Below are 57,671 nucleotides of genomic sequence, written 5' to 3'. Positions count from 1 at the left end.
GCAATTGGAACATCACATTACAGATAATCAATGCAAACACGCTTTAACAACAAACCAAGGAGTAAAAATAGCCGAGGATGAATTTTCTTTAAAGATGGGCTTAAGAGGCCCAACCTTAATGGAGGATTTCCACTTTCGCGAGAAAATGACCCACTTTGATCATGAACGAATTCCTGAAAGGATTGTTCATGCGCGCGGAGTTGGCGCACATGGTTATTTTCAGCTTTATGAATCTTTAGAGGCATATACAAAAGCAGATTTTCTTACTAACCCTTCAAAAAAAACACCTGTATTTGTACGGTTCTCGACCGTTCAAGGCTCTAAAGGATCCAATGACACAGTAAGAGATGTGCGCGGATTTGCCACAAAATTTTATACAGATGAAGGTAACTATGATTTAGTAGGTAATAATATGCCAGTATTCTTTATCCAAGATGCTATTAAATTTCCTGATTTTGTACATGCAGTTAAACCAGAGCCACATAATGATATTCCTCAGGGAGCTAGTGCTCATGATACATTTTGGGATTTTGTTGCGCATAATCCCGAGTCTACTCATATGGTTATGTGGCAGATGAGTGATCGCGCAATTCCGCGTAGTTTACGAATGATGGAAGGTTTTGGAGTTCATACATTTCGACTTATTAATAAAGAAGGAAAAGCCCACTTCGTAAAGTTTCACTGGAAACCTACCCTAGGAGTTCATTCATTAGTATGGGATGAGGCTCAAAGGATTGCTGGGAAAAATCCTGATTTCCATCGTCAAGATTTATACGAAGCAATTGAAAAAGGCGATTATCCGGAATGGGAGCTTGGATTACAGTTAATTCCGGAAGAAGATGAGCATGCATTTGATTTTGATATTTTAGATCCAACGAAACTATGGCCTGAAGAAGAAGTTCCTGTAAAACTAGTTGGTAAAATGACACTGAACAAAAATGTTGATAACTTCTTTGCCGAAACGGAACAGGTAGCTTTTCACCCTGGCCATGTCGTACCAGGTATTGATTTTTCAAATGATCCTCTTCTGCAAGGAAGATTGTTCTCCTATACAGATACACAATTATCTCGTTTAGGAGGTCCTAATTTCCACCAAATTCCTATTAACCAGCCTGTATGTCCTTTTCATAATAATCAACGTGATGGTATGCATCAAATGCAGATTCATCGCGGTCAAACAAGCTATCATCCTAATGGCTTAAATAACAATCAACCAGCAACCGTCCAAGCCGAACAGGGCGGATATGAACATTATCAAGAAAAGGTTGATGGACATAAAATTAGGGGGCGCAGTAAAAGCTTCCTTAACTTTTATTCTCAGGCTAAACTTTTCTACAATAGTATGAATGCTATTGAAAAGCAGCACATAAAAGACGCATTTTGCTTTGAAGTTGGGAAGTGCAAATCAGACATGGTGAAGGCCAATGTAATTGCTCTTTTAAACCACGTCGATCGTCAATTAGCAAAGGAAGTCGCTAACATGATTGGAGCTCCCTTGCCTAAGGAAAATCAAGAAATAAATTCGGATGCAAAATCACCTGCACTCAGCATGTCCAATACTATTTTTAAAGCTGATTCCAAAAATGTGGCAATTCTATTAAATGGCGATCCAAGCATTTCCCTTCTGTTCGAATGGATTCAAGCTTTTGCACAGCACCGAATTAACTATGGCATCATAGATAATAAAATTCATCATTTCAATGATTCTATTAAAGTAACGGATACTTATACAACAGCAGACTCCTCACTTTTTGATGCAGTCTTAGTGTTTAGTAGTGAATCTGTCATTAAACCCCCTGTTTTAGAATTTGCAGAAACTACTTTTAAACACTTTAAACCGATAGCCTATGTCCTTAGCGACCCTCATGCTTTAGACCATAGTAAGGTTAAACTGGATGAAGCAGGAGTTTACAACTTAACAGATACTTCAATTGAATCATTTATAGAAGGCATTGCCCAAGGACGATTCTGGAACCGATAATATAATGTAAGGAGCGGATTAGAATGAGTAAAAAAATTGCTACTTTAATAACAGATTATTTTGAGGACACAGAATACACAGAGCCAGCAGAAGCTTTTAAACAAAAGGGATATGAATTAACAACTATTGAAGCAGAAAAAGGTAAAACGGTACACGGTAAACAAGGAAAAAGTGAAGTTGTAATTGATAAAGGTATCGATGATGTTTCTCCAGAGAACTTTGATGCCCTCTTCATACCAGGCGGATTTTCCCCAGATATACTTCGTGCAGATGAACGTTTCGTTCGCTTTAGCAAAGCATTTATGGATGCGAAAAAACCTGTTTTTGCTATTTGTCACGGCCCCCAATTACTCATCACTGCCCAAACGCTTGAAGGACGTGATGTGACTGGATATAAATCCATTTCGGTCGATTTGAAAAATGCCGGCGGAAATTTTCATGACAAAGAGGTTGTCGTATGCCAAAATCAGCTAGTAACAAGTAGACAACCGGAGGATATCCCAGCGTTTATTGAAGAATCATTGCGTATATTAGGATAGTTATTAGAGGTTAACCAAAATAGCTGTTTAGCTACTTTGGTTAACCTTTTTATTTGTATGAAAATTAAAAAGGAATATCATTTTTAATGACCTGTGGATTCCTCCCTTCTTCGTCCCCAAATTTCTAATCACTTTTCATAGGCATTTCTCATATAGTGAAAATGACTATACGATTCCTATCCATAAGTTAAATAATAATTTTACACATATATAAATAAAAAAAGATGGGAGCCTAGCTATGAACAATAATCCACCTTCAACGCCCCCAAATCCAACGGAAACGAATAATAATGAAGTAAGCTTACAAACGTTACGCGTCATTGGGCTTATTGTACTGATTAGTGGCTACATATTAGTAGCTCTTTCTGAAGTAGGAACGTTAAAAAATCTTTTGCTACAGCCTAGTACTACTCCAAATTTAGCTGAAGTTGATCCGTTTTAAAAAGAAAAAACATACCCTTCTTCTTTAAAAAATGTAACAATTGATTCATTCGGCTGGGCAAATTTTGCGAAATTATGGATACAGCCATCCCCGCATTAAATATGGGGATGGCTGTAATTATTAAATGATTTCTTCTAAATGATTCTTCAAGTTCTCTAAATACTTATCAATTGTAGGATTCTTCACCACATCATAACAAGCAAAGCTCTTTAACGGACTCATGCCAAGAAACTTTTGCACGCGGTGTAAATGGCTAAGCGTTGACTCTAAACTTTCCCCTTCAAAGAACTTCGTCTTATCTCCAAATGCCTTTTCAGGTGCATTCCAAGTTGTAGAAAACATATACTGCTTCTCTTTTAATAAACCACCTGTTCCATATTCATCAGCACCTTTAAAGAACAAACCATATTCATATACTTCATCCATATACGTTTTAAATAAGCCCGGTACACTAAACCAGTAAATCGGTGTTTGATAAATCACAACATCCGCCCATAAAAACTTCTCTTGTTCTTCTTTAATACTATAGCCATCTTGAATCGTTGTTGTTTTCACATGATGCTTCTCACTTAATACCGTTACCATATAATCAACTAACGTTCTATTTAATCGTCCTTCTTTCGTACCGTATTTTTCATGTCCATTTATAATAAATATATTTTTCATCACTTTTCTCTCCCCTATTTTATTCCTCGGCTATTAACCCAAGTTGTTGTTTCAGCGTAAGATTATCTTCTAAATGCCAGTCTTCCGTTATCTTTCCGTCTTTCACATGTAAAATATCAATTGCAAAAAAATTGATTTTCTTATCCTTATGCGTTCCTGTAAAAGAAAGACGAGCTGTTACTTTATCACCGACGACTAATAAATCTTCAATCTCGCAATGTATATTAGGAACGACTTTACGAAAATTTTGTGCCGCAAACTTTAATCCTTCAGTGCCTTGTGGTCGCCCTTTCGGCAATGTATTATCGGAAAAATCTTCAGAAACAGTTTGCAGAATAAGTTCCTCCTTACCTGTATCCCAAAATGCATAAAAACGCTGCGCTGCATGAACCATTTCGGTCGCTTCCTTTTTACTTAGTGAGGGATCAATTGTCATCGCTTTTGGCTTTGGCATTTCTTTTAATAACTGGATTTCCGTTTTTTGTTCCCCGCTACATGTTACAAGTACAATACAAACAACAAACAAACTAAGGAATCCAAACAACTTTTTTATCCCCATGAAAATCACCTCCTCCTTCATATAAACCCTTTGTATTTCATATTGCTATTGTATATGCACTAACTTCCTTTATGGAAGTAGTGATATTTTTTTCATATAGTTACCAAAAGTATAGTTTTGTGATACTATAAAGCAAATTCATCCAAAAAAATTTTATGGAGGCTAGTTCCATGAACAATATAGATCCAGTTGAATTAACGAAAGGTTTACCTGGCATACCTTGTCCTATCGCTAAAACACTTGACGTAATTCGTACAAAATGGACGTTTTTAATCATTCGCGACCTTCTTATCGAAGGAACATTACGCTTTAGTGATTTACAAAAATCAATGAATGGGATTAGCCCGAAAACATTATCGCTTCGACTAAAAGAACTAGAATCTCAAGGCATTATAACGAGAAAAGTATATCCAGAAGTTCCGCCTCGTGTAGAGTACACATTAACGGATAAAGGAAAGCAATTAGAGGGGATTTTCATTGAATTAAAACGGTTTGGATTAAGCTTATAAAGTGAAACTTTTATGGGCAGTTGATCCCCCACCTAAATTCTTTGCTTTCAGTGAATTTTGAGGCGGGGGTCTTACTGCCCATTAAAGCGGGATAAAATAAAAACCCCTTACCGTCGTAAGGAGTTTTATTACTTCGCAAAACTTTCAGCTAGCTGTTTCTCTCTCCACATAAATGTAATGCCAAGACCAACTATTAAAACAACTCCTGAAAATGCATATGGATAATGAATATTCATATCAAATAATATTCCGCCCATCGCTGGTCCTGCAATATTTCCTAAACTCGTATAAGTCGAGTTCATACCAGCAACAAATCCTTGCTCTTTTCCAGCTGCTTTTGATAAAAATGTCGTTAAAGCTGGACGAAGCAAATCAAATGCAAGGAAAATAAAGCAAGTAACGAGAAGTACAATCCAATAATTAAAGACTACAGTTGAAACAAACGCTAATACTGCACCTACAATTAAACATATTTGAATCAACACTTTTTCACCGAACATATCAACCAATTTACCAAACATAAATACTTGCACAACTACCCCAAAGATGGAGCTAATCGTAATAATTGCCGCAATATCTTTCGGTGTGAATCCAAACTTATGATCAGAAAATAGACTAAACACAGTTTCATACGCTGATAATCCGAATGCGAGTACAAATACGATAATAAATGCAATTGCATACATTGGATGTAATGATTTCTTTAAATCACCAATAAAACTTGATTCTTTCGTGTTAGCAGAAATCTCTGCAAGTTCTTCTTTCGTTAACGGTTCTTTTAAAATAAAGATCGAAATTACACATGCTATAAAGGCAATTGCTGCTGCAACGAAAAACGGCACACGTATACCGTATTCTGCAATAAATCCGCCAATTCCAGGTCCTATAATAAAACCCGTACTAATCGCTGCTGATAAATACCCCATCGCTTTTGGACGTTCCTGCATAGATGTAATATCCGCAACATATGCCGTAACACCAGGCATAATAAACGCCGCACTAATTCCGCCTAACACCCGTGCTGCATAAAGCATCCAGACATCTTTTCCTAATCCAAAAAGAAGTTCTGAAACACCAAAAATAAATAATCCAATGATGATCATTTTCTTCCTACCGTAAAGATCGACCCACCGGCCTGTAATAGGTGACGTAATGAGCTGAGCCATTGCGAATACTGCAACGAGATATCCCATCGTCTTCCCTGTTAAACTCATGTCATTCATAAAGGACGGCATAACCGGAATGATTAATCCAATCCCTAAAAAAGCGATAAATATATTACTCAAAAGAATGACCAATACCATCTTTTGTTCTTTTATCGGTTTCTTCACTTTTTAACACCTCTTCCCGTAAGTTCCTCAAAAAAATAATGCCCAAGAAGTTTTTTCTTTATCCTGCTATTTGTGGGCTAGTCATGAGTAGAGATGCCCCCACTCATTAGAATTTCACTCTATCCTTCCACACATACATACGCATTAGGTGAATGACTATCATTCAGTTTTCCTCAAAAATGAACCTACCTTTTCAGACAGGTTCATCTTACTACTTCTTTATATGTAGTGCATGCGTTAAAAAATCTAGTACTTCTGCCTTTTGTAGCTCGACTTGCTCATCATCTTTATGGTCATATAAATAAACTTGTTCCGCTGCAGATTCAACAAGAGCGATAAATAACTTAGCCGTTCTTTCCGCGTGAACCGAATCACGAATTTCACCAGCTTCTTTCGCCGCACTTAAAAACTCGCTTAGCCACATATAAAGAGGCTCATACACAGCTTCCCATTCTTTTATATGCTCTGTAGATGCAAGACCCGCATACATTAAAGCTTGTATTTCACGATATTCCGCTATAAAGTGAAACACCGCATCTATTACTTGCGTCACTTTACTTGAGAAAGGCGCATCATTTTGCACTTTTTCTTTCACTGCAAGTATCATCTTTTCAACCATTACTTCTGCTATTGCAGGCATAACAGATAACTTAGAAGGAAAATATAAATAGAAAGTTCCTTGTGCAATGCCAGCCAATTTCACGATATCAGAAATCTTCGTTTTTTCAACGCCCTTTTCCTGAAACACTTCAATAGCTGCATAGACAATTTTTTCTTTTTTATTCATCATCTAAACCCTTTCACACACATATTGAATGACTGTCACTCATTTTATAAGATAATCGATTGTACTGTCAATGATAGTGAACTCTAAGAGGAAATCATTTTTTAATAATAAAAATCTCCTAATAAACCATTAGGAGATAAAATACAATATATCTTTAAGAAAGAGCCTTTAATCCTGTCACTCCGCATACAATAAGAGCCACACTAATGATACGTGCTTTACTTTTCGACTCACCAAACAGGAACATGTTTAATAAAACGGCACCTGCTGTTCCAATACCAATCCAAACCGCATAAGCGACACTTACTTGTAAAAATAAGAAAGATGTATACAAGAATGCGAAGGATGTAGCAAATCCACCTATATAAATTGCACCATTTGCTAACGTTTTATCTTTACTATACATTTTAAGACCAATCACACCGACTATTTCACTAATTGCAGCACAAAATACGAAAAACCAACCCATCTTTAAGCAGCTCCTTCCACAGTTTCTTCTTTATTATCAGCCAGCTTTAAACCGATAACACCGGCTACAACCATCATGATAAAGAATAGTTTCCCTACGCTAAAACTCCCGCCGAAAAGGAATACATCCATTAAGAAAGTACCTACCGTACCAGCTCCGGCAAAAATGGCATATACAGTCCCTGTCGCAAGATGTTCACACGCTTTAGAAAGGAAGTGAAAATCAACAGCGATAACTCCTAAAATAATAATCCAATGCCACCAAGTATCCGCGGTATTAAAACCAAACACCCAAAAAATTTCAAAGATACATGTTAATATGACATATAACCAAGCTCTATTTTTCATACCTCTCACCTCTTATGACTGACTATCAGTCATTTTTGTTTTAAAAAAATATACTCCTTCATCACTAATATATAAACAACTATCATCCTCATTTACCATTTATATTTGTTCCATTGCCAAACTAACTAAATCCTGCCATACGAAAATGACTGAATGTCATTCATATGTATTGTACATGAATATTTTAAAAACTGTCAATACCGAAAGATTATTTAAAATTTCTTTCATCCGATTTGTATATTTCCTAATAACCCGTCAATACTGCTAGTAACATAATATTTTCTCCACTCCCCCTTGGAGAGATCCCTTGAATAGAGCAGTTAGCTTTTGCTAGCTGCTCTTTTTTATTTGCCGGCACACTATGAGATCAAATCCATTTTTATCATAAATAATTAAGAGTCGGATTATGTTTTCTATTTACTTTCCAAAGAGGCCTTATATGCAATAATTTTATTCTCCAGCATCTTTTCTGTAATTACTAAGTTTTCTCTTTGAATCTGAATAGATTTCCTATGATCTTCTAGGAGCTGTAAACGAGCTTCGGTTGTATGCTCCCCTTCTAAATATAATCTAGCGTATTCTCTTATTTTCGCTATTGGCATTTGCGTTTGTTTTAATTTCATTACAAACTGCAACCACTTTATATGCGACTCTGCATACATTCGATTCCCATTTGTATCGCGATTTGCAATTAATATATTTTCCTTTTCATAATAACGTAGTGTATGTGTACTCACTCCTATTAATTTAGCCACCTCGCTAATTGTGTACATACTCTAACTCCCTCCACGTGCTTACCCTCATATATTTTATAGCCTTATCAAATTCATAAAAAACATTTGACTTAGAGTATACTCTAACAAATAAAATCTAACCATAATATATTTATTTGAACTTAGGGGGATTTTATATGAAATACACTGTTATTACTGGTGCAAGTTCTGGAATTGGCTATGAATCGGCTTTAGCCTTTGCAGCTCGCGGAAAGAACTTAATACTTGTAGCTCGAAGACAAGAAGAATTAGACGGATTAAAATTAAAAATTAACGAAATGAATCCAGAATTGGATGTTGTTATTCGAAGAACGGATTTATCTATCACGAAAAATGTTTATAAGCTGTATGAAAGCCTACAAGCCTTTCAAATTGAAACGTGGATTAACAACGCCGGTTTTGGTAATTTCGCCTCCATTGCTGAACAAAATTTAAATAAAATAGAAACGATGTTACATGTAAATATAGAAGCACTAACAATACTCTCCTCTCTTTTCGTTCGAGATTATTCAATGGTTGATGGCACACAACTTATTAACGTTTCATCAGGCGGTGGATACACAATCGTTGCTGATGCTGTTACGTATTGCGCTACGAAATTCTATGTAAGTGCATTTACAGAAGGTTTATCTCACGAATTGAAACAACAAGGTGCAAAACTGCAAGCAAAGGTTTTAGCACCTGGTGCAACTGAAACAGAATTTGCAAAACGTTCATTTGATATTGATGAATTCCAATACGATAATGTTGTACCGAAATTCCACACCGCAAAACAAATGGCACAATTTATGCTTGATCTTTACGAAAGCGATAAAGTTGTAGGGCTTGTCGATGGTTCTACTTATAACTATGAGCTTAAAAAGCCCATTTTTAATTTTGCGGTAAGAAAAACGAATTCAAGTTCTTAAATTCCCCTAAAATATAGATGCCCACTATTACGTACATAATAGTGGGCCTTTTTTCTCTGAAAATTTCACCCAACATATCGAATCATCGCCACCTCATCACAATAATCCACCTTTGGACAATGTCTACAATCGATCCATACTTTCTCTGGTAACGCATCTCTATTCACAAAATCAAACCCGCACTTTTGAAAAAATTCCGTTTCATATGTTAAAGAAATGACTCTATTCACTTTTATTTTCGCTGCCTCATTTATTACATGGTTCACTAACATACGCCCGATTCCTTTCCCTGCATATGTATGCGAGACGACTAACGACCGGACTTCTGCAAGGTCCTCCCCTAACACATGTAAACCAGCAACCCCAACAATCTCATCGCTTTCTTTCACAACATATAAACATTGTAAATATTGATAGAGAGATAAAAGAGAACGTGGTAAAACTACTCCTTCTTTTGCATAAGCTTCAATAAGACTATAAATTTCTTTCACATCACTCGTAACCGCATTAAAGATTTTCATATTATATCCCCTTGTCCCCGATATTAATATTTATAACCTAAATTGAATTTTAATACATAATTTTATATAATAATACATCTCTCTTTTCTCCCCGTCAATCACTTTATACAAACAAAAAACCAAGCAATCTAATCGATGCTCGGTTCCTCATTTCGGATCGGTAATACTGTCGAATATTTAATTTCACGAAGTGCTAAACTCGTCTGTATCCTTGTAATACCCAGCTTATTCAACTTTCTAATAAACTGCTCCAGCTCTTTACGATCACGATTTGCAACCTTTAATAAATAATCATATTCTCCTGTTAAACAGTGACATTCTAACACTTCAGGCATCGCTTCTAATTCTTTCTCCAACACCTCAAGTTTATCCGATTGATGAATATTCGTACTCATAAAAATGAAACATAACAAATCAAAACCAAGCTTTTCTTGATTTAAAATGGCTACTTGCTTATCAATGAACCCTTCTCCATCTAATCTTTTTATTCTCGCATGCATCGCAGCTGGTGATAAATTAACGCGTCGCGCAAGCTCAGCATTACTTACTTGAGACTCCTTCTGCAATATATCTAAAATTTGTACGTCCAAATCATCTAACACTTTAATAACAGACGACTCCATTACAATTCCCCCTTTTTCTTACCGATGATTATTCGAAAAAACACCTTACAACATATATAAAACTGAATATCATTCTACAAACACTATTTACAACAAAATATTTTATCGACTTTTAACCATTATACAAAAGAATATATTACACAACGAAGAAAAATGCTAAAATTATTTACAATTCACATTGATTATAACAAAGGGGATTTTAATATGCCTTATTTTTATGTCTTTTTACTATTACTAACGAGCTTATTATGGGGAGGAAATTTCGTCGTTGGAAAATCGCTCGTTGATCATGCATCACCGATGACACTAACAAGTTTAAGATGGATGATTGCGATCGTTTGTTTATTACCGATCGTATGGTTTAAAGAAAAGAAAATCATTCCACCTCGTGCCGCAATACTTCCGTTAATACTAATGGGAATCTCAGGGGTCGCTCTTTTTAACATCTTTCAATTTCTAGCACTAGAAAAAACATCCGCAACGAATGTAGGGCTTATTTCTACATTAAATGCGATTTCAATTGCACTATTTTCAGTATTATTTCTAAAAGAAAAAGTAAATACACTTCAAATTCTATCCATGATTCTTTCATTCTTTGGGGTTATTCTTGTCCTATTAAAAGGTAACTTTGCACTTTTATTTTCACTACATTTTAATAGCGGCGATTTATGGATGATTGCGGCTGTTTGTATTTGGGGAATCTATTCTGTTTGTAGTAAATGGGCAACAAAAACAACGACACCACTCATGGCAACATTATACTCTGGTATTTTCGGCGTTATTCTATTACTGCCATTTAACATAGGGAGCTTCACCGTTTCCAATATTAATACTTCTTTCATAACATCACTTTTATATACTGGGCTTATTTCCACAGTTCTTTGTATGGTGTTTTGGAATATTGGCGTGCAAAAATTAGGAGCGACTACATCCGGTATTTTTCTAAACTTCAATCCGATTTTCACAGCTATTTTAGCATTCCTTTTCCTCGGTGAAGATCTAACGTGGATACAAATTTTAGGGACAATGATCGTTGTGACAGGATGTTATTTATTTTCTCATTTCAAAACGGTTACTGTTCAACCAACTAGAGCTTTAATGCGAAAACATTCTTAATGAAAAAAACATCGTCATCCGGGTGGCGATGTTTTTATTTACTCTTCATTTCTTTTATATACCGCTTTTCCTCTTCTGGCGATAAACGTTCCGTCGCTTTGCCGGTATCTCCACCTTGAAGGCCCCATAAAAAGTTATGCTCCTCAACTGTTTGTGAAAAATCTCCTTTTTCCCATCTATTTATAATAGAAAGTAACCTCGTTTTATATTGAAAACCTATACTAGTTTCAATATCTTTCTTTACGCTATAAATTTCTTTTGTTGTCATTTCTACAAATCCCCATTTCTCAGAGGATTTTACCTTTTGGTGTACCATTTTGTGCATAGTAGAAATAATTTCACCTTCGCTAACTCGTGGGGCTTCTTCTGCAACTTTCTTCTCCTTTTCGTTTGCCACTCGCTCAATTTGAATATTTTTATTCTCTTTTTCCACATATGCAAGCAATTTCTTTCCGCCAACTATAGACGTGATAATTACTATAATTGTAATACATATGCCTACAATCCATTTAAAAAGCATTAGCTCTTCATCGCTTCCTTAACAATATGACTATCTACATACTGCTTAAACTTCACGATTTTTCCGTTCTCCAGTTGCCATACATGAACAAACTCTGCTTCAAATGATTTTCCCGTTTCTTTATAAACTCCTGAATAAACACCTTCAGCAATAATTACATCTTTTCCGTTTACTTCATGGTACATATTTACACTCGCCTTAAAATCATCCCATTCTGATCCTAATCGGCTAAATACATTTTCCATTATTGCTTCTACACCTATATAAGTTCCCCCGTATGGGAATCCTTCTGCCTCTGTCCATTCTACTTTTTCAGAGAGGGCTTCTGCTAAATGTTTTGCATTCGAAGAAGCTGATCCTTCATACGTGCTTCGAATAATTTCTAAATTTGATTTAGGCATGTTACTTCCTCCCGTTTTATTTATTTTTTACACAAGTCGTAACCACCTCAGTTACAACTTGTGTAAAAAAATATTTATATTGTTTTATTCTTAATCAACTAGTTGTAATCATTATAGTTACAATTATGATTCAAGTCAACAATTTATAAATAAGTTTACTTCGCTTTCATTACTTTCTCTTTTACGAAACGATCTACATATCCTTCTGCTTTTACAACGAATAAATACGCACCCATTGCTAATAATGCAAGATCTAATTCATACCCTGGATTCTTTCCATCTCCTAATAAACCTGCTGCTCCATTTACCTTTACGATAGCCCCAGCTAAAATAAGAGCGAATAATAGTCCTACATATCTTACGCCTAAACCGATAATTAATAATATACCACCAACTAATTCAACTGTTGCTACGCCGTATGCAAGACCACCTGGTAAGCCGATGCTTGTAAACCATCCTGCTACGTTATCGATACCTGATTGAAACTTCGCTAAACCGTGCGCAAAGAATGCCACTCCTAACACGATACGAATAATTAAATTCCCAATATATTGGTTCATTTTGAACTCTCCTTTTTGTTTTGTTATGGTGAACTTTTATTTACAAGTCAAAACAATACGGTATTTCATTTCATTCGTCAAATACTTTTTTTAAGAAAACAAAAAACATTATCCCTTTTACGGATAATGTTTTCCTACAAAATAGTGCTAATTCAAGCTTTTACTCTATTGCACAAAAAAGTTGAAACATTTTTCCAGCGCCAACATACGGCAATAAAGACAAGTCCTCTTCTACAACCATGCCAACAACATTCACTTTCTCATCTTTAGGCAAATCATGTGTGGCAACTTGCATCTCTCCTGCATATCTACCGTACAATTCATTATCAATTGTAATGCTGCCTTTCTTTCTTGCAATTGTATGCATCGGCTTTAAAATCACTTTATTTCCTTCTCTTGATTCAACTGAACGAATGACATCACGAGCTGGATCTAGTCTATTTGTATGCACTCGCTCCACCACTTTTAACACTTCACTTTTCTCTATCAATGGCTCGTATCGCAGCGGGATAATTCCTCTACTCGCACTCGCTATCTCTTGTACACTTTCTATACTTCCGCTTATATCCCCGATTAACACCTTATCGACACCACAATCTTGTACAAGTTCTAAGTACGCTTCAAGTGGGCGCATATTGCGGTGCTTTTCTAACGTTGGTAAACCTTCACATAGCGGACCACGTTTTTCACCATCTCCCGGAATAAATGCCATCGTTTTTATTCCGCACTCATGTAAGTATTCGTTTTGTTTTTGTAAAAAGGACTTTGCTAGTCCTGTTTCTGGACGCGGATAAAAATTATGCCAAGCTTCTACATTCTCTACTTTTATATTTTCTATGATTAACTCTTTCCAAAATGAATCTGTAATCGTACTCGCATTTAAAGCTACTTTCATTTTATGAGATACGCGTACGATTTCTTTCGGCGTGATGCCGTAGTCCATTCTTAAGCCTGTAATGCCCCAGTCTAATAGCTCCTCCACATTTTCATACGTCATCCCTAAATGATGTAACGATTTTGGAGAAACATCGACCATTAATTCCATTTCATATTTGAGCGCTTGTTTCCCAAGTATTTGAATTAGCTCTTTGTACGTACCAGGATCATCTTCAGGAATGTGAAGTGATGTAAAAATAGATGAAAACCCGTTTTCCTTCGCTACTTTTAGCCACTCTTCTTGCTTCTTTACTCGTTCTTTTGAAAGATAAATTGAAACTCCTATCATATGAATCTCCCTTTCTATGAATAGAAAAAGAGAAAGGAATCCCTTTCTCTATATGTTTTCTGCCATTTCTTCTTTAAAGCCAAAGAAGTACGTAAAAATGAATCCGAAAGTATATGCCACTACTAATCCAAGGAAATATAATAAATATTTATTATCAGCAATTAACGGAATTAATGATAACCCTGATACACCGATTCCAAGTGCGGCTGTTTTCATAACTGCTTGGAATGCACCGCCAACTGCTGCACCTAAACAAGCTGTAAGAAACGGTTTCCCAAGTGGTAATGTAACCCCGTATAATAACGGTTCGCCAATTCCTAAAAATCCAACTGGTAATGCACCTTTAATTACGTTACGAAGTCGTTTGTTTTTCGTTTTCACATAGATGGCAATCGCTGCTCCTACTTGCCCAGCTCCAGCCATCGCGAGTACTGGTAATAAAGGTGTTACGTGCGTTTGATTAATAAATTCCATATGAATTGGTGTTAAACCGTGATGCAATCCGACCATAACGAGAGGTAAAAATGTTCCAGCAAGTACTGCTCCCGCAAATGCGCCGCCAATACTTAAAATACCATTAATTCCGCTTGTAATTCCTTCAGATAAGAAACCTGCTACCGGCTGAATGGCTAACATCGTTACAATACTTACGACTAACACAGTAATGAGCGGTGTCACGATAATATCAACTGCATTTGGCACTGCTTTTCGAACTTGTCTTTCTACTACAACCATAAGCCATGCTGCAAAAATAACTGCAAACAATCCGCCCCGTCCGGGTACGAGCGCTTCACCAAATAATTTTACATTCGCCATCGCCGGGTTAAAAATTAAAATACCCGCAATCGCCCCAAGAACTGGTGTCCCGCCAAATTCTTTCGCTGTATTCCAGCCGACTAAAATTCCTAAGAATGTAAAGATACCGCCACCAATGAGTAGTAGCATTTGTAGCCACGTTGCATTCGGATCAGCACCTGCGTTTTTCGCAAAGTTAGCGACCCCGTTTATAATTCCTGAGGCAACAAGACCTGGAATTAACGGAATGAAAATACTTCCTATTTTTCTTAAAAAGTTTTTCACTGGTGTATTATTTTTCTTCTTAATCTCTGACTTCATTTCTTGCCCAAGGTCTTCAAGGTGATGATCTGCCACCTCACCGATTCGCAGTCCCGTTAAACCTTCCATTTCAGCTGCTACTTTATTTACTGTCCCTGGGCCAACAACAACTTGAAGCGTCTCATCTTCAATAACGCCCATAACCCCTTCAACCTTTTTCAAAAGGTCCATATTCACTTTACTTTCATCATGAAGCGTTAATCGTAGCCTCGTCATACAATGAGCAATGCCACGAATATTTTTTACTCCCCCAAGTTGCTCTGATATTTCTTTGGCCATTCTCTCTTCTTTCTTCATAATAGAATCCCCCTCCCTATTATTTTATAGTGCCTTCTTCACGAACCCTTTCGCTTCTTTTAATTTCTTCAGTGCTTCCCCATACTCACACTGTAGTAACACCATAACAATCGCAGCTTTCACATTACGTTCTGCTTTTTCATAACACTCTGCTGCTATTTCATAGCTCACACCTGTTGCTTCCACAATAATGCGTTTTGATCGTTCTACTAACTTTTCATTTGTAGATTGAACATCTACCATTAAGTTTTTATATACTTTCCCCACACCAATCATAGAAGCTGTTGAAATCATATTAAGTACTAATTTTTGCGCTGTACCAGCTTTCAAACGCGTTGAGCCTGTTAAAATTTCTGCGCCTGTTTCTACTTCCACATTTAGTTTTGCATATTTACTTATTTCAGCATTTTTATTACAAGAAATACTCGCCGTGCTCGCTCCCACGCTAGCCGCGTACTTCAAACCGCCAATTACATAAGGAGTTCGACCACTTGCCGCAATTCCAATCACTGTATCTTTCTCGTTTAATCCAATACTTTTTAAATCTTCTTCTGCTAACTCTTCGCGGTCTTCTGCACCTTCCACCGCCTTAGTAAACGCTTTCAATCCACCTGCCATAAATCCTTGTACCATTTTATTATCTGTGCCAAATGTCGGCGGACATTCCACCGCATCCAAAATACCTAAACGGCCACTCGTACCAGCCCCAATGTAAATTAATCGTCCCTCATCTTCAAAGGATTTAATGACAATCTGTACAACCTTTTCAATTTCTTCTATTTCATTTTCAACTGCTAACGCAACAGTTCGATCTTCTTCATTCATACTTTGTAACACTTCTTTTATACTCATCTCATCTAAATTCATCGTCTTCTCATTACGATGTTCTGTCGATAAATTTTCTAACATATTATCACCTGCTTTGAAATTTTATTTCATACTTTCATTATAACTTTAAGAAATTTAAAATCAATATCACTTTATTATTTTATGAAATTTTATTTCTTTTCATGACGAATTTATCCCACTTTAACTGGCAGTAAGACCCCCACCTCAAATTCAGCGAAAACAAAGAAGATAGGTGGGGGATCAACTGCCTGTAAAAGTCCGATTGGTTCAACTAATAATAAGTGGGGGATGCCCCCCACTTATTAAAGTTTCACTTTATGTCAGTACGCAAAAAAAAGATGGGTTTCCCCATCTTCTCATTTTAACTTCCGTAACCGTAGAGCTTCTTCCCTTGTCTCCATAAATTGATCCAGCACTTTATTACCAATACGATTAAAAGTAATCACATATAAAGCATCAATCATATTCAGCTGTGTCATTCTCGAAGCAATACTCGCAATACGATGATCTTGCTCTACATCTGGCATACAAAGACGAATATCCGCTTCTTTATATAAAGGTGATGATTGGTCAAGCTTTGTAATCGCAATAACTGTTGCACCTTGTCTCTTCGCATATTGCGCCATTTCAAGTACATCTTTCGTACGACCAGATGTTGAAATGGCAACAAATATATCGCCCTCTTTTAAATTCGTCACAAGCGGCAACATCATATGAAAATCTGATAGCATCATCGCTGTAAATCCGAGCCTTGTAAATTTATAAGCCCCGTCCATCGCAGGAGTAGCTGATCCGCCTACTCCATAAAATATAATTTTATCTGCATTTACAATACGATCTGCAGCTTTCTCAAGTTCCTTTTTATCTATCGCAGTAACGCTCGCCTCAATTGCAGCTTTATTCACATACGTAACTTTATTAAACAAATCATACGGTCCATCTTCCGTATTCATAACTGAAAAATCATTAATATTATAATCAGCAATCGTCAATTCACGAACGAGCGCGATTTTAAATGCTTTAAAGCTTCCGATTCCGATTGACTTACAAAAGCGAACAACACTTGCTTCACTCGCGCCTGCATTCGTTGACACTTCTTTCGTCGTTAAGTTCGGAACAATCTCTGCATTCTCCATTATGTACATGGCAACCTTCTTTTCAGCTGGTGAAAATTGATCCATATTACTTTCAATTTTAAATAGTAATGTTGAAGCTTTCACTATTTAACCTCCACTTCTTACGGTTGCGTTTATTCTCTAACATCATTTACATCGTATAGATAAAAACCATCATTACCAGGTGGATGGTGAACAATTACAGTTCGATCCCCTTTTTTATACGACGTTATTTCACCTTCAGATCGCTGTTTTTCCCATCCATGTATCCAAATTGCAAAGTCAGGTACAAAAGCAGTATAATTATAGTCTTTCGGGTTTTCGTCTTCTACATAGGAAGAAAAAATAGAAACCGGAAAGTCTTTCACTTTTGACTCTTTCCATGCAGTAAATGGTATACATAGCGCAATAAGTATGATTATACCGATAACCTTCCCCTTCGTAATCCTCACACATTTTCTCTCCTCGACTTATCATATACGTAGATTTTACCATAATTACAACCTATTCACGCTATATGACTATTGCTTTTTTCCAATAAAAAAGAGCTTACCTACATCAGATAAGCTCTTCCTCTCTATACAAAATACTTCTTCAAAAGCGGCGGCGTAATAATCGTCGTTAATATAACAACAATAACAATCGCTGTGAAATTTTCTTTCGCTAATAAATTCGCCGCAAGTCCATTCGCTGCGATGATAAGCGCCACTTCTCCGCGCGAAACCATCCCCGCACCAATACTAATAGAAGATTGAAGGTTGAACCCTGTCAGTCTTGCTCCTAAACCTGATCCGATTAACTTTGTAAAAATTGCAATAAGCGTCATGATGATAATGAACCAAAGCTGGCTTCCGATACCATGAAATGTAATTTCCATTCCAATACTTACGAAGAACACTGGTACAAATATCGCATAAGCAATCGGTTCAATTTTATGTTCTACTTCATGCTTATACTCTGTTTGCGAAATGGCAATTCCAGCTGCAAATGCCCCAATAATACCTGCGATCCCCATCATTTCACTGTAATACGAAAATGAGAAACAAATAATAAGAGCTGCACTAATTAACGCTTCTGTTACGCGAAGTGGTACGAGCATTTTCATAATCCATGGAACAACTTTCCAAGAGATGAAAACGATACTGACAAAAAAGATAATTTTCTTTGCAATGACAAGCGTTACATTTACATCTTGTGTACCTAAAAAACTCATCACAAATGCTAATAAAATAACAACAATTACATCATCAAATACAGCTGCCCCTAAAATCGTCGTACTTTCTCTCGTATTCATTTTCCCTAAATCTCTTAGTGTTTGAACAGAAATACTAACGGAAGTGGCACAAAGTAATAACCCTAAAAAGATCGCATGCGACTGTAACATTCCAAACGCAAGTCCCGCTAAATACCCACCAAGGAATGGGAAAATAATTCCTCCCATCGCTACTGCGAATGCAGATTTCAAATTTCGATTTAACTCTTCTAAATCTGTTTCAAGTCCTGCCATAAACATAAGTAGTAAAACACCAATTTCACTCAGTTCATCGATCAATTCAGAACTATTAATAATACCAAGCACAGCCGGACCGATAATAATACCAACGATTAATTTACCAAGTACAGAAGGCTGGCCAAGCCTAACGCTAATATCACCAGCTAATTTCGTACAAAGTAAAATGACGACAAGTTCAAAATAAAATAACATAACATCTTCTCCTACTTTAACTTTAATCAGTGGGTTTTCTCCATCCAAAGTAAATTTACAACCCTCGTCCATTCCTGCCAGTAGTTTCCCCTATTCATTCGCATTTTATTTGTCACATTTTTATTTGACAAAATATTCTGAATTATAATAAAATTAATCCAGCAATTTTAAAAAACAACCTACCATAACTGTACCTCCATTTACTTATATACTCTTTTCTAGTGGGCTCATACTATATTCGCAGTTATGAAAATGAAAAAACGGGGGGAGAGTCCAAAGTGAAGTCATTATTACGAAAAAAAACGCTTAGTACTGAATCACCACGGCAGTTAGATAGAACCTTAACTGCACTTGATTTAACATTTTTAGGAATTGGCGCCGTAATTGGGACAGGGATCTTTGTATTAACAGGTATTGTCGCAGCGAAACATTCTGGTCCTGGTATTATGTTATCATTCCTTATTGCTGCATTTACTTGTGCTTGTGTAGCCTTTTGTTATGCTGAATTTGCTTCTTCTATTCCTGTCTCAGGAAGTGTGTACACTTACGCATATATGACAGTCGGAGAAGTCGTCGCCTTCATCGTCGGCTGGTGTTTAATGCTCGAATATTTACTTGCAGTCGCGGCAGTAGCTGTCGGTTGGTCTGGTTATTTACAATCTTTACTACAAGGATTTAACATCCATCTGCCCACCATAATAGCCTCGGCCCCTGGCGTAGGAAAAGGCGGTATTATCGATTTACCGGCTGTTTGTATTTTACTACTCATTACGGGACTTTTAAGTTTCGGTATACGCGAAAGCGCACGCATTAATAATATTATGGTTCTTATCAAGTTAGCTGTTATTATCGCCTTTATCGTAGCAGGGGCAAAATATGTAAAACCTGAAAATTGGACTCCGTTCATTCCATTCGGATACGACGGTATCATTACTGGGGCTGCCACTGTATTCTTCGCCTTCTTAGGCTTTGATGCAATCGCAACCGCTGCAGAAGAAACGAAAAAACCACAGCGCGATTTACCAATTGGCATTATCGGTTCCCTTCTTATTTGTACTGTTTTATACATGATTGTATCTTTCGTTTTAACAGGTATGGTTCCGTATACACAATTAGATGTTTCTGATCCAGTTGCGTTTGCCTTACATTTCGTTGGCGAAGATACAATTGCAGGACTACTCGCTGTTGGGGCGATGACTGGAATGACAACCGTTCTCTTAGTCGTTATGTATGGACAAGTTCGCGTTTCGTATGCAATGAGCCGCGACGGTTTACTTCCAAAAGCGTTAGCACGTGTGAATAAAAGAGTAAAAATCCCTTTATTAAACACGTGGATGACTGGCGTTGTGTCAGCTTTATTAGCAGGACTTTTAGACTTACATTTACTAGCGAATTTAGTAAACATCGGTACGTTAACAGCATTCACATTCGTTTGCTGCGCTGTACTTATTTTACGAAAAACACATCCTGATTTAAAACGTGGATTCCGCGCACCTTTCGTACCTGTATTACCAGTTGTTGCAATTCTTTGCTGTTTATATTTAATGATCAATTTGTCTAAAACGACATGGATAAGCTTTGCAGTTTGGCTTCTAGTCGGCTTATGCTTCTATTTCTTCTACTCTAGAAAACATAGTCATTTAGCTACTGAAAAAACAAATGATGAAGAGAAAAAAGCATAACAAAATAGCTCGCCGATAAAACGGCGAGCTACCTTCATGTCTGATTATTTTTTTTCGTTAACGATTGTAAAATGAAAAATATGCCGATGCAAGCTGTAAACGATGCCCAATTTCCTATCGGTGTAGCGTATTTAAAAACGCCAATACCTACAAGCAATAGGAAAATAATCACCTGATATATAAGCTTCCACTTTTGCATATGTTCCCTCCTTTACTTCGTTCCCTTCTTTTTCTTCTTCCATGCATTTAAACTATCAAAGAAGAAGTTAATAAATAACGTGCCTAAACCCGCTAATAAAAACGTCATTAAAAATAGAACCCATATACTTTTCTCTTTTAAGAAATAATATCCTACAAGGAGCACAACCGCGATCCATACATATTCAAGAATTCTTTTTAGCTTTTTCTCTTCCAAATTATTCGCTCCCTCATTCTATGCTATTTTTAGTATAACAAAAAAGAAGCCTATCATGATAAGCTTCTTTTTCTTCTCTCTTATTTGCTTATGCCTTTTTCAACGAGTGAAATCGCATATTCTATCGTACGATTCATCGTTTCTACTTGTGCATCTTTTACTTTCGCATCTTTTAATACAGCTTCTGCCACTGTAATTTTTTGACTCAATGATTTCACTGAACCGTCCGTTACATTTGCAGCTTGTGCTTTTTTCACTACTGCTTTTGCAGATTCAATATTGATTTGTAATTTTTCTTTCAGTGTTTTCGGCTGTTCTTCTGCCACTTTTGATTGTACAAATGTTACATTAGCTGTTTTTAATTCGTTATACGTTTGGACGATTTGCTCTCCAGTACTTCCTACATTTTCAAATGCTTGCTTTGCAGTGTTATAGCTTTTCTCTAGTGCTTGAAATGCTTCCTTTGAATATTGACCTGGTTTGTCACCAAACTCATACGTACCAGCTAACACTTCTTTCACTTTCCCAAGCTCTTCATATAACGCGTTTACTTGCTCTAATTTTGTACGATTAGAAAACTCATTATACGCTGCTAATACTTCTGAAGAACTTAATGCTTTACTATATAATTTTGCAAGCGCAATTTGTCCATTTAGCGGTATACCACCATTCCCATTACTATCAGGGTCTGCCCCAAGCGCAAATGGTACGTTCGGGTGATATACTTTCCCTGTAGCTGGTTGGCTATTTACTTTTTTACCATCTACGTAAATTGCTACTTCACTTCCGTTATACGTTCCTATTAAATGGTACGTTTTATTAGCCTCTAATTGAACGCCAACACGTTTATAACTTCCACCAATATGAGCCCATAATTCTACATAACCACTTCCTGTAGATTCAAAACCAATTCCGCCGCTCTCTGTATTTTGTAAAATACCTTGTCCGCGAATTTCATTCATTGAAAACACAGTTTCTAATGTAAATGTATTTGCTACTTTCTCTTTTTGTGCTGCTGAAAATGGAAGGTATCCAAATGTATTTGCTTTTCCGTTTAGCTTCATAACATTCTTTTTCAACACTTTATCATATTCAATAGTCACATTACCCTTAACATCACCTTTTGTACCAAATGATGAATTGTCTTTAAATGTACCATCTGCAAAGTTTACATCAAAAACATCCGCCTTTGGTACTTTCACATTCGGGTCAATATTATCTTTTTTCGTAGTAATCTCTGCCGTTAATGGTTGTACACTTTCGTTGCCGAATGAATCAATCGCAACGACTTCCAGTGTATATGTTTTCCCGCCATCTAGTCCTGCAAGCGTAAATGTCAGTTCTTTCGGCACTGGATCACGATAAAACTCTGAGAATGCTAACAATTTATTCTTTATTTCTCCCGTTTGCTTATCTCTCGCTTGTACACGGTAAGAATGAACAAGAAGGTTGTCCAACGCTTGCTGGAATGTTACTGTTGCTGCATTTTCTGTTATATTTGATACCGACAACTTCGCATCTTTTGCAAAGTATGGCTTTTCTTTATCACGATCTTCTACATGTGTAAATGTGTCTTTCTTTGATGGTAATTTAATTTTCCAAGGCTCGCCTGTCCAAGAATTTGTATGGAAATCACGGCGATTAATCGTTACTTCTTTATCATCTACTTCTACTAATAAACCTTGGCTTAATGTACTAGCTCCTGACGGGATATTTCCTTGTACTTTACCACCTTCAACCTCCATATAACTTACTGAAGATGTGCCAACTGATGTAAAGTCTTTTTGATGAATCGATCTTGGATCATCTAACGGATAATGTGAATGACCTGAAAACGTAATAACTTGTGGGTATTGTTTTAATACCTCATTAATTTTCGCACTATCTTTTGTTCCCCATTCTTGGCTACCGTATACTGTATCTTTAATATGTTGGTGTAAAAATACGAAAATTGGTTTTTCTGGATCATCTTTTTGAGCTTTTGCCATCTCTTCTTTTAACCAATTAATTTGTTTATCTGAATAATATCCATGAGTTGTCCCGTCCTCTGGAGACATAACAAGGAAGTGATAACCCTTTACCACGTTATGATAATAAATTGATTTCATACCTGTTTTTTCTAAGAAACGCTTCTGCGCTCCTTCTACAGATAAACCGTTCCAATAATCATGATTGCCTAGAGAATTCATTCGTACCGCATCTTTATTTGCATTTTCATTATATACTTGCATGAAACGATCATATTGTTGTACCGATCCTGAATCAGTAAAGTCTCCCACAATTACGAACGCATCTTGTTTAGGTGCAAGTGTATTAAGTTGCTCGATTGCTCGTTTCCAGCGAAACGTATCATCCGTTCCACTATTTTTAATATGTACATCACTTACGACTGGAAAAACGATCTTCTTCTCACTTGGTGCCTTTTCTTGCTTCTTCTCTTCCGCTTTAACTGATGTACTCCACGGAAATGATACGAACGCTAATACAAAAACCATTAATAATCCAATAAGGCCTTTTACTTTTCGTAAAATAGTTCTTTCCACGTGAATCCTCCTCATAATAATTGATTCATTACAAGGGCTATTTTATCTAAAACATATTAATGCCGTTTAAATAACAAATTAATTTTATTAGATTTTTGTAAATATACAGTTAATTAGAAGTTAAGTCCAACATTCCTCGTACATTCCTCGTACTATTGTATACAACCACCTTTTGTCTAAAAGAGTCTGATCATTCTTTTCCTATGACTATTCACATATAATCTTTTCTATAACACTAATGATAAATTAAAGTTTAAGCCTATTGGACAATCTTAATTTTTAACATTTCCTTCTTTTTTAACACATCGGCCATGCTTCTACATTTAATAGTAGTAAAAGACAACTTAAAAGGAGGGGTTATATTGAAGAATAAAAGAAATATTGGCTGTTTCGCTCCTTTATCTATTATTTGTCCAGACCCTTGTCCACCGCCCCCTCCTCCAAATCCAAGTTGTGAGCGAGTAACTAATGAATTTGCAGGGAATTTCCTTATAACGAATAACACCATCCCCTCTGTCAAAGATGCATCACAATCAATGATACTGTGGCAAAGTGATGAGATACTACTTATATCAGGTACTGTCTCGGTTTACAATAGTACTAGCAGCACAGAAGCAATTACAATTCAAATTGTTGGAGCAGTAACTAATGTTTTCACTGTGTTTCCTGGTAATACAATATCGTACACAGGAAAAGACTTAGAGTCAGTCAGGATTATCAATATACAAAGTAATCCTTCACTATATTTAGAAGGTAAGTACTGTTGCCAATTTACATGTTGCTTATAAAATACTAATTTCATTACTTCCTCAATAAAAAAAGCATACCATTTACGGTATGCTTTTTTATGAAATTGGATAACGTACAGTAATACAAAACTCTCCTTGATTAACAGTTGTTCCTGTCGTAGTAATTCGGACAGTCGTAAAATATCGTACAGTGAAAGTACCACTACTTTGTGGTTGTACAGTAATTGTATCAACTACTGTAGCACCTACTAAAAAATCAACTGTAATCGGAGCTGCCCCTACATCATATTTCACGTAACCTGAACCATATACTTCTTGTGTAATATTATTCGTATATACAATTTGAGTACCAGCACCTGTAATAGACCAGTCTGTACATACTTGATCTTGCACAAGTGTTTTATTAGAACAACAAGACAAACCGGAACTTCTCATTCCCATTTTGATCCTCTCCTATTCTGCTATGAAAGTGGATAACGTGTTGTAATACAAAATTCTCCCTGATACGTTCCAGCAGGTGTTGCAGGTAACACAACTTGTATACTATCAAAGCGACGATACGTGAAAGCAATACTCGTTCCTGGGTTTAATGTTTGTGTATCAATTGTAGCCCCAGCAGAATCAATCGCTTCTACAGTAATTGGACCTGGACCAACATCATATTTAACAAAACCAGTACCAACTACATTTTGGTTAATATTATTTGTATAAAGAACATTATCAATTGCTGTTGCAACTACAGTAGCAGACCATGGACTACACACTTTATCTTGCACATAATTTTTATCTGGACAACACGTTAATGCCGCCCCTGAGCATTCACAAGACATAGAAGTTTCCCCTCTCTCTTACTTATTCCTTATATGTGTATGTCCTTCAGAGTCTTTTGCCTGTACTATTCATCTATTTTCAAAAATAAGACAACTCCTGTACTAATGACTAGATAGATTCCGTTCTGTTTCTTTTTTTCATAAATTTATAGATTAAAATACCACCTACAACAATAACTACGACTAGTAATACCGGTAACATATATTGTCCAACAACATCCGCCGCTTTTTCCCAATGCGGACCTAATTTCATTCCAAAATAAATATACAAAGTCGTTAACGGAAACATTGCTACGAATGTATATATACTAAATTTCCATATGTTCATTTTCGCCATTCCACATGGAACAGAAATAAGCGTTCGAACCCCTGGCACAAAGCGTCCAACAAATGCTACAACTGGTCCATATTTCTCAAAGAAATCATCTGCTTTTTGAATTTGTTCTTCTTTAATAAAGAAGTATTTCCCGTACTTTATTAATAGAGGACGACCACCGTAATAACCGAGTGCGTATAACGTTAATGGTCCTGTCGTTCCCCCCAGTGTTCCAGCTAATACAGCTAGCCAAAAATTCATATCCCCCTCGTACACCCAATATCCAACCATGGGCAACACTACTTCTGCTGGAATAAATTCAAACGTTAATGCTAACACAACTCCAAAATAAGAAAACTGCTTTAAAAACTCAATTATATCTAAAATAATTTGCTCCATATTTTTAACTCCTATCCTACGTTTACGTTATGCTTTTCTTGTAATTGAACTGGCGCCATTTTTACAATTCGGTTCAAAATGAATAACACAATTCCAATATCATCTAAAATACCGATAAACGGCAGGAAGTCTGGAATTAAATCAAGCGGCATCGCAACATACCCAACTAAAAAAGCAACAGATAAAATTTTCTTCTTTATTGAAACCTCTTTTGAAGTAAAAAAGTCAAATAGGAATGGAACGAAACGACGGACATGAAATACAACTCTTAATCTACTAATAAGTTTTTTCATTTTTATTTCTCCTCTCTTTGTATACAAAAAGGACCCTACCAAATATGGTAAGGGTCCTAAAAAAGACAATAAGGGGCCTTTACCATTGCTGGTAAAGGTCTCACTAACAACGAAACGTTGCCAATAAAGCCGAGGGTTTCTCCCTGTAATGACGACTTTACTGTAATAAGTTACTCCCCTTTATACACAATTTTATACACTCACATTAAAATATTTCAGAGGGCTTGTCAATATATTTTATATCCCAATCCCTCCTGCTTACCCTTCCGTAAAAAACAAAAAACGTATAGGAAATTTCTTACTATCTCATAATATACATAATCATTTTTGAATGAAAGGAGAGGTTTCATTTGCATACCGTATGGAAAGGTGCACTTTCACTTGGACTATTAAATATAGGAATTAAACTATATAGCGCCGTAGAAGAAACCGATATAAAATTTTTAAGTCTCCATAAAGAATGCTTAACACCTATTAAATATAAAAAATTTGCTCCTGATTGTACGGATGAAGAAATTGATGATAAAGATATTGTAAAAGCCTATGAATATGCACCTCATAAATACATCATTATTGATGAAAAAGAATTAGCTGCGTTGCAAAAAGCTCACGAACCACGATCCATTCGTATTATATCTTTTATCCAAAATAACGAAATCGATTCTGTTCTTTATGACCGTTCTTATTTTATAGGCCCTACCCCAGGACATGAAAAATCATATTTATTATTAAAAGAAGCTCTTGAACGTACAAATAAACTTGGGCTTATTCATATTTCTATTAGAAAAAAACAACATTTAGCTATTATCCGTAACTTTGAAGATGGACTTATGTTACAAACCATCCACTACCCTAATGAAATTCGCGATATAACAAATACACCTAACTTACCAAGTAATGAAAATTACCCTATCCAAAAACAAGAACTCACCGCAGCAATTAATTTAATCCACCACCTTACAAATCCTTTTGAACAAAAAATGTATATAGATGAATATACAGAAGCCCTTACCGAATTAATCGAGAATAAAATTGAACAACAGGAAAAAACTGAAACAATCTCTCCAGCTCCGAACATCATTAATATTATGGAGACATTACAGGCAAGCATTGAACAAGCAAAAATAAAAAGAGAAAACAAAAAAGAACAAGAGGCCAAATGAAATTGACCTCTTGTTCTTTAAAGCGGATTACATTTCGGCATTTCGAGTCCAGATGATTGAGCTAATTTTAATAAATAATAACATTCCTCTCTTGCCATATGATCTGCCATTCTAGCTGATAGTGCACTTAATACTTCATGCGATAACTCCAGCTCTTCCACTTCATGTAAAAAATGCGAAAATAATTTCAATTCAAGTGAAACATCTTTTGTAAACTTCTTTAATGCTGGAAAATGATGAAGCTCCGTTCGTAAATACCCAGTCATCTCAACTGCCTTTAAGTAAAATTGTTCAAAATGCTTCGTAAATTCTTCGCTTTTCTCTTTTAATCTTTTTTCAACAAGATCTAGCCCACCAGAAATAGAGCCCGCATGACCAGCCGCATCCGTTAACCAAACGAGATGATAATGCAATTCATGAAAAACAGGCGGAACTTCCCCTTTCTTCAAAAACTCTAAAACCGTTATATACTCTTCCACTTCGTTTACCATATGATTAATAAAAGTTGGTGTAAAATGAATAGTAATTTTCCCTTCCAACTGCTTCTGTATAATACTTAATTTAAACGTCCGAATTTCCTTAGCAGCTTGTTCTGCCTCTTTTGAGAATGCCATCAGATTCACATTCCGAACTTTATTTAACAGGTTCGTAAATGTTTCAACAAAGTAAGTAGCTTTTTTTATATCCTCTTTTTCCTTCGGAGCTAATGCATCAAGTAAAAATTGTGCATGATCAGTAAGTACCTTTAGCCAAAATTGATGCTCAAACAACGCACTTTCTTCATAATTTCTCTCCACTAAATCCCCTCCGTTTATTCATCCTTCTCTACCACTTGAAGTTTATATCCATCTGGGTCTTGTACTACAATACTTTTCTCACTTTTGTTTTCTGTATATACAATTTTATAAAATACTAACCTCTTCTTTACATTCTCTATGTTAGAAATTGAAAACGTTAGAACATCAACTGAGTCCGCAACGCTCTTCTCACGCCCGCCCAAACTGCGATTCATAACAAAACTAATTCTCGTTGAATCGGTATCATACCAAACCCCTGTAATATCTAATTGCGGCCTCTCTGAACTAGGTGTTATTCCTAAAATCCCTTCGTAAAAATACAGAGTTTCCTTTAAGTTCTTTACTTCTAACACAATTAAATTCTTTACATTCTCCACATTCATTCCCCCTGTACTTATTACTTTTTTATATGTGTCATAAATGCTCATTATGTCTGAATACAATACGTAGTAATGAACATTTAAGGAGGTTTATTCGTGAATAAATATATGAGATCATTCGTGCCCTATCATAGTCCTCTCGACCCTTGTCCTCCTATCGGAAAAAAATATTATTCTACTCCTCCTAATTTATTTTTAGGCTTTCAACCGCCAAACTTACCACAATTCACGCCAAAAGAAGCGCTACAAAAAGGGACTTTATGGCCTATTTTTTATGACTATTATGAAAATCCTTATAAAAAAGGGCGGTGACTACTGACGTGACTCAATCGCTACCAGAAGAATACTATCAGCTTTTACTGGAGCTTCAAGAACTGGACTTTGTACTAGTTGAACTCACTCTTTATTTAGATACACATCCAGATGACACCGCTGCGATTAATCAATTTAATGATTTTTCCTATAAACGGCGAGTATTAAAACAAAAGATGGAAGAAAAATACGGGCCACTCCAACAGTTTGGAAACAGCTATTCCAATGCTCCTTGGGAATGGAGCAAAGGTCCTTGGCCATGGCAAATATAAAGGAGAGAAACTATGTGGATTTATGAAAAGAAATTACAATACCCAGTTAAAGTGGGAACTTGCAATCCAGCACTTGCAAAATTATTAATTGAGCAATATGGCGGTGCAGATGGCGAGCTAGCTGCTGCACTACGTTACTTAAATCAACGTTATACAATTCCTGATAAAGTCATTGGCCTACTTACTGATATTGGTACAGAAGAATTTGCTCACCTTGAAATGATTGCTACGATGGTTTATAAACTAACGAAAGATGCAACTCCTGAACAAATGAAAGCCGCTGGACTTGATCCTCATTATGTTGATCATGATAGTGCACTTCATTACCATAATGCTGCTGGTGTTCCATTTACTGCAACCTATATACAGGCTAAAGGCGATCCAATTGCCGATCTATACGAGGATATCGCAGCTGAAGAAAAAGCACGCGCAACATATCAATGGCTCATTAACTTATCAGATGATCCAGATATAAATGACAGCCTACGCTTCTTACGTGAACGAGAAATTGTCCATTCACAACGTTTCCGAGAAGCAGTTGAAATTTTAAAAGAAGAACGTGATAAAAAAATATTTTTTTAAAACACGTATCCTAGTGATATGTGTTTTTTTACGTTAAAAGTTAAATCCTTCCTATTAAAGATATAAATAGTATATTTATTCGATTTAATGTATTATTTTTTAATATTTTCAAAATTCCCTATTGCTTTCTAGTCATCAGACCTTTAAAATAGTAACAGTTACTCGACAAATTATTTGAATTTTCGACAAAAATACTCATTAGGAGGATTTTCTTTATATGCGTACAACTTTAAAACCAGCGCAAATACTTTCGATTAGTTTATTACTATTCGCAGTTTTCTTCGGTGCTGGTAATATGATTTTTCCGCCCCTTCTCGGTCTTTCTTCCGGAGAAAATATGTGGGTCTCCATTACAGGATTTATTATTACAGACGTCGGTTTATCTTTACTAGCTATCGTCGCTGTTGCCCTTGCCGGTGGTAGTTTTAACACTTTAGCAAGCCGTGTTCATCCAAAATTCGCAGCAATATTCGCTATCATTATTTATCTTTCAATCGGCCCACTATTTGTTATTCCACGAACTGGATCTGTATCTTACGAAATTGGGATTGCACCACTTTTCCCGGACCAATGGTACTCTATGTTAATCTTTAGTGCGATTTTCTTTACAGTCGTTTACTTCTTATCATTAAATCCATCAAAATTAGTAGATCATATTGGAAAAATATTAACGCCAATTTTACTTGGAATTATTGCAATTATGGCAACAAAAGCGATTCTTTCACCAGGAACGTTTACAGAACCTATTGGTGACTATAAAGAAATTCCATTTTTCAAAGGATTTCTTGAAGGATTTTTAACGTTAGATGCAATCGGTGCTCTCGTATTATCAACAATTGTTGTAAATGCAATTCGCCAAAACGGTATACAAGAGAAGAAATCAATTGCGAAATATACAATCATTTGCGGAAGCATTGCAGCCTTATTCTTAACAATTGTTTATTTCTTACTTGGTTATATCGGCGCTTCAAACGGCAACTTAGGACAATTCGAGAACGGTGGTCAACTATTAGCTACTGTTATGTACCAATTCTTTGGGACGAGCGGTAATGTTTTATTAAGCATCGCCATTATTTTCGCTTGTTTAACGACAGCCATTGGTGTTGTAAGTGCATTCGCCAACTATTTTGCAACAGTATTAACAAATGTTTCTTACAAAAAGCTCGTACTATACGTTTGTATTTTTAGCTTCGTGATTTCAAACTTAGGATTAAGTTTATTAATCAAAATTACATTACCTGTATTAATTATTTTATATCCAATTACAATCATTTTAATTTTCGTATCATTTCTTGATAAATATACGAAACGTAAACCTTCTGTCTACATCGGAGCAATGATCGCAGCATTCATTATTAGCTGTATTCATGCACTGGATAATGTGGGAATGATACCAAGTTTTATCGCTAATATCGTACACACCATTCCTTTTTATAACTTAGGAATTGGTTGGATTATTCCAGCAATCATTGGTGGTATAATCGGATACTATATTCCTCAAACAGAAGCTGAAGGTGAAGTTTCTACAAAATAAAGAAAAGAAGCAAGCATGAAATCCATGCTTGCTCCTTTTTTATTTTCTATCGCTACATACAATATTTGTGTACGAACGGACCGTTAACGTATAGTAACCAAAGTAAATGATTATATACACACCTATACTGCCTAGTAAAGGAAGGCTATATTCAAACATTCCTGTAAAGCCCATCAAACTTAAAAATGCAAAGAATGTATGACAAATCGCAAGAAGTAATGGTACTAAAAATATTGCGCCTACTTGCTTTCTTACAGACTCTGTTGCTTCCTTTTTCGTTAGTCCAATTTTCTTTAACATTCCGTACGCTGGTCGCTCTGCCATCGCTTCTGTTATTTGTTTAAAGTATAAAATACAACCCGTTGCCAAAATAAAGACAATCCCTAAAAATATACTAGCAAATAATAATACTGCACCATCTTGCAGTTCAGATTGGCTCGCCTCTTCAAATGATTGGAATTTCACTTCTTTAGGAATGATTGTCCCTAGCTCTTTCGTTAGCTCTCTATTACCGTTTCCTTCAACGATAAATCCGCTAACTGTTGAAACATCCTTTCCTTGCTGCAACTTATTAAATAGCGAATCTCGAACAACAAGCCCCACTGGTGCAAGTTTCGCACTAACAACTGTTTCTTCGCGGTGATCAACGATTGTTAAACCACTCTTCATCCCTTCAAAGGACACATTACTTCCTTCAAGCGAATTCTTTTCGATGTTATATGATTTATATGGATCTAATAAAATAACTTCCTTTTCAGAACCGAGAATAACTTGTTTATTGCCTAACATAGAAGCTGATTTATTATAATCTGTCACTTTTATAACTTGTACATTACCATTACCTATTAAATACCCTGTTAATATTTGTTTTCCATCTATCTTCCCTTGCATAGACAGCATAGCTACAGACGTTTCATGTTTGATTGCTAACTCATGCTTTTGAATTTCTTCTCTAACTTTCTTATCTAATCCTTTTCCAGTTGTTACATATTCATAACTAACTGGATTCATTAATGCCGCTGTCTTCTGCGCTCCATAATACATACTAGAACTAATTCCAATCGTACATAATGTTACCGCACTTAATAAAGATAATAGCGCCAGCATCTTTACGTTCCCTTTTATTCTAAAGAACAATGAAGAAATCGATAAAATGTTCGTTCCATTCCAATATTTCGTTTTATCTCCCTTTATTTTATGGAGTGATTTCACTGTATATTGCTCAAATAGTAAAAACGTACCTTTTACAATACAACCAAAAATCAGTAGACCTGTAATAAAAATGGCTCCAAATCCAAAGATTTGTGTGAGTAGCGCAATAATATAACCTGTAATTAATAAAACAATTGCTCGCTTTGCCTTCTTACTTGAATCCGTAGGTGCCTCTTCTTTCTGATTTTCACCATATAGTAATTCAACTAAACGATGCTCATAAATTAACTTTTTACTTTTCCATGATGCAATAAAGAAAATTGCGCCTATCGTTATAAGAACTTCTACTATAGATAAAAATGAAATCGTAAATGTAAAAGTAAACGCACTTCCCATTAACTTCACAAGAAGCCCTGCGCACATATTCGCTATAAATAAACCAGCAAGAATACCTAACACACTTGCCGCACCACCAACTAATAACGTTTCATAAAAGAGTAACTTCGCAATTTCTTCTTTACGGATACCTAATAAACTGTATAGCGCAATTTCTTTTTTCTTCTTTCGTAAAAAGAAGCTATTACAATAAAAAATAAATATCGTTAAAAAGATAATTAACAATATTTGTGCAAACGTAAATGTCGTTTCCACTTTATCCGACTCTTTTAAAAGAGCTACTACACTTTCATTTCGTTTAATCGATACGAATGTAAAATAAATAATAATGCTGCCTACTAATGAAATAAAGTATAGAAAATAATCTTTCATATTTCGTTTTATACTACGTTTTGATACTTCTAAAAAATCCATCGTACATCTTCACCCGCTCTCGCATTTCTCTATACATGAAGTGTATACGAAATTGTATTTCTCCCCTATCGATTTTCATTACATCTCTCTTACGATATTGTAATATAGCAAAATAAAAGAACCTAGTTTCCTAGGTTCTTCACATCGTATGTTTAAAAGTAAATAACTCTTCTTTTGACTGCACAGCAGATTGTTCCTCTTCTATAGCGTCCTTCTTTATCTCTCCCCCTAACCTTACTTTCATCATCGCCTCTTCTATACTTTTTACAATCATATTTCCTGAAAAAATAGTAAGTCCAAAAAATGTAATGGGAACGAGAGGAATCCATGGATTCACTGTTAATGATCTAAAATAGACTCCAATTAAACCTGACCATAAAAAATCACTAGGTTATGATCCTAGTGATTCTTTATGCGCATGCCCTTCTCTTTTCGCAAACGGCATATACAAAATAAAACATCCAATAAGCGCTGCAAGCTCTAATGAAATAATATAGTAAGGGTGTGGTCCTAACATATCAAGTAATGAAGCAGTTTCTGGCTTACGAGCTAAAAACATATAATTGCCACCTGTTTTGTAGTTCACAAAAGAAACGATTGGAATTATTATGTTTAAAAATATCATCGTACGCTTAATTGATTGCAAGGTCGGTCTATATCCTTCTACCCACGTCATAAAGAGTGGTGCCCAAATGAGTAATACATGTGCAACGAAGAATTCTATAAAGCGAAAATGCGGAAAAGCATATTGCACGTTCGGCGTTAAAATAGCTTGTGATGCACCGATAATCCCTGTAAAAAATACAATCTCATATATGCGGTAACTTTTCGTTACAATCATAATCGATGCTAACAATAAACTAATCGTACATAGCTCAAATGGTAACGAAGTGCCTAGTTCAAAAATCCCCGCTTTCCATTCCCACATATGGAGCCCAATTTCACTCCCAACAAATAAAAATGCAATCGCATATCGAACCGTTATATTCCACTCATTTTGACGCAATAAATCTTGGTATTGATATAGAAAAAATATCCCCACCAACATAATAAATAATATAAGGACATGTTGCCTTGAGTATGGAATAAATGGTTTTAATGGATGCGCACTAAAATAAGCTTCCATCTTGCCTCCCCCTCTCTTTCATACAATATTATTGTTAGAAAGAAACGACGAGTCAATTCATTTGCTCACACTTGGACAAGCTCTACCTTACATTTACATATTCATACCTTACAAAACTGTAAGGTTATTGTAAGCTAAAACGATTTGTCAGATTCTTCACCTCTTCTATACTTAATGTAGATACTAAAACGAACGAAAAGGTGATAAATAGATGAAGAAGAAAAATAAAGTGTTAATTACTAGTGTAGTAGCAATCGGTATTGCAGCTGGATCATATTTTGCATTTGCTGGCGGTAGTTCAGAAGTAGCAATGGCATATAGCGGATATAAAGTAACAGAAAAACAAATTGAAAACGTGCAAAAATTTGGCGGTGAAGTCATTCCAAACGGCATCGAAACAATTTCATTTGATCCAACAAAAGGTACGTATGAATTAGCTGTTAAAAAAGGCGATGAAGTTAAGAAAGGGCAGCTTCTGTTTAAATATAATGACCCTACTGCGAAACAAGGTGTAACGGAAGCAGAAATGCAAAAGAAAATCGCACAAAAAGAAGTAACATTGTTCCAAAAACAAATTGATACAGCGAAACAAAAATTACAAAAAGATAAAAATGCAGGCCTTCCTGCTGAAGCATTAAAAGCATCAGAAATCGAAGTACAACAATTAGAATCACAAATTGAAATGAAAAAGTTTGAAGTTGAAAAATCTGATGAAATGATTAAAGCAGCAAAAGAGAAAGTAAATACACTTTCTGTAACGAGCCCTACTGATGGCGTAATTGATGATATCGTAAAAACTGCTGATGAAAAAACAGGTATGAGCGGCATTACACTTCGCCACGCTGGGCCATTTAAAGTAAAAGGTCAACTTTCTGAATATGAGCTTGCTAGTATGAAAGTCGGGCAAGAAGTAACTGTTTCCTCAAAAACTGTCGCTGGTAAGACTTGGACAGGAAAAGTAACAGAAATCGGTTCTACACCATTAAAGAGCATGGATGAAAACAAAACAGTTTCTAACTATCAATTCACTGTCACATTAGATAATAGTGAAGAATTACAAAACGGCTTCCACGTTTACGTAACAAGTAAATCTGGCGAAGCAACTGGTACGATTGTTCCGAAAAGCAGCATCGTGAAAAAAGGTGACAAAAATATTGTCTTCGTTGTAAAAGACGGTAAAGCGAAAGAACAAGCTGTTACTGTTGAATTCGAGACTGATAGCGAAGCAAAAGTTTCTGGAGTGAAAAAAGGAGAGCAAATTATCTCTAAACCTGAAAAAGACTTAAAAGATGGTATGGAGGTCGTCGCCCGATGATTAACTTAAAAGGCATCACGAAATCTTTCCAAAATGGTGCAGAATCCGTTCAAATATTACACGGCATTGACGTAACACTGAACCAGGGAGAATTCACTTCTATTATGGGACCATCTGGTTCTGGTAAATCAACATTAATGAACATTATCGGCTGCTTAGATAAACCAACGACAGGTGCGTATGAACTAGCTGGTCAAAATATTTCAAACATGTCTGAGACAGAACTTGCACGCGTTCGTAATAAAGAGATTGGGTTCGTATTCCAAAACTTCATGTTATTACCGAGACTTACAGCACTTCAAAATGTAGAGCTACCTCTTATTTACGCTGGAGTCGATAAAAAAGAAAGACGCGAGCGCTCATTAGCCGCTTTAACAAAAGTAGGTTTAGCTGATCGTGCTACTCACCTACCGAACGAATTATCAGGTGGACAAAAACAGCGTGTCGCAGTCGCACGTGCAATCGTAAATAATCCAAAGTTCATTTTAGCCGATGAACCGACAGGAGCACTTGATACGAAAACAAGTACACAAATTATGGATCTCTTTTACGAATTAAACAAACAAGGCTCAACAATCATTATGATTACCCATGATCGTGAAATTGGGGAAGCTGCAGCAAGGCAAATTGTAATTCGTGACGGAAACATCGTCCAAGATTGGAGAGGTTAATTTTGAACACGAGTGAAAATATACGCATGGCCCTTTCCTCTATCTTTGCCCACAAAATGCGTTCCATCTTAACAATGCTAGGAATTATTATCGGTATTAGTGCCATTATTACTATCATTTCAATGGGTGATGGTACAAATGCAAAGTTTAAAGAAGAGCTAGGCCAAGGAAAAGATAATGAAATAACGATTTACTACAACAACCCTGATTATGGAACAGATAGTGCCAAAATCACACCTGATATGCTAAACCGTCTTCAAACCGTACCAGGCATTAAAGATGTGTATCCAGATGTAAGTATGAAAGTAAAAGCATCTGCTGGTTCAAAAGATGTCTCTCTTGATTTAAAAGGTGGAACAGGCGCCTTTATGACAGATTCGAAAATAAAATTAGTTCACGGTCGTGAATTAAACGACAGCGAATTAAACCAGGCAATCCCTGCTGTTATATTAAATGAAGAAGCTTTCAACAAATTATTTAGTGGTTGGGAATCAAATCAATACACAGATATAAAAGGAAAGCCGTATAAAATAGTCGGTGTATACGAAACGAAAAACGAATTTGGAATGGCTATGCCTGAAGGTTACACATCACTGGAAAACGCACCTGTCATTTCAGGAGTAAATGAGTATGACTCTGTAAGATTAACGATGACCTCTCCAACAGAACGTAAAAGTGTAGAAAAACAAGCCGTTTCTGTTTTAAACGAAATGAAAGCTCCGAAATTTGAGCACAAATTCGAAGCACAAGACTTAGGTGAATTTACGAAGCAATTAGACGAATCCATCGGTATGATGAAAATGGTATTCGGTGGTATTGCCGCTATCTCCTTACTTGTTGGTGGTATCGGCGTAATGAACATCATGCTTGTATCTGTAACAGAACGTACACGTGAGATTGGTATTCGTAAAGCACTTGGTGCAACACGTGGTAAAGTATTAACACAATTCTTAATTGAATCTTGTATTTTAACAGGACTCGGTGGTTTTATCGGATTCATGCTCGGTATCTTCTTCGCTTGGATCGTCTCAATCTTTGCCGGATGGCCACTCGTTGTCTCAAAAGAACTTGGACTTCTTGCAGTAGGTATCTCCATGTTAATCGGTATTATATTCGGTTTACTACCGGCTAACAAAGCTGCAAAACTGGATCCAATTGAATGTTTACGATATGAATAAACAAAAGCGTAGGAGTTTACACTCCTACGCTTTTTATTTATCCCGCTTTAATGGGCAGTAAGACCCCCACCTCAAAATTCAGCGAAAGCAAAGAATTTAGGTGGGGGTCGGGCTGCCCATAAAAGCCCGATTGGTTCAACTAATAATCAGTGGGGGAGGAAGAATCCTCCCCACTGATTAAAGTTTCACTTTATCTATTAAATCGTGTTTCTTCTATTATATATGTTTCACGTTATAAACACCTTTCATTATTTTAGCTTACTAAAGCTATTATAGAATCCTATTATTGCAAAAATAATATGTAACAGACTAAAATCAAGGCGTAATTTTTTCCATAACTCGACTTATTTTGTAACAATTATAGCGATATTTTATCGATTTTCACCTCATTTATATTTCTCCACAACCAAAATAGTTATTTTTACATAACTACTTTTCTGTCCTAACAGCAAAACACGCCGTTTTTGTAACGATTACGAAACATTTTCGTAACGTTTAAGAAACATTATTAACCGATTAGAAATTGAAATACTCCTCTTTTTATGTATGGTATGCTCTAACCTCCCCTAACAACTATAAGAAAGCGCTTTTAGGATATTACTGGAATTATTACAGAATATTAATGACCCGTTACGAAACCTTTGTAATTTTATGTTTTCCGCAAATAAGAAAATAATGGTTGCTATAATGAGGTCAACGAAAACAAATGCAATGGAGGCTATTATGAAAAAATTTATGGGTATAGCAACAGCAGCGGTTTTTGGTCTTGGGATTTTCACAACATCTGCTAAAGCAGAAACAATCGTAACGACTGATGTACTAAATGTACGAGAAAACCCAACTACTGAATCAAAAGTTGTAGGAAAATTATTAGATGGATATAAAGTTAACGTTTTACATACAGAAAACGGATGGTCAAAAGTGAAATTAAACAGCGGTAAAGAAGCTTTCATTAGCGCTGACTATACAAAAGACACTTACTACGTAACAGCAAACGTATTAAACGTACGTGCTGGTGCAAACACAGACTCAGAAATTCTTGGTAAATTGAAACAAGATGATGTAATTGAAACAACACACCAAGTACAAAACGACTGGATCCAATTTGAATATAACGGCAAAACAGCTTATGTTCATGTTCCTTACTTAACAGGTAAAGCACCAGTTAAAGTTCAACCAGTAGTTAAAGCTGAAAAAACAACTAAAGTTCAAGATACAGCTAAAGCAGTGGAAGCAACTAAAGCTCGTGAAGTAGCTGAAACGCAAGCTAAAGCTAAGGCGGAGGAAGCGACTAAAGCTCGTGAAGCAGCTGAAGCTCAAGCAGAAGCTAAGGCTCAAGAGGCAGCTAAAGCTCGTGAAGCAGCTAAAGCCGGGGCAGAAGCTAAAGCTCAGGCAGCAGCTGAAGCTCAAGCAGAAGCTAAGGCTCAAGAAGCAGCTAAAGCTCGTGAAGCAGCTAAAGCTCAAGAAGCAGCTGAAGCTCAAGCAGAAGCTAAGGCTCAAGAAGCAGCTAAAGCTCGTGAAGCAGCTAAGGCTCAAGAAGCAGCTGAAGCTCGTGAAGCGGCTAAGGCTCAAGAAGCAGCTGAAGCTCGTGAAGCAGCTAAGGCTCAAGAAGCAGCTGAAGCTCGTGAAGCGGCTAAGGCTCAAAAACCTGCTACACAACAACCTGTTGCAAAAGAAACTGAAACAAGTGCACCATCATCTTCTCGTGAACTACGCGTTGTAGCAACAGCTTACACAGCAGATCCACTTGAAAATGGTTATAAAGCAGGCGACCAAGTAAAATCAGCTTTAGGTCACAACTTAACAGCTAACCCAAACATGAAACTAATTGCAGTTGATCCAAGTGTCATTCCATTAGGTTCAAAAGTATGGGTTGAAGGTTACGGAGTAGCAATCGCTGGTGATACTGGTGGAGCTATTAAAGGAAATAAAATCGACGTTTTAATGCCTGATAAAGGTACATCTAGTAACTGGGGACGTAAAACAGTTACAGTTAAAGTATTAAACTAGTTAGTAAAAAAGAGTCAGTCTCATTGAGGCTGACTCTTTTTTTGATTCTCACATTCTAACTTTCTCTTGAAAGTAACTAATATGATCCCGAAACAACTTTCACTCTGACATAAATAAGTTCCCTCGGTTTTTATACTTTATTAAACGCCTTTAAAACTTCTTCATGATTAACAAACTTATGTAAAAAACGAAGAGCGATGACAATCTCCTTCTCTCCCGTCCAAATTAAATCTATCTCTTTGCATTCTATATAATTTCAACAAAAAAAGAGGATGCCATAGCATCCTCTCCTGCCCTTCCCTATTCCACACAAGTAAACTGTGTCCAAGCTCCTACATAATCTAGTAAGAATAACTCTTCTTCTGCAATTGTACCGACAATATTTTTCCGTTCATCTATCGGCATTTCTTTTAGAATGATTTGCAATTCGCCTTTATACTTACCAAATGAGTTGTTTCCAATTACAACTTGCCCTCTTTCCTGTAATACACTTTCGCGCACTGGGAAATCATAGTCTTTATACTTTTTACGCACTTCTGTAGAACGTACCATATATTCTGTTATATCGCCGCGTCTTACGTGTAATTCTTGCAGTGTCGCTTTCTTTTCTACTTCAGTCGCTTCTTCTACAAAGTGTACTTTCAGCTGTAACATGTAACGATTTAAGTTTCCTAGTTTCTCTAACTCTTCTTCACTCGCATAAGCATTTCCGATAATCACATCATCAATAAGCCCTGTTGCCCATAAATGTTTCGCTTGTACTTCAATCGGTAAGTTACGATGTTGTTCTAACGTACATAATCCGTCGTTAATATCCCATGGGCCAATGTCAGCTGCATGTGACGTAATAAATGCTGCCGTACGAATACCGTGTTTTTTAAAGCGTTCACTACAGCGAATGAAATAATCATACGGAAGACCAGTGAACTTTTGCGGATAGAAGTTATGACAGCCAATTAAAGCTGGTTTATTCGCCTGATGCGAAAGGATATTCTCTAAGTATGCAATATCGTTACTTACGTTTAGTTCAATTTTTAAGCCGTACGGATTATTCGTCATTTTTGCTTCTGTTAATCCGTCAAAACCTAAATCTAAACGAATACCGTCTGCACCTAACTCTGCAAAGAATGATAGATCACTATAGCTAATACTAAGTTGATCGAATACTGCCGGAGCTACATCTAAAATAACTTCCATATTGTTATCTTTTGCATGATTAATAATTTCTTTAAATTCAGCTACAATTTCTTCTTTTGGACGATTCACAGATAATAGACATGTGAATATTCTTGAAAAACCGTGGCGTGCCGCTGCCGAAATGTATGCCATATCTTGTTCTTTCGTTGAATGCTCTGGATAAAGTGAAATTCCTAATTTACGCTCCATGCTTTTGCATCTCCTTCACACGTTGTATTAATGCCATGCTCGTAAATCTATATTTTGCAGATAAACATGTTGCACATAAAATCGTTGGTACAATGATTACGTACGGTGATTGTAACCCTAACATTACATAGGCACCCATTGAACTACCGATAAATACAATTGATACGAGTAGTAACACTAATAAAGATTTACTTTGTACCCATTTTGAGTAATGTGCAATACACTGCCCCGCTACGAATGTAATTAAGATGATAATTGCTCCGAGCATTCTGTTTTCTCCTCTCCTGCTAATTGTTGTTTCTCATACATTTTGAAGAATGGGTAGTAAATAACGAATGAGATAACAAAGTTAATAAGTACAAGTACACCAGCCATAATTGTCCAGTCTGTACTAATAATCGCTGCAATTGGTGCTAACATCGTAAATGGCAGTTTCGCCATCATGAGCGGAATCATGCCTGAAACAACTGCGAAATATGATACTGTCGTTGTAACTAACGGTGTTATAACGAATGGAATAATTAAGATTGGGTTCATTACAATTGGTGCCCCGAAAATAATCGGTTCGTTAATATTGAATAAACCTGGCACGAATGATAATCTACCTAACTCTTTTAGGAATTTAGATTTAGAGAACATAAACATAATAACTAAAGCTAATGTTGAGCCTGATCCACCGATCCATACGAACCATTGAATAAATTGCTCTGTAAATAAGTTTGGTAATTGATGTGCATTTCCTGTAGCTGTGAATACTTCCATATTTTCAAGAATTGCTGAATCCCACATTGGACGAATAATTGGTCCTAAAATCGCTGGGCCATGTATACCGAATGACCAGAAGAACACGATTAAGAATACTGTTAATAAACCGCCGAATAAATTATTTCCTACTAATACTGATTTTAGTGGTGCGATTAAATATGTGATTGTTGTATTCACATCGAATTTTAAACCGTAACGAATACCCCAGAATAAAAGAATAACGACTAAAGTTGGAATTAATGCTGCAAACGAGTTTGCAACTGCTGGTGGTACACTGTCTGGTAATTTAATCGAGATATTATGCTTAATCATAAAGTGATAAATTTCTACTGCAATTAAAGCTGTAACAATTGCGCCGAATAAAGACGTTGCACTTAATGTTCCTACTGAAATATATCTTCCCGCATCAATAACACCTGGTACAGCTTTCGTAATTTGAATTGGTTCAACTGATGCTAGTAAAAAGGCGAGTACAGATAACAACCCTGCACTTAACTGATTGAGCTGATAAAAGTTTGCGAGTGAAGCTCCTACCCCAAATGCTGCGTATAACGCCATTAAACCTACTGTAAACCGGAATGGAATATCTAAAATATGGCGAAATGGTGCAATCCATTCCATATATGCATCAATTGGTAAATTTAAAAAGATAACGAAAAATGATCCGACAATCGTTAACGGCAATGTAGAAATAACTCCGTTTCGAATTGCTAATAAATGTCGTTGTCCTGCAATCTTTTGCGTTGTTGGCATAATCTTTTGTTCCATAAAACTCATAAAACCATTCATCAATACCCCTCCTCTTTCTCTTTACTACGTAAGAATAAAAAGTTATAACATTATAATGTTTATATTTAAAAAAATATAATTATGCTAAAACTAATTGTTCTGCTTGTTTCAGTACTTTTAAACCGTCACACATGCCATAATCTCTTTGTTCTATTATTGCAACCGGTATATCGTATGACTTCGCAAGAAACTGTACCGCTGGAAACAAATACTTCACTTGTGGTCCGATTAAAACAACATCAGCATTTTTTATTTCCAGTTTCACAAGTTCTGAATCAACTGCTTTAATTTTATAATCCTTCCCTTGTTTCTTTGCCTCTTCTTGCATTTTTCTTACAACCATACTCGTTGACATGCCTGCTGCACAACATAATAAAATGTACATCTTATACTGTCACTTTCTCTTCTACTCGTTTATGAAGAGTAATAAATTCTTCAGCAAGTTCTTTCACTGTAATTGCATTCATTAAATGATCTTGTGCATGCACTAACAGTAAACTGATTTCTGCATGATTTCCTCTTGCTTCTTCTTGAATTAAGTCTGTTTGAATGCGATGAGCTGCTGAAATCTCTTCACTAGCAAGTGTCATCTTTTCACTCGCATTCTCAAAATCTCCTTGTCTTGCAAAAGCAATTGCTTCAAGCGCCGCGCTTCTCGCATTGCCACCATGTAAAATTAACGCAAATGGAGTTTGCATATCAGTCATTTTAAATTCCCCCAAGCTATCTTTTTTCTATATTGTTATCTTATTATGAAAACGCATACAATTAAACATAAAAAACTTCCGTTGTGTAACGGAAGTTTTTATATACTTTTTCAAAACGATAGTAAAATCTCTTGAAATTCTTCAATCATTCCAGCCTGAGTTAATTTTTCTATCGTATGCTGACTAGACATAATATCATATAAAAAATCATAAAGCTTTTGTAAATCTTCATTATTATTGCGCTTTACACTAAATAAAATAATAACTTGTACTTTCTTATCTCCCCAGTCAACCGCTTTATTAAGTGTACAAAACAGCAAAAATGTTTTCTCACTTAATAACTGCATCGGATGTGGAATTGCAACTAAATTCCCAACGGCTGTAGGAGATGTATTCTCTCTTTCCATAACAGAATCATAAAAGTTTTCTGGTACATAGTTTTTCTCAGCGGCTTTCTCACATAAAAATTGGATAACCTCTTCTTTCGTAGAAGCGCTATGATTTAAAAAGATCAAATCTTCCTTTATATACTGCTGTACACTAGTATTCACATGCGTAAACAACTGCTGACCGATGGATTTAATTTCTTTATCATCAAATATTGAGTTCACTTTTATAACTGGAACAGGCAAACCACTCGGTATATGAATCGTACTAATAATACAATCTATTTTATCTTTATAAAGGTCTTCCACTTTCAATTGATAATAACCTGTAATCCCTACAATCTCTAATTTATCTCGGAACTGTGATAAAATTTTATATTTCAATAGCTGGGCGCTTCCTTGACCAGTCGCACAAACTAGTAAACATCTTTTCTTTTGATTCTGTTCCTGTAAACGACTCATCGCTCCGCCAAAGTGAATCGCAATATAACCAATTTCACTTTCCGGAATCGATTCTCCCGTATATTCACCAATTATATCTCCTACGAGAACCGCAATTTCAAAAGCATACGGATAATTCTTTTTCACTTCTGCCAATAGAGGATTTCTCGTATTTAACTTATACTTCAAACGGTTTAATAACGTTTTTAAATGAACACCAAAACCAAATAATAATTCTTCATCATAATAAAAAATAAGATTCCGTTCTTCCGCTACTTTAAAAAGAATATGTTGCATAAATGCATATAGATCTTTCCCTAATAGTTCTTCCACATTTTCATAACGATCTCTCGCTGTAACAGCAGTACTCAATAAATGCATCGTCACATATAAAACTTCTTCTTCTGGAAATGAAAGATGCAACTCTTTCTCTAAATCCCCTACAATCTCTTTCGCAATTGTATACTCTTTCTTTATTATGAGTTCTGATTGCTCCGCATTCAGTCCTTTCATATAATGTTGATCTTCACAACGCCTTATTGCAATTGCAATATGAATGACTAAATTATCAATTTCAATATCTGATAAATATATCGTTCCTCCCTCGATATACTTTAATATAACCGAACGGATAAGCGGTATATGAGGTAACGATAAATATGTATCCCTCTGCTCAAATTGCTCATGAAACGGAGTATGATCATAGCGCGGTAAACCATATTGTGATAAACAAGAACGAATATGAAGCTCCTCTCCCACAATACGTATACCATAATACGGTCTCTTTTCAATTTGTAATTGATAGCGACCACATATATCTGTCACATCTTTCATAATTAAATTTACAGTCGATTTACTCACATAAATCTCCTCTGCTAACTGTGAAAGCTTCACATACCCCTCTGTCGTTACAATACGTTGCAGAATGTACGCTATCCTTTCTTCATAAGAAGTTGGGATCTTTTCCGTCTGTTTTTGAAATAGACCCACGCAAAACTCTTCAAACTTCTTCGTTTGTATAATTTCTAGTTCGTATCCAGTCCCTCTTTGCGATTCAATTTTCGCCCCGTTTTCTTCCAATATATCATTTAATAATTTTATATCTTTTTGAATCGTCTTCGTTGATACATGTAAACGGCTCGCTAAAAAAGCTCGATTTAACATCGATTTCTCTTCTAAAAACTCCTCTAAAATAGAAATTAATCGCTGATGCACTTTTGTCATAGCTCTTCCTCTCACAATTTATATATAAAAAGGAAAAAGCTGCTGAGGTCAGTAGTTTTTTCCTTTTTCATTTTATCTATTTCTTTAATGTAAATCCGAATTTATCCCATGCTTGTAAATAATCTAATAAGAAAATTTCTTCTTCCACAATTCGGCCAACTACATTTGTTTTTCCTGTATTCACCATATCTTTTAAAGCAATTTGTAATTCACCTTTATATTGACCATACTGTTCATTATCAATTAAAAGATCACCGCGTTTAATTTGGCGTGTATTATGCGGTTTGAACTCTTCTTTCTTATATTTCACACGACTTTGTGTCGAGCGAATCATATATTCAGATACATCTCCGCGGTAAAAATGAGGCTCGTCTAATACGATAATTTTTTCTAGTTCTGTTGTTGTATCATATAATCCTATATCAAATGTTTGTTTCTCTTTATTTAATGCACCTAGTGCTTGTAATTCTTCTTCTGATGCATACGCGTTCGCAATAATAACATCATCAATTAATTCTGTCGCAAATAAATGCTTCGCTTGTGTTGTCATCGGTAATTCACGATGCTGCTCTAACGTACATAACCCTTCTGTTACTGGCCAAGGTCCGTATGTTGCATCAAATGATGATATAAACGCAGCCGTTCTCATACCGTAATCTTTAAATTGTTTCGAGCATTTAATGAAATGATCGTATGATAATCCTGAATAACGATGCGGATAAAAATTATGGCAACCAATTAAATTTTCACGATTTGGTCTATGGCTCATAATGTTATCTACATATTTCGTACCGTTACTCATATTAATTTCAATTTTTAAGCCGTATGGATTGTAAGTCATAATCGATTCTTCTAAACCAGAGAATCCAACATCTAAACGAATACCGTACGCTCCTAACTCATGGAAGAAAGATAAATCATTATATGAAATACCTAATTGTGTAAAAACAGACGGACTAATATCAACTAATACTTGGAACCCTAATGCATTTGCATGAGAGATCGTTTCTTTAAACTCTTCTATAATTTTCTCTTTTTCTCCATCTACAGACAATAAGCATGTGAATACACGTGTAAATCCGTATTTACTTGCTAATGTTAAATATTCCTTATCTTTCTCTACTGTTGAATGTTCTGGATAAATAGAAATACCTAATCGTCTCATATGTACACGCCTCTTTCTTCATTGTTTTGTAAACCTTTTCAAATATATGTAGTGAAAAAGTATGTATCCCCTTCTCATTCACTACTTTTTGAATCCGCTTTCTTTAAAGAAAAAACAATTTCTATCATTCATAACAACTACAAGTCTATACATCTATACTTTACAACTTTTTTTCATAGTTGTGTAGCTTTTACACAAATTTGTCAGTTTTTCCACCTCGGAAATTGTTATACGTTTTCAAGGCACCTTCCTTGACTGTTACATTGACCAATACATATACTCGAAAGAAAAGAGAAAATTTTATATAGGGGATGAATATATGGGAGAAGCAATACTCGTAAAACGAGAATCGTTATGGACGAAAGAGTTTGTCGCTTTAATTTTTGCAAACTTATGTATGTTTTTAGGGTTTCAAATGTTAATTCCTACTTTACCTGTTTATGTGAAAGAAATTGGCGGCACAAGTTCTAATATCGGATTTGTTGTAGGCATGTTTACCGTGGCGGCACTTTTTGTTCGACCACTGACTGGAAACGCCTTGCAAAAATTCAACAAAAAAATCATTTTAATGATCGGTACTGCTATTTGTTTACTCGCTATGGGTAGTTATCTTTTCGCTTCAACCGTCTTCCTATTGCTTGCCGTGCGAATTTTACACGGAGCTGGCTTTGGTATTACAACGACTACATATGGAACTGTCGTTTCAGATTTAATTCCGCAAGCTCGTCGCGGCGAAGGCATGGGATATTTCGGTCTTTCTGGAACGATTGCAATGGCGCTCGGTCCACTTATCGGACTTTGGCTCATGCAAACATATAACTTCACGATTCTTTTTTTATGTGCACTTTCATGTACAATTGTTTCATTAATATTAACGAAACTACTTCAAATCAAAAAATCGCCGCAACCACCACAGCAAACATCTGGTACTTTTCTCGATGGATTTATTGAGCGCAAAGCTTTACTTCCTTCATTATTAATATTATGTATTACATTAATGTACGGCGGAATCGGGAGCTTTATTACATTATTTGCTACGGAAGTCGGAATTGCTGATATAAGCCTCTTCTTCTTATTTAATGCACTTGCAATCGCTGTCACTCGTCCGTTTTCTGGAAAGTTATACGATGCGAAAGGTCATGCATTCGTTATTATTCCAGGGGTTATCATTACGTTTACAGGTATTATTTTATTGTCGTATACAACTACAATTCCGAGTTTAATTATTGCAGCAGCATGCTACGGAAGTGGTTTTGGAGCGATTCAACCTGCACTACAAGCATGGATGATCGACCGAGTAGCACCACACCGACGAGGAGTCGCAACAGCTACATTCTTCTCAGCATTTGACCTCGGCATTGGCGCTGGCGCAATTATATTTGGATTCATTGCACACTTTACCAACTATGCAACTGTATATCGATATTCCTCTCTATTACTTATCGCTTTTCTTTTCATTTACATCACAAGCTTACGGAAGCAAAAACAAGGGGATAAAACAAAAGAAAAAGCCGTTGGGTAATGCTAATTGGTTCTTTTTCGAAGTACTTGGACCAAAAAATCATGTATACACATTTGTAAAAAGCAGTGGATTCCTAAAAAATCACACTGCTTTTTGCATTGTATTGAAGAGTGAACCGCTGTTCTATTTATTCATGTTGTTCGTATGATATTAACATATAGAACAAATTGGAGGAAATATTAATGAAAGCAATAGTATATACAGAATACGGTCTCCCCGACGTTCTTCAACTGAAAGAGATAGAAAAACCTGCTCCTAAGGACAATGAAATACTAGTAAAAATAAAAGCGACAACCGTAACAGCAGGAGATATTCGCTCACGAAGTTTTACGGTTCCCTCCTCTGTTTGGCTACCCGCTCGAATCGCACTTGGCTTTAAGCAACCGAAAAAACAAATACTTGGAATGGAATTGGCTGGTGAAGTTGAATCAGTAGGAAAAGACGTCACACGATTTAAAAGAGGAGACCAAGTTTTTGCAGCTACCCAAGTAAATTTTGGTTCTTATGCTGAGTATATTTGTCTACCTGAAGTTGGAGCAGTGTGCATGAAGCCCTCCAATATATCCTATGAAGAAGCCGCAGCCATCCCAATTGGAGCACGTACAGCTTTGTTTTTCCTTAGGAAAGCTAACGTTCAAAGCGGTCAAAACATTCTTATTTACGGAGCTTCTGGAAGTGTCGGAAGTTATGCAGTACAAATTTCCAAGTATTTCGGCGCAACAGTTACAGGTGTGTGCAGTAGCTCCAATTTAGAATTGGTCAAATCTCTAGGAGCTGACGAAGTAATTGATTACACCACAAAAAATTTTTCTACTACAGACGAAACTTATGATGTTATCTTTGAAGCGGTAAACAGGAGCTCCTTTTCAGAGTGTATTAAAATGTTAAAGGAAGATGGTACCTATATAAATATTGTTGAACCGTTACCAAGTGCTCAAATGTTCTGGACTAAATTGACAAGTCGCGTGAAACTCATATTAAGTCAAAACGCACCTGAAACTTCCGAAGCATTAAATTTCCTTAAAGAACTTGTTGAGGACGGTAAAATAAAAGTGGTCATTGATAGGCAATACACTTTTGAGGAAATTATTGAAGCTCACATATATGTTGAAAAAGGACATAAGAGGGGAAATGTCGTCATAACTATGGAGCATAATGACGATTCTAAATAAAGAAAAAACACTTTGCATAATTGTTAAAATGCAAGGCACCGAAAGTTTTTAACATAAAAAGGCAGAGCAAATTCATATGCGAATTGCTCTTTTTTATTGTTGCGAGCATCTCAAAAGAAAACAGTTTAAAATAATTTAATCGTTTTTTACTTTCATTAAATAAATCCATTTCAAACCTCCCCCGTTTCCCTACATATTTTTCTAACTTTAATCAAAAAATATGCAAAGAACCATCATCATAACAAAATAAAATTCCAATCCGCATACCCAGTTGGGTAGTTTCCCTTCACCTATTTTTACTATCAATAAATAGTGTGACAAATGTGACTTCTTTACAAACCGATTAGATATATCATCTAAAAAACCAATTAAATCCAGGTTTTTCTTTAAAGGTTTGTAAACTTTTTATCACTTTGTAAATTTAGTGTAAATTTTACTGATAAACCGTTTACAGTGCCTCAAGGTTTAGTTAATAATTACATCGTACATGAAATTTAAGGAGTGGAATGCGTGGAATACAATATTCAAGATATGATCTTCCAGTTCATTGGTGGATTAGGTATTTTCTTATTCGGTATTAAATACATGGGCGATGGACTGCAACAAGCAGCTGGAGATCGTCTTCGCGATATTTTAGATCGCTTTACAACAAACCCACTTATGGGTGTGCTAGCAGGTATGTTAGTTACTGTATTAATCCAATCAAGTTCAGGAACAACCGCTTTAACAGTCGGACTTGTAAGTGCCGGATTTATGACATTAAGACAAGCAATCGGTGTTATTATGGGTGCGAACATCGGTACGACAGTTACTGCATTTATTATCGGAATTAAAATCGGAGAATACGCTCTCCCAGTTATGGCAGTTGGAGCAATTTTGCTATTCTTCTTTAAAAATAAAAAAGTACATTCTGTAGGTCAAGTTGTATTTGGTTTTGGTATGTTATTCTTCGGTTTAGAATTAATGAGCGCAGGTATGAAACCTCTTCGTTCTTTAGAGGCATTCCAAGAGTTAATGGTTAGCATGAGTGACAATCCAATTTTAGGAATTATTGTCGGTACAGTGTTCACTTTAATTGTACAAAGCTCAAGCGCAACAATCGGTATTTTACAAGAACTATTCGGTCAAGGTGCTATTGATTTACAAGCTGCTCTTCCTGTATTATTCGGTGATAATATCGGTACGACAATTACAGCAGTATTAGCAGCAATCGGTACTTCAATTGCTGCAAGACGTGCAGCATTAGTTCACGTTATCTTTAATATTATCGGTACCCTTATCTTTACGATTATATTAATACCATTTACAAGTTTAATTCAATATTTCCAAACGTCATTAAATTTAAATCCAGAAATGACAATTGCATTTGCACACGGAACATTTAACGTAACGAATACAATTATTCAGTTCCCATTCATTGCAGTATTAGCATGGATCGTAACAAAAATCATTCGTGGTGAAGATTCATCTATTAACTTCAAACCGCAACATTTAAACCCAATCTTTATTGAGCAATCTCCAGCTATTGCTTTAACAGAAGCTCAAAAAGAAATCATCCGTATGGCTGAGTTTTCATTACACGGATTAAAAGAAGCGAATCAATTTTTAAATACACAAGACAAAAAACACGCTGATATGGCTACTCAATTAGAAGGAGCTATTAACAATTTAGATAAAAAAATTATCGAGTATTTAGTTTTACTATCAGAAAAACCACTTTCACCTACAGACTCTGAAAAGCATTCGGTGCTAGCAGGTGTCGTTGGAGATATTGAACGTGTCGGTGATCATGTAGAAAACCTTGTAGAACTTGTAGATTTCCAAATTTCACACCGTGTTTCACTATCAGACGAAGCACTAGCTGAATTAAATGAAATGCTTGAGTTAACAATTTCAACATTACAAGATGCAATCAATGCTTTAACTAACTTCGACACTGAACTAGCTCAAACGGTTATTGCAAAAGAACGTAAAATTGACCAAATGGAACGTGTTCTTCGTAAACGTCACGTATTACGCCTAAACGAACGTAGCTGTTCAGGTGATGCAAGTATCATCTACGTTGATATGGTAAGTAACTTAGAGCGTATCGGTGATCACGCTGTAAATATCGCTGATGGTGTTTTAGGTGAACAAGGTAAAATCAATTTAAAACAATCATTATAATAAAAAAGAGACGCTTAAGTTAGCGTCTCTTTTTTATTTCATATTTACAACCGTTCTTCCTTTTAACTTTCCTTGCAATATAAGTGTAAACTTTTCATCTAACTCTTCCAATGTACATTCTTCTGTATAAGATAGTAACTCATTATTTTCCCATTCACTTGCTAAGAGCGTCCACACATCTCTTCTCACATCCACTGGGCATTGCACAGAATCTATTCCTAAAAGACTTATGCCTCGCAAAATAAACGGATATACCGTTGTTTGTAACTCCTGCCCTGCCACATTACCGCATGTCGTTACACAACCACCATACTTTACCGTTTTTAAAGCGGTTTCTAGCATATGTCCACCTACAGTATCGATAACCCCGGCGTATATCCCTTTTAACATTGGTCTTCCTGATTCATCATTCAACTCCGTACGATGAATCACTTGTTTCGCTCCTAGACGTAGTAGCATCTCTTCCTCTTCCATTTTCCCTGTCGCTCCTACTACGTTAAATCCTAGCTTACTTAAAATACTAACAGCTACACTCCCTACGCCGCCTGTGGCACCCGTTACTAAAACATCTCCCATACTAGGCGTTATGCCTGCTCCAATAAGCTTATATACTGATAAAGCAGCTGTAAAACCTGCTGTCCCGTACATCATACTTTCCTTTAATGACATTCCCTCTGGTAAAGGGGTGATCCAAGATGCTGGCACGCGAATATATTCTCCGAAACCACCAGAAGTATTCATACCTAAATCATATCCCGTTACAATGACTTGATCTCCTACCTTAATGGTTTCCCCTTCACTACTCACAACTTCTCCTGCTGCATCAATTCCTGGCGTATGAGGATATGTTCTCGTAACACCTTTATTACCCGTGGCTGAAAGCGCATCTTTATAATTTAATGAAGAATAGTGAACCTGTATTAATACGTCCCCCTCAGGTAAACTACTTACTTCTCTCTCTACAATGTTTCTTACAAACTGCTTACTTTCTGTTTCGTTCACAACGATTGCTCGGAATGATGTATGATTCACTATGCCCGCTCCTTTATCCGTAAAATTCTTCTTTATTATATAGAAGAAACCAGTAAACCTACTCATTTCTTCTTGGCTATATTTCAACAAATCTTACTTCTCTATCACTTTCTCACAATACATGTTTTCATTTCCACTAAAACAACTTATACTTATTCTACATCTGAAAAATAAAATATAGAAAATCTGACTTTTTATAAATATATTGAATTTTTACGAAATGTAAATGATTTGTAATGTCTTTTTTCGTCAAATTTCATTATAATAAGTGGATGTGAGTGTCGTATTTCAATCCAAATGAAGGAGTACAGGAAATGGAGCAAAACCCATCTTTGCAAGAAAATACACGCAGTAAACCGAAAAAAAGTAGGAAAAAAACAAAAATTATTATAAGCGTTATTCTATTCTTTTTAATAATAGGTGGCGGTTATACTTGGTTTTTAGTAAATAAAGCATCTTCTGCTGTTCGAAATGCCGCACACGATTTAGCGCGCGGTGATAAATCTGATTTACGTGATAAAGCTGTAAAACCTATCACAAATAACGTCTCCGTCTTAATCATGGGTGTTGATGAAAGCGATGTCCGCGGGAAAGAATATGGAGAAGCTATAAGAACGGATGCACTACTACTTGCAACGTTTAATAAAGATAGCAAAACTGTAAAACTATTAAGTATTCCACGAGATACATATACTTATATCCCAGTGGAAAAGAAAAAAGATAAAATTACACACGCTCATGCATACGGTTCTACTAAAAACGGAAAAGATGGTGGACCCCAAGCAAGCATTGATGCAGTTGAAAAATTAATGAATGTTCCCGTTGATTACTTTGTAAAGTTTAACTTCAAGTCATTTATGAAAATTGTCGACGATTTAGGTGGTATTGAAGTCGATGTACCAGTTGAATTTACTGAACAAGATAGTAATGATACTGCTGATGCGATTCACCTGAAGAAAGGTGTTCAAAAGCTAAATAGTGAAGAAGCTCTTGCCCTTGCTAGAACGCGCCACATCGATAGTGATGCAATGCGTGGACAACGCCAACAGCTCGTTATTGAAGCTATTTTAAAGAAACTAACAAGCGTTGGATCTGTAACAAAAGTTGGTAACATCATTGATGATATTAACGGCCAATTCGTTACGAACTTAACATTCGATGATATGCTTTCATTCTATAAGTACGGATCGGATTCGGAAATTGAGAAATTACAAATTCAAGGTGAAGACTGCTATATGGAAAAAGGTGACGATACATGTAGCAAATCTGCTGGCGGCGGCCGAACATATTACTACAATCCAGATAAAAAAGAATTAGCAAATGTAACAAACGGGCTTCGCGCTCACCTTGGATTACCTGCATATACAAAAACAGACTCTGATTCGAAGAAAACAAGCACAGAGAAAACAAAAGAATCTAAGTCTGAAAATTCAAGTGAACGCGAATCAAGTAACAATGAAGTGAAAAATAAGAATAAAAATAGCAGTGAAGATACAGAAGCATCGTCTAACGACAATGAATAAAAAAGAAGCAGTTCTCTATGGAGGTAGAGTACTGCTTCTTTTTATTTCTTCTAAATCAAAAATCAGAACTTTCTAACTATCTTTTTTAATATTTTTAAATTATAATAAATAGTAGCAATCTATTCCAATTATCAGGGGGCTCATACATATGAAAGCTGCAGTAAAACATAACATCTCAGATTTTAAAGACTACTTAAAATCCAACGATATATACATGGAAGAAAATATAGATGAAAATGATGGTTCTGTTCATTTTTCAGTAGGCTTAGAAACAGAAGCTGGCGCAAAAATTCAACTTATCGCTGCTTTCCAAAACGAACATCCTACTGTGGATATATACTGCTTCAATGTTGCTCACGTACCTGATGCAACATCAACAAATGATATTTTGCATGTTATCAATGAATTAAACACATCTTATCGATTTGCAAAATTCACATTAAACAAGCAAAATGCAATTGATATTTCAGCATCGCTTGCATTCTCAGAACCAAACTTTAATCCAGCACTTGTCTTTGAACATACGAGAATGCTATATAAATTAGCAAATGACGAATATAAAAACTTAATGAAAGTTATTTGGGCATAAATCAGCCTGCACCAATCGGGCGTTTACTACCTTCAAATAGCGGCATAAATAAAAGGATGGGCTGCAAGCAGCACCATCCTTTTATTTCAATATCATATCAATCCACATCTTAATAGCTGTACCTACAATCAAAATCGATAACATATATTGCAATGCTTTTTGATTGATCTTTTTCCCGACTCGCGCTCCAAGCGGCGCAGCAAAGATACTTGCAATCGCGATAATAAGAGCTGGAATTACAACTACTTGCCCAGTTATTACTTTTCCAGTCGTAATTCCTACTGAGGAAATAAACGTAATTGCGATAGATGTTGCTATTGTTGTACGTATCGGCAATTTTAAAATGACCAGCATAATGGGAACTAATAAGAAAGAACCTCCAGCACCTATAATGCCTGATGCTCCGCCTACAATAAATGCTAACAAACTTGCTAACCATTTATTATATTTCACTTCATCACCATTATTTCGTTTCGGTACGAACATCATAATAGCAGCTATTGTTGCTAACGCTGCATAAACAACATTGACCGTATGTTCCGCTAATACGTTAGCACCAAAACTCCCTATGAAACTTCCTATTAATATACTAGCTCCCATATACACAACTAGCGTTTTATCCATATCATTACTTTTCCGATAGGCCCATGCCCCTGCAAAAGTTGCAAAGAATACTTGAACCGCTGTAATACCACTTACTTCATGTGACGTATAGCCAGTAAACCCCAGCAATACCGGAATGTATAAGATCATCGGATAATTAATAATCGCACCGCCAATTCCAACCATTCCTGATATAAACGATCCTATAAACCCAATTATAAAAAGTAATACGACTAAGCTCATCTTACATCCCCTCCCTTCTAAAAAGAAGGTGAATTAAATGAATAAGTTTACATTCCCATCCGAAGCATCTGCTAAATAAGCTCCTACTCCTGCAAACTCTACCCCTTCCATAATCTCTTCCTCTTTTAACCCTAATAAATCTACTGTCATTTGACAAGCGACAAGTTTAATCCCCTGTTCTTTCGCCAAATCGATTAAATCTGGTAAAGGCATCGCATTATGTTTTTTCATAATACCTTTAATCATCTTTGGTCCCATACCTGCAAAATTCATTTTTGATAATCCCATCTTATCCGCACCGCGTGGCATCATCTTTCCAAATACTTTTTCGATGAAAGTTTTCTTCACCTTCACATGCTCATCTTTCCTTAAAGCATTTAATCCCCAAAAAGTATGAAAAATAGTTACCTCTTGATCATACGCCGCTGCACCATTTGCAATAATATAAGCAGCCATTGCTTTATCATAATCTCCGCTAAATAAAACGATTGTTGTTTTCTTCTGTTGTTCCATGTTTTTCTCCCTCCGATTACCTATAGGGGTATTTTGTCATTTATAAAAAGGCTCAAATCATGTATCTCTGTACTATACGACTTTACCTTCCCATGCTAACATACCACCTACCATATTAATTGCTTGAAAACCGTAGCTCTCTAAAAACTGAACTGCTCGTGCACTTCTTCCGCCAGAACGACAAACGATAATATACTCTTTCTTTTTATCCAACTCATGCATACGAAACTCTAATAGTCCTAGTGGAATATTACATGCTTCTGGGATTTTCCCCTCGGCAACTTCTTCTACTTCACGTACGTCCACGATATTGACTGCTTCTTTACGTAACAATTTTTCTTCCAATTCTTTTACTGTCATTTCTTTCATTTTAAAGTTCCTCCTCACAAACCATTCATACCGCCTGAAACATTGATAACGTGCTGAAATCCTAATTTCTTTAATACCTTTGCTGCTTGCTTACTTCTCATCCCGCTCTGACAAATAACGATTACTTCCTTATTTTTATTTAACTGATTTGCTTTACTCGCTAACTCATTTAATGGGATATTCTGAAACCCTTTCATATGATTGCCTCTATACTCACCTACTGTACGCACATCGATAAATTGTTTATTCTTTTGCCCCATCATACGTTTTAAATCTTTTCCTGAAATATTTTTTACTCCTCTAACTGGTAAGAAGCGAGAAATAATAAACCACGATACAAGTACAATTAAGATTACATTTAATATTGTCTTTACATCCATAAAACTATTTAAACTCCTTTTGTGCTTTTTTCCCGTCCAAATATATACTATAGCTTTGAATATGGAACCCTTTCTTTCTTAAAAAACGAACACTTAAATTCCGATCCACTTTATTATGAACAATAAGATGCAAAGGCTTATTTGGTATTTCATGATAATACCGTTTTAAATACGCATACGGTATACACATAATTCTAGAAGTGTTATCACTGTGACTCTCTGTATAATTGCGTACATCTACAACAACACTTTCCATTTTCCTTACTTGTTCTAACGAAATATATGCAACGTTTAAAACCGGAATGTAACGTTTTACTAAAATTCCTAGCATCCATACTAGTAGAGATATAACTATATAAAACATATATGATTATCCTCTTTACTTTCAATAATAAGCAGAGGATGTAATCTTCCACTTGTTATTGAACTGCTATGCTTTCTTGATCCAGAATTTTAATTCACCAGATTCTTCCGTGTGTTTTAACACTTCATGACCGCCTTTTTGTGACCATGCTGGAATATCTTTAATCGCACCTTTATCTGTTAAGTGTACTTCTAACACTTCTCCCGATTGTAATGCTTCCATTGCCTTCTTTGTTTTTACAATTGGCATTGGACATGCTAATCCTTTTACATCTAATACTTCTTTCACTTTCACCTTATATGCCTCCTATTTTTATAATTAAGCTTTCTTAATCCAGAACTTTAATTCGCCGTCTTCTTCTGTATGCTTTAACACTTCATGACCGCCTTTTTGTGACCATGCTGGAATATCTTTAATCGCACCTTTATCTGTTAAGTGTACTTC

Annotated in this window: 66 protein-coding genes and 2 pseudogenes (1 of these 68 running past the window's edge); 22 read left to right on the top strand and 46 right to left on the bottom strand. The window is 35.9% G+C overall.

What is annotated here, in order from left to right; genetic code table 11:
- The 3 genes from RBB48_RS08390 to RBB48_RS08380 all read left to right on the top strand — a co-directional run.
- Positions 1 to 1,981 carry the 3' portion of a catalase gene (locus RBB48_RS08390; RefSeq protein WP_142291679.1) on the top strand. It extends 17 nt beyond the left edge of the window, so the window shows 1,981 of its 1,998 coding nt (coding positions 18-1,998); the start codon falls outside the window, past its left edge; it ends in the stop codon at positions 1,979 to 1,981.
- A 23-nt stretch (positions 1,982 to 2,004) separates the two neighbouring features.
- Complete coding sequence (locus tag RBB48_RS08385) at positions 2,005 to 2,520, top strand: type 1 glutamine amidotransferase domain-containing protein (RefSeq protein ID WP_088062087.1); 516 nt, start codon at positions 2,005 to 2,007, stop codon at positions 2,518 to 2,520.
- Between the two features lie 238 nt (positions 2,521 to 2,758).
- Positions 2,759 to 2,962 (top strand): hypothetical protein, encoded by a 204-nt coding sequence (locus tag RBB48_RS08380; RefSeq protein WP_001063864.1) that lies wholly within the window; start codon positions 2,759 to 2,761, stop codon positions 2,960 to 2,962.
- 120 nt (positions 2,963 to 3,082) lie between these two features.
- Here RBB48_RS08380 and RBB48_RS08375 read toward each other — a convergent pair whose 3' ends face one another.
- On the bottom strand, positions 3,083 to 3,628 hold the full coding sequence (locus tag RBB48_RS08375; RefSeq protein WP_088608519.1) for an NAD(P)H-dependent oxidoreductase: 546 nt from the start codon (positions 3,626 to 3,628) through the stop codon (positions 3,083 to 3,085).
- 19 nt (positions 3,629 to 3,647) lie between these two features.
- Entirely contained in the window at positions 3,648 to 4,187 is a 540-nt protein-coding gene (locus RBB48_RS08370; RefSeq protein ID WP_306007524.1) for an ester cyclase, read from the bottom strand.
- 170 nt (positions 4,188 to 4,357) lie between these two features.
- On the opposite strand from RBB48_RS08370, the gene RBB48_RS08365 reads away from it, so the two are divergent.
- The gene (locus RBB48_RS08365) at positions 4,358 to 4,696 is read left to right on the top strand and encodes a winged helix-turn-helix transcriptional regulator (RefSeq protein ID WP_061113258.1); all 339 of its coding nucleotides are present in this window, start codon (positions 4,358 to 4,360) and stop codon (positions 4,694 to 4,696) included.
- A gap of 128 nt (positions 4,697 to 4,824) precedes the next feature.
- Here RBB48_RS08365 and RBB48_RS08360 read toward each other — a convergent pair whose 3' ends face one another.
- From RBB48_RS08360 to RBB48_RS08340, 5 genes are all read right to left on the bottom strand, one after another.
- Positions 4,825 to 6,027 carry an MFS transporter gene (locus RBB48_RS08360; protein WP_048545666.1) on the bottom strand — a complete coding sequence of 401 codons (1,203 nt, stop codon included), beginning with the start codon at positions 6,025 to 6,027 and terminating at the stop codon, positions 4,825 to 4,827.
- A 211-nt stretch (positions 6,028 to 6,238) separates the two neighbouring features.
- Positions 6,239 to 6,817, bottom strand: a complete 579-nt coding sequence (locus RBB48_RS08355; protein ID WP_001993037.1) for a TetR/AcrR family transcriptional regulator — start codon at positions 6,815 to 6,817, stop codon at positions 6,239 to 6,241.
- A gap of 151 nt (positions 6,818 to 6,968) precedes the next feature.
- Positions 6,969 to 7,283: a DMT family transporter gene (locus RBB48_RS08350; RefSeq protein ID WP_000539670.1), complete on the bottom strand. Its 315-nt coding sequence runs from the start codon at positions 7,281 to 7,283 to the stop codon at positions 6,969 to 6,971.
- Positions 7,284 to 7,285: 2 nt separating this feature from the next.
- The gene (locus RBB48_RS08345) at positions 7,286 to 7,630 is read right to left on the bottom strand and encodes a DMT family transporter (RefSeq protein WP_048545668.1); all 345 of its coding nucleotides are present in this window, start codon (positions 7,628 to 7,630) and stop codon (positions 7,286 to 7,288) included.
- 413 nt (positions 7,631 to 8,043) lie between these two features.
- Positions 8,044 to 8,403 (bottom strand): MerR family transcriptional regulator, encoded by a 360-nt coding sequence (locus tag RBB48_RS08340; protein WP_088062079.1) that lies wholly within the window; start codon positions 8,401 to 8,403, stop codon positions 8,044 to 8,046.
- Positions 8,404 to 8,540: 137 nt separating this feature from the next.
- On the opposite strand from RBB48_RS08340, the gene RBB48_RS08335 reads away from it, so the two are divergent.
- Positions 8,541 to 9,311 carry an SDR family NAD(P)-dependent oxidoreductase gene (locus RBB48_RS08335; RefSeq protein ID WP_306007523.1) on the top strand — a complete coding sequence of 257 codons (771 nt, stop codon included), beginning with the start codon at positions 8,541 to 8,543 and terminating at the stop codon, positions 9,309 to 9,311.
- A 65-nt stretch (positions 9,312 to 9,376) separates the two neighbouring features.
- On the opposite strand, the gene RBB48_RS08330 is transcribed toward RBB48_RS08335, so the two are convergent.
- Both RBB48_RS08330 and RBB48_RS08325 read right to left on the bottom strand, forming a co-directional pair.
- Positions 9,377 to 9,832, bottom strand: coding sequence for an N-acetyltransferase (locus RBB48_RS08330; protein ID WP_048545675.1), 456 nt, complete (start codon positions 9,830 to 9,832; stop codon positions 9,377 to 9,379).
- A 128-nt stretch (positions 9,833 to 9,960) separates the two neighbouring features.
- Positions 9,961 to 10,455, bottom strand: coding sequence for an Lrp/AsnC family transcriptional regulator (locus RBB48_RS08325; protein ID WP_000446106.1), 495 nt, complete (start codon positions 10,453 to 10,455; stop codon positions 9,961 to 9,963).
- 204 nt (positions 10,456 to 10,659) lie between these two features.
- On the opposite strand from RBB48_RS08325, the gene RBB48_RS08320 reads away from it, so the two are divergent.
- A complete protein-coding gene (locus RBB48_RS08320) occupies positions 10,660 to 11,571 on the top strand; it encodes a DMT family transporter (RefSeq protein WP_088062075.1) in 912 nt (303 codons plus the stop codon).
- 34 nt (positions 11,572 to 11,605) lie between these two features.
- Here the strand turns inward: RBB48_RS08320 and RBB48_RS08315 are convergent, their stop codons facing one another.
- The 9 genes from RBB48_RS08315 to RBB48_RS08275 all read right to left on the bottom strand — a co-directional run bounded on the left by RBB48_RS08315 (position 11,606) and on the right by RBB48_RS08275 (position 19,431).
- Positions 11,606 to 12,091 (bottom strand): PRK06770 family protein, encoded by a 486-nt coding sequence (locus tag RBB48_RS08315; protein ID WP_306007522.1) that lies wholly within the window; start codon positions 12,089 to 12,091, stop codon positions 11,606 to 11,608.
- Positions 12,091 to 12,492 carry a nuclear transport factor 2 family protein gene (locus tag RBB48_RS08310; protein WP_088062071.1) on the bottom strand — a complete coding sequence of 134 codons (402 nt, stop codon included), beginning with the start codon at positions 12,490 to 12,492 and terminating at the stop codon, positions 12,091 to 12,093. The genes RBB48_RS08315 and RBB48_RS08310 overlap by 1 nt, the downstream gene beginning before the upstream one ends.
- 155 nt (positions 12,493 to 12,647) lie before the next feature.
- On the bottom strand, positions 12,648 to 13,052 hold the full coding sequence (locus tag RBB48_RS08305; protein ID WP_306007521.1) for a DoxX family protein: 405 nt from the start codon (positions 13,050 to 13,052) through the stop codon (positions 12,648 to 12,650).
- Between the two features lie 160 nt (positions 13,053 to 13,212).
- Positions 13,213 to 14,277, bottom strand: a complete 1,065-nt coding sequence (locus tag RBB48_RS08300; RefSeq protein WP_088608448.1) for a DUF871 domain-containing protein — start codon at positions 14,275 to 14,277, stop codon at positions 13,213 to 13,215.
- Positions 14,278 to 14,325: 48 nt separating this feature from the next.
- Positions 14,326 to 15,690 (bottom strand): PTS transporter subunit EIIC, encoded by a 1,365-nt coding sequence (locus RBB48_RS08295; protein WP_000711311.1) that lies wholly within the window; start codon positions 15,688 to 15,690, stop codon positions 14,326 to 14,328.
- Between the two features lie 24 nt (positions 15,691 to 15,714).
- On the bottom strand, positions 15,715 to 16,599 hold the full coding sequence (gene murQ / locus RBB48_RS08290; protein WP_306007520.1) for an N-acetylmuramic acid 6-phosphate etherase: 885 nt from the start codon (positions 16,597 to 16,599) through the stop codon (positions 15,715 to 15,717).
- A gap of 296 nt (positions 16,600 to 16,895) precedes the next feature.
- Complete coding sequence (locus tag RBB48_RS08285; RefSeq protein ID WP_000648163.1) at positions 16,896 to 17,759, bottom strand: MurR/RpiR family transcriptional regulator; 864 nt, start codon at positions 17,757 to 17,759, stop codon at positions 16,896 to 16,898.
- Positions 17,760 to 17,788: 29 nt separating this feature from the next.
- A complete protein-coding gene (locus RBB48_RS08280; RefSeq protein ID WP_262719719.1) occupies positions 17,789 to 18,106 on the bottom strand; it encodes an outer surface protein in 318 nt (105 codons plus the stop codon).
- A gap of 125 nt (positions 18,107 to 18,231) precedes the next feature.
- Positions 18,232 to 19,431, bottom strand: a complete 1,200-nt coding sequence (locus tag RBB48_RS08275) for a cation:proton antiporter (protein WP_306007519.1) — start codon at positions 19,429 to 19,431, stop codon at positions 18,232 to 18,234.
- 206 nt (positions 19,432 to 19,637) lie between these two features.
- On the opposite strand from RBB48_RS08275, the gene bcaP reads away from it, so the two are divergent.
- A complete protein-coding gene (gene bcaP, locus RBB48_RS08270; RefSeq protein WP_306007518.1) occupies positions 19,638 to 21,041 on the top strand; it encodes a branched-chain amino acid transporter BcaP in 1,404 nt (467 codons plus the stop codon).
- A 34-nt stretch (positions 21,042 to 21,075) separates the two neighbouring features.
- Here bcaP and RBB48_RS08265 read toward each other — a convergent pair whose 3' ends face one another.
- The 3 genes from RBB48_RS08265 to RBB48_RS08255 form a co-directional block, all read right to left on the bottom strand.
- On the bottom strand, positions 21,076 to 21,240 hold the full coding sequence (locus RBB48_RS08265) for a hypothetical protein (RefSeq protein ID WP_088082175.1): 165 nt from the start codon (positions 21,238 to 21,240) through the stop codon (positions 21,076 to 21,078).
- 12 nt (positions 21,241 to 21,252) lie between these two features.
- Positions 21,253 to 21,456, bottom strand: coding sequence for a hypothetical protein (locus RBB48_RS08260; RefSeq protein WP_000391504.1), 204 nt, complete (start codon positions 21,454 to 21,456; stop codon positions 21,253 to 21,255).
- 80 nt (positions 21,457 to 21,536) lie between these two features.
- Positions 21,537 to 23,999, bottom strand: coding sequence for a LamG-like jellyroll fold domain-containing protein (locus RBB48_RS08255; protein WP_306007517.1), 2,463 nt, complete (start codon positions 23,997 to 23,999; stop codon positions 21,537 to 21,539).
- Between the two features lie 362 nt (positions 24,000 to 24,361).
- Here RBB48_RS08255 and RBB48_RS08250 point away from each other — a divergent pair, with 362 nt between their 5' ends.
- The gene (locus tag RBB48_RS08250; RefSeq protein WP_306007516.1) at positions 24,362 to 24,787 is read left to right on the top strand and encodes an S-Ena type endospore appendage; all 426 of its coding nucleotides are present in this window, start codon (positions 24,362 to 24,364) and stop codon (positions 24,785 to 24,787) included.
- Positions 24,788 to 24,844: 57 nt separating this feature from the next.
- Here the strand turns inward: RBB48_RS08250 and RBB48_RS08245 are convergent, their stop codons facing one another.
- From RBB48_RS08245 to RBB48_RS08230, 4 genes are all read right to left on the bottom strand, one after another.
- Positions 24,845 to 25,189 (bottom strand): DUF3992 domain-containing protein, encoded by a 345-nt coding sequence (locus tag RBB48_RS08245; protein WP_000525802.1) that lies wholly within the window; start codon positions 25,187 to 25,189, stop codon positions 24,845 to 24,847.
- Between the two features lie 20 nt (positions 25,190 to 25,209).
- Positions 25,210 to 25,578: a DUF3992 domain-containing protein gene (locus RBB48_RS08240; RefSeq protein WP_306007515.1), complete on the bottom strand. Its 369-nt coding sequence runs from the start codon at positions 25,576 to 25,578 to the stop codon at positions 25,210 to 25,212.
- Between the two features lie 109 nt (positions 25,579 to 25,687).
- Positions 25,688 to 26,293 (bottom strand): DedA family protein, encoded by a 606-nt coding sequence (locus RBB48_RS08235; RefSeq protein WP_306007514.1) that lies wholly within the window; start codon positions 26,291 to 26,293, stop codon positions 25,688 to 25,690.
- An 11-nt stretch (positions 26,294 to 26,304) separates the two neighbouring features.
- On the bottom strand, positions 26,305 to 26,586 hold the full coding sequence (locus RBB48_RS08230; RefSeq protein ID WP_000733852.1) for a YkvA family protein: 282 nt from the start codon (positions 26,584 to 26,586) through the stop codon (positions 26,305 to 26,307).
- A 350-nt stretch (positions 26,587 to 26,936) separates the two neighbouring features.
- On the opposite strand from RBB48_RS08230, the gene ku reads away from it, so the two are divergent.
- A complete protein-coding gene (gene ku / locus RBB48_RS08225) occupies positions 26,937 to 27,749 on the top strand; it encodes a non-homologous end joining protein Ku (protein WP_306007513.1) in 813 nt (270 codons plus the stop codon).
- Positions 27,750 to 27,766: 17 nt separating this feature from the next.
- Here ku and RBB48_RS08220 read toward each other — a convergent pair whose 3' ends face one another.
- Both RBB48_RS08220 and RBB48_RS08215 read right to left on the bottom strand, forming a co-directional pair.
- Positions 27,767 to 28,546 carry a DUF2935 domain-containing protein gene (locus tag RBB48_RS08220; RefSeq protein WP_000440978.1) on the bottom strand — a complete coding sequence of 260 codons (780 nt, stop codon included), beginning with the start codon at positions 28,544 to 28,546 and terminating at the stop codon, positions 27,767 to 27,769.
- Positions 28,547 to 28,560: 14 nt separating this feature from the next.
- The gene (locus RBB48_RS08215) at positions 28,561 to 28,974 is read right to left on the bottom strand and encodes a VOC family protein (RefSeq protein WP_098208773.1); all 414 of its coding nucleotides are present in this window, start codon (positions 28,972 to 28,974) and stop codon (positions 28,561 to 28,563) included.
- 48 nt (positions 28,975 to 29,022) lie between these two features.
- Here RBB48_RS08215 and RBB48_RS08210 point away from each other — a divergent pair, with 48 nt between their 5' ends.
- From RBB48_RS08210 to brnQ2, 4 genes are all read left to right on the top strand, one after another.
- Positions 29,023 to 29,238 carry a spore coat associated protein CotJA gene (locus RBB48_RS08210; protein WP_046957262.1) on the top strand — a complete coding sequence of 72 codons (216 nt, stop codon included), beginning with the start codon at positions 29,023 to 29,025 and terminating at the stop codon, positions 29,236 to 29,238.
- Between the two features lie 8 nt (positions 29,239 to 29,246).
- Positions 29,247 to 29,510 (top strand): spore coat protein CotJB, encoded by a 264-nt coding sequence (locus RBB48_RS08205; protein WP_000194492.1) that lies wholly within the window; start codon positions 29,247 to 29,249, stop codon positions 29,508 to 29,510.
- A 12-nt stretch (positions 29,511 to 29,522) separates the two neighbouring features.
- Complete coding sequence (cotJC, locus tag RBB48_RS08200) at positions 29,523 to 30,092, top strand: spore coat protein CotJC (RefSeq protein ID WP_000265275.1); 570 nt, start codon at positions 29,523 to 29,525, stop codon at positions 30,090 to 30,092.
- 217 nt (positions 30,093 to 30,309) lie between these two features.
- A complete protein-coding gene (gene brnQ2, locus RBB48_RS08195) occupies positions 30,310 to 31,626 on the top strand; it encodes a branched-chain amino acid transport system II carrier protein BrnQ2 (protein ID WP_046957263.1) in 1,317 nt (438 codons plus the stop codon).
- Between the two features lie 39 nt (positions 31,627 to 31,665).
- Here brnQ2 and RBB48_RS08190 read toward each other — a convergent pair whose 3' ends face one another.
- The 3 genes and pseudogenes from RBB48_RS08190 to RBB48_RS08180 form a co-directional block, all read right to left on the bottom strand.
- Entirely contained in the window at positions 31,666 to 33,588 is a 1,923-nt protein-coding gene (locus tag RBB48_RS08190) for an FtsX-like permease family protein (protein ID WP_098133080.1), read from the bottom strand.
- Between the two features lie 139 nt (positions 33,589 to 33,727).
- Positions 33,728 to 33,964: pseudogene (locus RBB48_RS08185) on the bottom strand (peptide ABC transporter permease); the annotation flags it as partial.
- A gap of 15 nt (positions 33,965 to 33,979) precedes the next feature.
- Positions 33,980 to 34,714, bottom strand: coding sequence for a YwaF family protein (locus RBB48_RS08180; RefSeq protein ID WP_097891333.1), 735 nt, complete (start codon positions 34,712 to 34,714; stop codon positions 33,980 to 33,982).
- 211 nt (positions 34,715 to 34,925) lie between these two features.
- Here RBB48_RS08180 and RBB48_RS08175 point away from each other — a divergent pair, with 211 nt between their 5' ends.
- From RBB48_RS08175 to entC, 4 genes are all read left to right on the top strand, one after another.
- Positions 34,926 to 36,029, top strand: a complete 1,104-nt coding sequence (locus RBB48_RS08175; RefSeq protein WP_306007512.1) for an efflux RND transporter periplasmic adaptor subunit — start codon at positions 34,926 to 34,928, stop codon at positions 36,027 to 36,029.
- Positions 36,026 to 36,700, top strand: coding sequence for an ABC transporter ATP-binding protein (locus tag RBB48_RS08170; protein ID WP_000609098.1), 675 nt, complete (start codon positions 36,026 to 36,028; stop codon positions 36,698 to 36,700). The genes RBB48_RS08175 and RBB48_RS08170 overlap by 4 nt, the downstream gene beginning before the upstream one ends.
- Before the next feature lie 2 nt (positions 36,701 to 36,702).
- On the top strand, positions 36,703 to 37,878 hold the full coding sequence (locus tag RBB48_RS08165) for an ABC transporter permease (RefSeq protein WP_097891337.1): 1,176 nt from the start codon (positions 36,703 to 36,705) through the stop codon (positions 37,876 to 37,878).
- A gap of 600 nt (positions 37,879 to 38,478) precedes the next feature.
- Entirely contained in the window at positions 38,479 to 39,888 is a 1,410-nt protein-coding gene (entC, locus tag RBB48_RS08160; protein ID WP_306007625.1) for a cell wall-binding protein EntC, read from the top strand.
- Positions 39,889 to 39,987: 99 nt separating this feature from the next.
- Here entC and RBB48_RS08155 read toward each other — a convergent pair.
- The 8 genes and pseudogenes from RBB48_RS08155 to RBB48_RS08120 all read right to left on the bottom strand — a co-directional run.
- Positions 39,988 to 40,108: pseudogene (locus tag RBB48_RS08155) on the bottom strand (HEAT repeat domain-containing protein); the annotation flags it as partial.
- A gap of 80 nt (positions 40,109 to 40,188) precedes the next feature.
- Entirely contained in the window at positions 40,189 to 41,274 is a 1,086-nt protein-coding gene (locus RBB48_RS08150; protein WP_098230353.1) for a DUF871 domain-containing protein, read from the bottom strand.
- On the bottom strand, positions 41,264 to 41,542 hold the full coding sequence (locus RBB48_RS08145; RefSeq protein ID WP_000900036.1) for a hypothetical protein: 279 nt from the start codon (positions 41,540 to 41,542) through the stop codon (positions 41,264 to 41,266). Before RBB48_RS08145 ends, RBB48_RS08150 begins: the two co-directional genes overlap by 11 nt.
- Positions 41,518 to 42,828, bottom strand: a complete 1,311-nt coding sequence (locus RBB48_RS08140) for a PTS sugar transporter subunit IIC (RefSeq protein WP_002063903.1) — start codon at positions 42,826 to 42,828, stop codon at positions 41,518 to 41,520. The genes RBB48_RS08145 and RBB48_RS08140 overlap by 25 nt, the downstream gene beginning before the upstream one ends.
- 79 nt (positions 42,829 to 42,907) lie before the next feature.
- A complete protein-coding gene (locus tag RBB48_RS08135; RefSeq protein ID WP_000275638.1) occupies positions 42,908 to 43,213 on the bottom strand; it encodes a PTS sugar transporter subunit IIB in 306 nt (101 codons plus the stop codon).
- Between the two features lies 1 nt (position 43,214).
- On the bottom strand, positions 43,215 to 43,535 hold the full coding sequence (locus RBB48_RS08130; protein WP_000131328.1) for a PTS lactose/cellobiose transporter subunit IIA: 321 nt from the start codon (positions 43,533 to 43,535) through the stop codon (positions 43,215 to 43,217).
- A 110-nt stretch (positions 43,536 to 43,645) separates the two neighbouring features.
- Entirely contained in the window at positions 43,646 to 45,586 is a 1,941-nt protein-coding gene (locus tag RBB48_RS08125; protein WP_306007511.1) for a BglG family transcription antiterminator, read from the bottom strand.
- A gap of 76 nt (positions 45,587 to 45,662) precedes the next feature.
- Positions 45,663 to 46,751 (bottom strand): DUF871 domain-containing protein, encoded by a 1,089-nt coding sequence (locus tag RBB48_RS08120; protein ID WP_306007510.1) that lies wholly within the window; start codon positions 46,749 to 46,751, stop codon positions 45,663 to 45,665.
- Positions 46,752 to 47,070: 319 nt separating this feature from the next.
- Here RBB48_RS08120 and RBB48_RS08115 point away from each other — a divergent pair, with 319 nt between their 5' ends.
- The 3 genes from RBB48_RS08115 (at position 47,071) to RBB48_RS08105 (ending at position 51,611) form a co-directional block, all read left to right on the top strand.
- Positions 47,071 to 48,273 (top strand): MFS transporter, encoded by a 1,203-nt coding sequence (locus RBB48_RS08115; RefSeq protein WP_097891344.1) that lies wholly within the window; start codon positions 47,071 to 47,073, stop codon positions 48,271 to 48,273.
- 182 nt (positions 48,274 to 48,455) lie between these two features.
- The gene (locus tag RBB48_RS08110; protein ID WP_306007509.1) at positions 48,456 to 49,445 is read left to right on the top strand and encodes an NAD(P)-dependent alcohol dehydrogenase; all 990 of its coding nucleotides are present in this window, start codon (positions 48,456 to 48,458) and stop codon (positions 49,443 to 49,445) included.
- A 510-nt stretch (positions 49,446 to 49,955) separates the two neighbouring features.
- Positions 49,956 to 51,611, top strand: coding sequence for a Na/Pi cotransporter family protein (locus RBB48_RS08105; protein ID WP_048545730.1), 1,656 nt, complete (start codon positions 49,956 to 49,958; stop codon positions 51,609 to 51,611).
- Between the two features lie 33 nt (positions 51,612 to 51,644).
- On the opposite strand, the gene RBB48_RS08100 is transcribed toward RBB48_RS08105, so the two are convergent.
- Complete coding sequence (locus RBB48_RS08100; protein WP_106383091.1) at positions 51,645 to 52,643, bottom strand: YhdH/YhfP family quinone oxidoreductase; 999 nt, start codon at positions 52,641 to 52,643, stop codon at positions 51,645 to 51,647.
- Between the two features lie 314 nt (positions 52,644 to 52,957).
- Between RBB48_RS08100 and RBB48_RS08095 the strand changes: the two genes are divergently transcribed.
- Positions 52,958 to 54,166 (top strand): LCP family protein, encoded by a 1,209-nt coding sequence (locus tag RBB48_RS08095; protein WP_088062034.1) that lies wholly within the window; start codon positions 52,958 to 52,960, stop codon positions 54,164 to 54,166.
- A gap of 148 nt (positions 54,167 to 54,314) precedes the next feature.
- Positions 54,315 to 54,755, top strand: a complete 441-nt coding sequence (locus tag RBB48_RS08090) for a hypothetical protein (RefSeq protein WP_000642361.1) — start codon at positions 54,315 to 54,317, stop codon at positions 54,753 to 54,755.
- 81 nt (positions 54,756 to 54,836) lie between these two features.
- Here RBB48_RS08090 and RBB48_RS08085 read toward each other — a convergent pair whose 3' ends face one another.
- The 7 genes from RBB48_RS08085 to RBB48_RS08055 all read right to left on the bottom strand — a co-directional run.
- Positions 54,837 to 55,601, bottom strand: a complete 765-nt coding sequence (locus RBB48_RS08085) for a sulfite exporter TauE/SafE family protein (protein ID WP_098133084.1) — start codon at positions 55,599 to 55,601, stop codon at positions 54,837 to 54,839.
- A gap of 33 nt (positions 55,602 to 55,634) precedes the next feature.
- The gene (locus tag RBB48_RS08080; protein WP_000437728.1) at positions 55,635 to 56,114 is read right to left on the bottom strand and encodes a DsrE/DsrF/DrsH-like family protein; all 480 of its coding nucleotides are present in this window, start codon (positions 56,112 to 56,114) and stop codon (positions 55,635 to 55,637) included.
- Between the two features lie 72 nt (positions 56,115 to 56,186).
- Positions 56,187 to 56,483 carry a rhodanese-like domain-containing protein gene (locus tag RBB48_RS08075; RefSeq protein WP_000661816.1) on the bottom strand — a complete coding sequence of 99 codons (297 nt, stop codon included), beginning with the start codon at positions 56,481 to 56,483 and terminating at the stop codon, positions 56,187 to 56,189.
- Positions 56,484 to 56,497: 14 nt separating this feature from the next.
- The gene (locus RBB48_RS08070) at positions 56,498 to 56,863 is read right to left on the bottom strand and encodes a rhodanese-like domain-containing protein (RefSeq protein ID WP_306007507.1); all 366 of its coding nucleotides are present in this window, start codon (positions 56,861 to 56,863) and stop codon (positions 56,498 to 56,500) included.
- A 4-nt stretch (positions 56,864 to 56,867) separates the two neighbouring features.
- On the bottom strand, positions 56,868 to 57,227 hold the full coding sequence (locus tag RBB48_RS08065) for a sulfurtransferase (RefSeq protein ID WP_088062030.1): 360 nt from the start codon (positions 57,225 to 57,227) through the stop codon (positions 56,868 to 56,870).
- Positions 57,228 to 57,293: 66 nt separating this feature from the next.
- Complete coding sequence (locus tag RBB48_RS08060) at positions 57,294 to 57,521, bottom strand: sulfurtransferase TusA family protein (RefSeq protein ID WP_000864996.1); 228 nt, start codon at positions 57,519 to 57,521, stop codon at positions 57,294 to 57,296.
- Positions 57,522 to 57,545: 24 nt separating this feature from the next.
- Positions 57,546 to 57,671: sulfurtransferase TusA family protein (locus RBB48_RS08055; RefSeq protein ID WP_199694975.1), on the bottom strand; the 126-nt coding region annotated here is incomplete at its 5' end.

The sequence above is a fragment of the Bacillus sp. MMSF_3353 genome (assembly GCF_030733445.1).
Lineage (GTDB): Bacteria > Bacillota > Bacilli > Bacillales > Bacillaceae_G > Bacillus_A > Bacillus_A wiedmannii.
Note: the sequence above shows the minus strand (reverse complement) of the source record. Positions and strands in the feature narration are given on the sequence as shown.

Bases quoted from the DNA above. Each gene is read 5' to 3' on its own strand.
- RBB48_RS08330 (WP_048545675.1), bottom strand. From the start codon at position 9,832: ATGAAAATCTTTAATGCGGTTACGAGTGATGTGAAAGAAATTTATAGT.
- RBB48_RS08365 (WP_061113258.1), top strand. From the start codon at position 4,358: ATGAACAATATAGATCCAGTTGAATTAACGAAAGGTTTACCTGGCATA.
- RBB48_RS08070 (WP_306007507.1), bottom strand. From the start codon at position 56,863: ATGGATGTAAAGACAATATTAAATGTAATCTTAATTGTACTTGTATCG.
- RBB48_RS08180 (WP_097891333.1), bottom strand. From the start codon at position 34,714: ATGGAAGCTTATTTTAGTGCGCATCCATTAAAACCATTTATTCCATAC.
- RBB48_RS08385 (WP_088062087.1), top strand. From the start codon at position 2,005: ATGAGTAAAAAAATTGCTACTTTAATAACAGATTATTTTGAGGACACA.
- RBB48_RS08095 (WP_088062034.1), top strand. From the start codon at position 52,958: ATGGAGCAAAACCCATCTTTGCAAGAAAATACACGCAGTAAACCGAAA.
- RBB48_RS08305 (WP_306007521.1), bottom strand. From the start codon at position 13,052: ATGAACCAATATATTGGGAATTTAATTATTCGTATCGTGTTAGGAGTG.
- RBB48_RS08170 (WP_000609098.1), top strand. From the start codon at position 36,026: ATGATTAACTTAAAAGGCATCACGAAATCTTTCCAAAATGGTGCAGAA.
- RBB48_RS08120 (WP_306007510.1), bottom strand. From the start codon at position 46,751: ATGAGACGATTAGGTATTTCTATTTATCCAGAACATTCAACAGTAGAG.
- RBB48_RS08090 (WP_000642361.1), top strand. From the start codon at position 54,315: ATGAAAGCTGCAGTAAAACATAACATCTCAGATTTTAAAGACTACTTA.
- RBB48_RS08345 (WP_048545668.1), bottom strand. From the start codon at position 7,630: ATGAAAAATAGAGCTTGGTTATATGTCATATTAACATGTATCTTTGAA.
- RBB48_RS08300 (WP_088608448.1), bottom strand. From the start codon at position 14,277: ATGATAGGAGTTTCAATTTATCTTTCAAAAGAACGAGTAAAGAAGCAA.
- RBB48_RS08075 (WP_000661816.1), bottom strand. From the start codon at position 56,483: ATGAAAGAAATGACAGTAAAAGAATTGGAAGAAAAATTGTTACGTAAA.
- RBB48_RS08065 (WP_088062030.1), bottom strand. From the start codon at position 57,227: ATGTTTTATATAGTTATATCTCTACTAGTATGGATGCTAGGAATTTTA.
- RBB48_RS08325 (WP_000446106.1), bottom strand. From the start codon at position 10,455: ATGGAGTCGTCTGTTATTAAAGTGTTAGATGATTTGGACGTACAAATT.
- RBB48_RS08370 (WP_306007524.1), bottom strand. From the start codon at position 4,187: ATGGGGATAAAAAAGTTGTTTGGATTCCTTAGTTTGTTTGTTGTTTGT.
- murQ (WP_306007520.1), bottom strand. From the start codon at position 16,599: ATGTTAGAAAATTTATCGACAGAACATCGTAATGAGAAGACGATGAAT.
- RBB48_RS08245 (WP_000525802.1), bottom strand. From the start codon at position 25,189: ATGGGAATGAGAAGTTCCGGTTTGTCTTGTTGTTCTAATAAAACACTT.
- cotJC (WP_000265275.1), top strand. From the start codon at position 29,523: ATGTGGATTTATGAAAAGAAATTACAATACCCAGTTAAAGTGGGAACT.
- RBB48_RS08125 (WP_306007511.1), bottom strand. From the start codon at position 45,586: ATGACAAAAGTGCATCAGCGATTAATTTCTATTTTAGAGGAGTTTTTA.
- RBB48_RS08235 (WP_306007514.1), bottom strand. From the start codon at position 26,293: ATGGAGCAAATTATTTTAGATATAATTGAGTTTTTAAAGCAGTTTTCT.
- RBB48_RS08190 (WP_098133080.1), bottom strand. From the start codon at position 33,588: ATGGATTTTTTAGAAGTATCAAAACGTAGTATAAAACGAAATATGAAA.
- RBB48_RS08275 (WP_306007519.1), bottom strand. From the start codon at position 19,431: ATGGACGAGGGTTGTAAATTTACTTTGGATGGAGAAAACCCACTGATT.
- RBB48_RS08135 (WP_000275638.1), bottom strand. From the start codon at position 43,213: ATGTACATTTTATTATGTTGTGCAGCAGGCATGTCAACGAGTATGGTT.
- RBB48_RS08230 (WP_000733852.1), bottom strand. From the start codon at position 26,586: ATGAAAAAACTTATTAGTAGATTAAGAGTTGTATTTCATGTCCGTCGT.
- RBB48_RS08240 (WP_306007515.1), bottom strand. From the start codon at position 25,578: ATGTCTTGTGAATGCTCAGGGGCGGCATTAACGTGTTGTCCAGATAAA.
- RBB48_RS08130 (WP_000131328.1), bottom strand. From the start codon at position 43,535: ATGACTGATATGCAAACTCCATTTGCGTTAATTTTACATGGTGGCAAT.
- brnQ2 (WP_046957263.1), top strand. From the start codon at position 30,310: ATGCGTACAACTTTAAAACCAGCGCAAATACTTTCGATTAGTTTATTA.
- RBB48_RS08310 (WP_088062071.1), bottom strand. From the start codon at position 12,492: ATGCCTAAATCAAATTTAGAAATTATTCGAAGCACGTATGAAGGATCA.
- RBB48_RS08335 (WP_306007523.1), top strand. From the start codon at position 8,541: ATGAAATACACTGTTATTACTGGTGCAAGTTCTGGAATTGGCTATGAA.
- RBB48_RS08080 (WP_000437728.1), bottom strand. From the start codon at position 56,114: ATGGAACAACAGAAGAAAACAACAATCGTTTTATTTAGCGGAGATTAT.
- RBB48_RS08140 (WP_002063903.1), bottom strand. From the start codon at position 42,828: ATGAATGGTTTTATGAGTTTTATGGAACAAAAGATTATGCCAACAACG.
- RBB48_RS08115 (WP_097891344.1), top strand. From the start codon at position 47,071: ATGGGAGAAGCAATACTCGTAAAACGAGAATCGTTATGGACGAAAGAG.
- RBB48_RS08375 (WP_088608519.1), bottom strand. From the start codon at position 3,628: ATGAAAAATATATTTATTATAAATGGACATGAAAAATACGGTACGAAA.
- RBB48_RS08085 (WP_098133084.1), bottom strand. From the start codon at position 55,601: ATGAGCTTAGTCGTATTACTTTTTATAATTGGGTTTATAGGATCGTTT.
- RBB48_RS08175 (WP_306007512.1), top strand. From the start codon at position 34,926: ATGAAGAAGAAAAATAAAGTGTTAATTACTAGTGTAGTAGCAATCGGT.
- RBB48_RS08380 (WP_001063864.1), top strand. From the start codon at position 2,759: ATGAACAATAATCCACCTTCAACGCCCCCAAATCCAACGGAAACGAAT.
- RBB48_RS08295 (WP_000711311.1), bottom strand. From the start codon at position 15,690: ATGAAGAAAGAAGAGAGAATGGCCAAAGAAATATCAGAGCAACTTGGG.
- RBB48_RS08355 (WP_001993037.1), bottom strand. From the start codon at position 6,817: ATGATGAATAAAAAAGAAAAAATTGTCTATGCAGCTATTGAAGTGTTT.
- RBB48_RS08315 (WP_306007522.1), bottom strand. From the start codon at position 12,091: ATGCTTTTTAAATGGATTGTAGGCATATGTATTACAATTATAGTAATT.
- RBB48_RS08320 (WP_088062075.1), top strand. From the start codon at position 10,660: ATGCCTTATTTTTATGTCTTTTTACTATTACTAACGAGCTTATTATGG.
- RBB48_RS08350 (WP_000539670.1), bottom strand. From the start codon at position 7,283: ATGGGTTGGTTTTTCGTATTTTGTGCTGCAATTAGTGAAATAGTCGGT.
- RBB48_RS08340 (WP_088062079.1), bottom strand. From the start codon at position 8,403: ATGTACACAATTAGCGAGGTGGCTAAATTAATAGGAGTGAGTACACAT.
- RBB48_RS08265 (WP_088082175.1), bottom strand. From the start codon at position 21,240: ATGCAAAAGTGGAAGCTTATATATCAGGTGATTATTTTCCTATTGCTT.
- RBB48_RS08110 (WP_306007509.1), top strand. From the start codon at position 48,456: ATGAAAGCAATAGTATATACAGAATACGGTCTCCCCGACGTTCTTCAA.
- RBB48_RS08215 (WP_098208773.1), bottom strand. From the start codon at position 28,974: ATGAGCATTTATGACACATATAAAAAAGTAATAAGTACAGGGGGAATG.
- RBB48_RS08145 (WP_000900036.1), bottom strand. From the start codon at position 41,542: ATGCTCGGAGCAATTATCATCTTAATTACATTCGTAGCGGGGCAGTGT.
- RBB48_RS08150 (WP_098230353.1), bottom strand. From the start codon at position 41,274: ATGGAGCGTAAATTAGGAATTTCACTTTATCCAGAGCATTCAACGAAA.